Here is a 56,211-nt window from a genome sequence, read left to right as displayed (position 1 = left end):
CACAGGGCCACTGCGTACCCGACCATCTTGTCGTCCGCCGGGCAATTCCCCGGCCACCCACCACCGACAACCGCCCTCCGGTGGCTCAGCGTGCTCGCCGAGCCGCCGGAGGGCGGTTCATCCGTGCCGTCCGGCGCCCGCGTCACGGGCACCGGCATCCTTCAGCGCGTACCGGACGGCCTGGGCCGCCGGTCCATCTCCGGCCGGTGGAGACGGGGCCCCGGGCTCAGGTCGTCGCACACACCCAGCTGGAGCCGAACCCGCCGATCTCACCGGTGGACGGGTGGCCGAGACCCGCCTTGATGCAGATCTTCACACCCTCGGGGAAATTGTGGCTGTCTTCCTTCTTCGTGGTGCCGTTGCCACCGCTGTTCCACACCATGAAGTCGTAGCCCTCGCCCGTCTTGATGGGAGCCACATCGACCTTGAGAGCGGCGGAGAAGCCGTCCGCGCACGTGTCCTTGAGGTACAGCGTGTCCCCGTTGCTGATGAACCAGCCGTCGGACGTGTGGGTGCAGGAGCCGTAGCCGTAGGAGTGCCCCGTGTCGGCGGTGGCCGGAGTGCTCGCAACGGCCACGCCCACGACGGCCGCGGCAAGAGCGCCCATGACCTTCACCCGAGAAATACGTGCCATGTCTTCCCCCTGTGCAGCTGTACTGATCGGTCGTCAAGATCCTATGAAGAACGCCCGGCGAGCGCCTCGCATTTACTCGATCCTGCCGATGCCTTGATCGCAACGACATCGCGACACCCTGCCGAATCGGCACGATTCAACGAATCATGACGGACCATCAGTCACTTCTGGCGGCCGGATTCCAGGCCGGCCCGCCTGCGTCGCCAGAGCACGATCGGCACGGCTCCGGCGATGCCGATCGCACCGGGCGCCACGGCCATCGCGGCGTTCAGGCCCGGCTGGTCGAAGGTCTTCGGGACCGGCAGGGTCGCCCAGCGGTTGATCGGCCACGCCACGACGACGGCCCGGCCGACGACCTCGTCGTTGGAGACCGTGCCGTTGCCCGGGAGTTCCTGGTGGTAGCGGGAGTCGCGGGAGTCCTGACGGTGGTCGCCCATCACCCAGATGCGGCCCTTGGGGACCTCGATCGGGCCGAACGGCTCGTCGTTGCAGGGCGTGTTGCCCGGGAAGATGAACGACTTCTCGTCCAAGGCCTTGCCATTGACCACGACAGGGCCGTTCTCCTTGCACTCCACCGTGTCGCCGCCGACCGCGATCACCCGTTTGATCAGGTCCTTCTCCTCGGCGGACGGCATCAGACCGATGAAGCTGAGGAACTTCTGGACCACATTCGGGTGGACCTCGGGGGTGTCGTCGAGCCAGCCGCCCGGGTCGTGGAAGACCACGACCTCGCCGCGCTCGGGCTCCGCGCCGAACCAGGGGGTCAGCTTGTCGACCAGCACCCGGTCGCCCCGCTGGAGCGTGTTCTGCATCGAGTCCGAGGGGATCGAGAACGCCTGCACCAGGAACGTCTTGATCAGCAGCGCGAGAACCAGTGCGATGACGATGAGCAGTGGCAGCTCCTTCCAGAAGGAGCGGGGCTTCTTCGCTGCCCTGCCACCGCCGCCCGGAGTATCGCCGTCACTCCCCGCGTGGCCCGTCGTCCCGGCGGACTCGGCATTGCCCGAACGGTCCGGCCGGTCCTCGGGTTCCTCGTGTCCGGATCGTGCGCCGACGGCCAAATCCCCCACATCCACTCCTTACTCCGTGCCACCGCCTGCGCCCTAGCCGGTGCAGGCCCACCACTCCCATAACGAGCGGGAGTTCCGCAGGGGTCGGGAGAGGGATCATTCCGTTGAGATCCTGGGACGACACACTATTCGACGGGCCCGGCGCGGCAGCCGACCCGGCGCGCGCGTCAGGGACCGAGCCGAAAGTCGCCGGCTCCTCCAGTCTTCGCCAATGGCCCAACGGCCAGGCGATCACGACAGCACGTCCCACGACCTCGTCCTCGGACACCGTGCCGTGTTCCGGCTCGTCCAGGTGATAGCGGGAATCGGCGGAATCGGACCGGTGGTCGCCCATCACGAAGATCCGGCCCGGCGGAACCTTTACCTCGAATTTGATGAGGGAGGGAGGGTTCCCGGGATACAGATAGGGCTCGTCGAGCGGCACCCCGTCGACGGTGATCCGGCCGTCCTTGCCGCAGCACTTCACCGTGTCGCCGCCGACCGCGATCACCCGCTTGATCAGGTCCTGTTCGTCGTCGGAGGGCAGCAGCCCGATGAAGGTCAGCACCTCCTTCGCCTGCTTGACGACGACGGGCGAGTCCTTCTTGCCGACGTTCTCCTGCCTCAGCCAGCGCCCCGGGTCCTTGAAGACGACGACATCGCCGCGCTCGGGCCTGGATCCGAACCAGGGCGTCAGTTTGTCCACGAGCACCCGGTCACCGATCCGGATGGTCTGCTCCATCGATCCCGAAGGGATCACGAAGGCCTGCACGAGGAATGTCTTGAGCACGAGCGCTATCAGCAGTGCCACGCCGACGAGCAGGGGTATCTCCCCTACGGCGGACCCGCGCCGCCGCCGCCTGACCTTGCGGGCCAGCTTCCGCCGCTCGGCCCTGGTGGGCAGCGAACGTTCGGCCGCCGGTCCGCTGCCGGTCGGCGGTGTCCCGGGTTCGGACCCGCCGCGTCCGCGGCCGCGGTTACCCATGGCCCCCGCCCGGCGCCCCTACGGTGGCGAAGGCGGCGCCGTCCGGCAGTGAGCGCAGTCGGCTGGGCGGCCAGCCGATCCAGTCCACCCTGCCGATCACCATGTCGACCGGGACCATGCCGCCGCCCGGCTCTCCCAGGTGGTCGCGCGAATCGCGGGAATTGCTGCGGTGGTCACCCATCATCCACAGCGTGCCGTCGGGGACGACGATGTCGAAGCGGGCCCGGGAGGGCGCGTCCCCCGGATACAGATAGCCCTCGACGACCGGCCGGCCGTTCACCTCGATCCGACCCCGCTTGTCGCAGCAGACCACCCGGTCACCGCCCACGCCCACCACCCGCTTCACGTAGTCGGTCTCGGCGGGCTCCGCCAGGCCCAGGGACGCGGCCACCGAGTGCATCAGACCGGTGACGGGATTCACCCGCGGGTGCTCCTGCACAAACGATCCTGTGCCGTCGAAGACCACCACGTCGCCGCGCTGCGGCACGGAGCCGGAGCGGTAGGCCAGTTTGTTCACCAGCACCCGGTCCCCCACTCGCAGTGTGGGCTCCATCGAGCCGCTGGGGATCAGGAAGGGCTGCACCACGTAGTTGCTCAGGAGCAGTACGAAGACCGCGCAGGCTGCCCCGAGCGCGGCGGTCCGCCGCCAGGACATCGACGCGGTGGGCCGGTCCGGGATACGCGAGGAGCGCGACCCCTCCTCCGGCGCCGTTGCGGGTGCGGAGGAGCGGTCGCGCTCCGAGGGCTTTGCTTCCGTGTCCATCGGGGCCAGAGCCTATCCGGCCGTCCAGTGGACCTGGGAATCAGCTCAGTTGTCGCGCTTCTCCTTGATCTTCGCGGCCTTGCCGCGCAGCTCACGGAGGTAGTACAGCTTGGCGCGACGGACGTCACCGCGGGTGACGAGCTCGATCTTCTCGAAGATCGGGCTGTTCACCGGGAAGGTGCGCTCGACGCCGACGCTGAAGGAGACCTTGCGGACCGTGAAGGTCTCGCTGACGCCCGCACCCTGGCGACGGATGACAACGCCCTTGAACTGCTGGATACGGGAGCGGTTGCCCTCGATCACTCGGACGTGGACGTTGACGGTGTCACCGGGGCGGAACGCCGGGACGTCGGTACGCAGCGATGCGGCGTTGACGCCATCGAGCAGGGAAGCCATGTTGTCTGCTTTCTTCGCCGATGCCACAGGTCATCGACGGGAGATAGTGAGAAATGGGGGTGCTGATCGCGTCGGGCGGGCGTCGTTCCCCCTGTGGCAGGGGCGCACGCCGGACGTACAGCAGCGACCTATTGTTCCACGGCCTCGGGCCTGCGCCAAAATCGGCCGCCGGGCTCCGGTGACCAGCCGAGGATGGACAGCATCTCGCGGTCCTTCTTGTCGAACCCCGCGGCGTCGCAGCGCTCGATCAGATCGGGCCGGTTGAGGGCGGTACGACGGAACGCCTCGTCCCGGCGCCAGCGGGCGATCCGCCCGTGGTGGCCGCTGAGCAGCACCTCCGGGATCTCCCTGCCGCGCCACTCGGGCGGCTTGGTGTAGACGGGCCCCTCCAGCAGATTGGCCATCGCACCGGGGGCGAAGGAATCGTCCCGGTGCGATTCCGCGTTGCCGAGCACCCCGGGCAGCAGCCGGGCGACCGCCTCCGTGATCACCAGCACCGCGGCTTCCCCGCCGGCCAGCACATAGTCCCCGATGGACACCTCGACGACCGGCATCCGGGTCGCGTACTCGTCCATGACCCGCCGGTCGATGCCCTCGTAGCGGGCCGGCGTGAAGATCAGCCACGGCCGCTCGGAGAGCTCGACGGCGAGTTCCTGGGTGAACGGGCGGCCGCTGGGCGTGGGCACCACGAGCACCGGGGAGTGCGCCCCGGCCTCGTATCCGCCCGCCAGGGCGTCGTCCAGGGCCTCGCCCCACGGCTCGGTCTTCATGACCATGCCGGGGCCGCCGCCGTACGGGGTGTCGTCGACCGTGTTGTGCCGGTCGTACGTCCAGTCGCGCAGGTCGTGCACATGGACGTCGAGGCGGCCGCGCGCGCGGGCCTTGCCGACGAGGGAGACGTTCAGCGGTTCCAGGTACTCCGGGAAGATCGTGACGACATCGAGGCGCATCAGGCGTCCTTCCCGGCCTCGGGAGCCTCGTCGTCGCCCTCTTCGTCCCGCGCGGAGGCGATCACGGCCTGGCTCGTGTCGATCAGGCCGGGCGGCGGGGTGATCACCGCGCGCTGCTCCGCCAGATCGATCTCGGCGACGATCTCCTCGACGAACGGGATCATCACCTCGCTGCCGTCCGGCCGCTCGACGATGAAGAGGTCCTGGGACGGCAGGTGCGTGATCTCGGTGATCCGGCCGATCTCGGTGCCGTCGGCGAGGACCACGTCGAGGTCCATGAGCTGATGGTCGTAGAACTCCTCGGGGTCCTCCGGGAGTTCCGCCGGTTCGACCTCCGCGATCAGGAGCGTGTTGCGCAGGGCTTCGGCGGCCGTACGGTCACGGACGCCCTCGAAGCGCAGCAGCAGCCGTCCGCTGTGCACCCGGCCGGTCTCGATCGTCAGCGGTCCGGCGCCCGCCGGTTCGGTGGCGAGCACGGCCCCGGGCCCGAGCCGCAGCTCCGGCTCGTCCGTACGGACCTCGACGGTGACCTCGCCCTTGATGCCATGGGCACGGCCGATCCGCGCGACTACCAACTGCACCTTGTGTCTCTCCTGTCGGACGACGACGGGCCGGGGCGGGCGCATGGCCCTCCCCGGCCCGTGCCGGTGTTCAACTCTGTCAGCGAACCTGATCCACATCGACGAGGTCGACGCGGATGCCACGGCCGCCGATGGCGCCCACGACGGTACGCAGCGCGCGTGCGGTGCGGCCGTTGCGACCGATCACCTTGCCGAGGTCGTCGGGGTGGACCCGGACCTCCAGCACGCGACCACGGCGCAGGTTGCGCGAGGCGACCTGCACATCGTCAGGGTTGTCGACGATGCCCTTCACGAGGTGCTCGAGAGCCTCCTCGAGCATGCTCAGGCCTCGGTCGACTCGGCGGGCGCAGCCGCGTCAGCAGCCTCGTCCGCCTTCTTGTCGGCCTTCTTCGCCTTCTGCGTGATGGCCTCGCCCTTGGTCTCCTCGCCGCCGTCCTTGGCCAGGGCCTCGAACAGGGCGCGCTTGTCAGCCTTGGGCTCCGGCTGCAGCAGCGGCGCGGGGGCCGGGAGACCCTTGTGGGCCTGCCAGTCACCGGTGAGCTTCAGGATCGCGAGGACCGGCTCGGTCGGCTGGGCGCCGACGGACAGCCAGTACTGCGCACGCTCCGAGTTGACCTCGATGCGCGAGGGGTTCTGCACCGGGTGGTACAGGCCGATCTCCTCGATGGCCCGGCCGTCACGGCGGGTACGGGAGTCGGCGACGACGATGCGGTAGTGAGGCGAACGGATCTTGCCCAGACGCTTCAGCTTGATCTTGACTGCCACGGAAGTGGTGTCTCCTGGTCTATGACGTGGTTGGGCACAACGAAGATGCCACGTGGGGTTGCGGTACTCGGGTGCCCGATGGACGCGTCAGCCGGAGGAGAGAGGGGTCCTATGCGACTGTCGAGTACAGCTAGCCATTGTGCCACACCCCGCCGGGTCACCCCACCGCGACCGCGGCTTCCGGGATACGGAAGGGCTTTCCGCAGCCTCCGCAGACGATCGGCGCCTGCGCCAGGACCGACGGGACGACCCGCACATTGCGGCCGCAGTCGCAGACGGCCTTGACGCGGACGCCTCCGCCGGAGGAGCCGTGCCGGGCGGCCGGCCCGCGGAAGGAGCGCTTGGTGTCGGCGGCGGTGGCGACCGTGTGCGCCTTGAGGGCGCGCTGCAGCCGCTCGATCGTCGGGCGGTACCGGCGCTTGGCCTCGGGGTTGAGGGTGACCAGCGAGAAGCCGCTGCTGGGGTGGGGCTCCTCGGCGTGGTCGAGGCCCAGCTCCTCGGCGATCGCGAGGAATCTGCGGTTGTGGTAGCGGCCGGCGCGCGAAGTGTCGCGGACGCCTCGCGCGGCGGCAATGCCGTGGACTGCCTCGTGCAGCAGTCGCTCGAAGGAGAGCTCGGCGCCACAGGCGGACGAGGACTCTCCGATCAGGGACTCGGGCGCGGCTAGATCGGGCAGCTCGGGGTGGTACCGCTGAATGTCGGCCCACGCCTGTGCCAGCTCTGCGGCAAGTACAGGTGGTGTCGTGCTCACGTCGTGACAACGAGCACGAGTGCCCCGGTGTTCCGATTCCGGGCCATCCCAAATAATTTGCACGTACCAGTCAGTTGCCATTGATGCGTCCCGACGAGGGCGGGTGCGCAGAACTGCGGAGAAGCCTCACAGCTCGCACCAAGGTGGTACGTAGCGACGCGTACGCCGGACGCGTGGGCGGCCACCGTACGCCGGGGCGCCGAGCGCCCGGGGCGGCGGGTGGGGCGTCAGTAGGCGCGTGCCACCAGGGCGACATTACCGGGCGCGTCGTCCGCGTCGGGCACCGACCCGTCCCCGGCGACCAGGCACCGTACGGACACCCCGTGCTCCGCGAGCCGGGCCTCCCCCGCCGGGCCGAGGGACGACCAGGCGATACGGGCCCAGCCGCCCGCGAGGGCCGCCTCCACGGCCTCCGCCACGGTCGCGACCTCGCTGGTGGCCGACTCGCGCCGGCTCCGGGACTCCCGCAGCAGCGCCGCCTGGTCCTCCTCCAGGACCGCCGGGAGCAACGCGGGCAGGGTCTCGACGGCGACCGGCTCCTTCCCGCCGGGCACGCGCCGGGCCAGCATCGCGGTGCCGGCCGCCAGATCGCGCGGACCGATCTCGATCCGCACCGGCACGCCCTTCAGCTCCCAGTCGACCGCGCGGCGGCCGAACGGGGTGTCCGTGCGGTCGTCGACCTCGGTCCTGATCCCCGCCGCGCGCAGCCGCTCCGCGACGGACCGGACCGCGGCCAGCACGGCCTCGTCCTCCTTGACCGCGAGGACGACCGCCTGGACGGGCGCGAGCCGGGGCGGCACCCGGAGCCCGTGGTCGTCGCCGTGCGCCATGATCAGACCGCCGACCATCCGCGTCGAGGAGCCCCACGAGGTCTGCCGGACGAGCTCCTGCCTGCCCTCCCTGGACAGGTAGCTGGTGTGGAAGGCCTTGGCGAAATTGGTGCCGAGCTCGTGGCTCGTACCCATCTGCAGGGCCTTGCCGTCCCGCATCATCGCTTCGAGCGTGAGCGTGTTGACGGCCCCCGCGAACCGCTCCGCCGGGGTCTTGCGGCCGAGGACCACGTCGATGCCCAGCACATTGACCATGAAGTCGGCGTACACGTCACGGTGGATGTACGCGGCGAAGTCCCGGGCCTCCTCATCGGTGGCATGGGCGGTGTGGCCCTCCTGCCAGAGGAATTCCGTCGTACGGAGAAAGACCCGCGGGCGCATCTCCCAGCGCACGACGTTCGCCCACTGGTTGATCAGGAGCGGCAGATCCCGGTAGCTCTGCACCCACTTCGAGAAGTACTCGTTGATGATCGTTTCGGAGGTCGGCCGCACCACCACGGGCTCTTCGAGCTCCTTCCCGCCGCCGTGGGTGACCGTCGCGAGCTCCGGCGCGAAGCCCTCGACGTGCTCGGCCTCGCGTGTCAGGTAAGACTGGGGGATGAAGAGCGGGAAGTAGGCGTTCCGGGCGCCCGCCTTTTTGATCCGGGCATCCATCTCCTGCTGCATCCGCTCCCACAGGCTGTATCCGTACGGCCGGATGACCATGGTGCCGCGCACCGGGCCGTTGTCCGCGAGTTCGGCCTTGTTGATCAGATCCTGGTACCAGCGGGGAAAGTCCTCGGCCTGGGGCGTGAGAACGGGTGCCTTTGCCATGGCGCGCATCGTACGGCGACACCGCCCACCGCACGGGGCGACGGGCCCCGGTCCGGCGGGCCTTCCCCACGGACGCACCACCGCGGCACACAACCATTGCCATCGGACCCCTGGACGCGACCGCGGATGCGCAGTTCTCTGACATACGGGGGAAGCGGGCGCACACGTACACGGGGGGAGCATTCACTCGGGCACTACCGATCGGACACGGCCGACCTCTCGGCGGATTGGGGCGCTTTCCATGACACCAACGCTCGTCCGGCACCACAGCCACGCGGAAACGTCCACCCGGGTGGAACCCGGCAACCGTGCCCGGGACTGGGCCGAGATCCAGGAGCGGATGCTGGCACCGCTCTACGAAGCGGTGTACGAGCGGCTCGAAGTGGGATCCGGTACCCGGCTGCTCTCCCTCGGCTGCGGCTCCGGTCTCGCGCTGCTGATCGCTGCCGCCCGTGGGGCGGGCGTCACCGGCGTGGACACCGACCTCGAACGGCTGGCGCTCGCCCGGACCCGGCTGCTGCCCGGTCCCGGAAGCGACTCCGGGCCCGTGGCCGGGCACCCGCGGCTCCTGGAGGGTGATCCGTCCGCCGCCCCGCCGTCCGACGGAGCGCCGTACAACCTGATCACCGCGTTCACCCCGATCGGCTGCTCGTCCGACGACGGCGAGGGGCTGGTGGCCGCACTGCGGTCCGCGGTGCCGCTGGCCGCCCGGGGCAGCACCGTGGTGCTCACCGGCTGGGGTCCGCCGGAGCGCTGCGCCACGGCGCCCGTGCTGCGGGTGGCGGGGCGGCTGTCCGACCGGGACCGGGCCCCGCGCACCGGCGGCTGGCGGCCGTCGGGCCGGGACGACCTGGAGGAGCTGGCGTTCCGGGCCGGCCTGAATCCCGACGGCTCGGGCCGGGTGGCCTGCCCGTTCGGGTACGCGGACATGGACAGCGCGGTGCGGGGGCTGCTCTCCACCCGGCTCTTCGACGCGGCGGTACGGGCGACGGACCGGGACCAGGTGGAGAAGGAGGTCGCGGAGGCCCTTCATCCGCACCGGCGCCGGGACGGCACGATCTGGATGCCTAACGTCTTCCGCTATCTCGTCTGCACCACCTGAGCGACCAGCTCGTCCGCACCGCGTGCGCGACCCGAGCGGCGGCCGCGCGTGCGGCCCGCGCGACGGCCGCTACTTGGCCAGGCGGGTGATGCCGGCCGCCCGGTAGGCCTCGGCCTCGTCCAGCGTCTCGTTCGCCAGGAGAGCGGCGGACAGCGAGTCCAGCCGCTCCCGGTTCTCGCGCAGGAGCCGGCAGGCCACCTCGTAGCACTCGTCGACGATCCGCCGCATCTCGCCGTCCACAGCGTCGAGCGTGGCGGGGGCCGCCGACAGGCCGTACGCCTGCTGGGCGTCGCTCGGGATCGCCGTCAGCCGGCCCACCTTGTGGCTCATGCCCCAGCGGCCGACCATGCCGCGGGCCAGGTTCGTGACCTGTTCCAGATCGCTCTCCGCGCCGGTGGTGATCATGCCGAAGACCACCTGCTCGGCCGCCATGCCGCCGAGCGCCCCGACGATGCGGCCGCGCAGATACTCCTCGGTGTACGCGTACTTGTCGGCGTCCGGCGTCGAGAGCGTGACGCCCAGGGCCCGGCCGCGCGGCACGATGGTGACCTTGCGGACCGGGTCGGCGCCCGGCTGGACCATGCCGAGCAGGGCGTGGCCGCTCTCGTGGTACGCGGTCCTGCGGCGTTCCTCGTCGGACATGACCAGGGAGCGTTCCGCACCCAGCTGGACCTTCTCCAGGGCGTCCGAGAAGTCGGGCTGGGTGACCTCGGACTGCTGGCGCTTGACGGCCAGGAGCGCGGCCTCATTGGCCAGGTTGGCCAGATCCGCCCCGGTCATTCCGGGGGTCGTACCGGCCACCTGGGCCAGGTTCACATCGTCGGCGAGCGGGATCTGCCGGGTGTGGATCTCCAGGATCGCCTCCCGGCCGGTCCTGTCCGGCGGGCTGACCTGGACGATCCGGTCGAAGCGGCCGGGCCGGGTGAGGGCGGGGTCGAGCACGTCGGCGCGGTTGGTGGCGGCGAGCACGACGACGCCCTCCGAGCCGGAGAATCCGTCCATCTCGGTGAGGATCTGGTTGAGCGTCTGCTCGCGCTCGTCGTGGCCGCCCATGCCGGAGCCGCCGCCCCGGGCCCGGCCGATGGTGTCGATCTCGTCGATGAAGACGATGGCGGGGGCGACCTTGCGCGCCTCCGCGAAGAGTTCCCGCACCCGGCTCGCGCCGACGCCGACGATCATCTCGATGAACTCGGAGGCCGATGCCGAGAAGAACGGCACTCCGGCCTCACCGGCGACGGCCCGTGCCAGCAGGGTCTTGCCGGTGCCGGGCGGTCCCGCGAGCAGCACTCCGCCGGGCATCCGGGCGCCCATCCTCCGGTATGCCTGCGGGTTCTTCAGGAAGTCCACGACGTCGTTGAGTTCGCCCTCGACCTCGTCGATCCCGGCCACGTCCTTGAAGGTGGTGCGCTTGGCGCCCTCCAGCTCGACGGGCTTGGGCGGGGCCTTGCGCCCGAAGCCGCCCATCCCGCCGCCCCTGCCCCTGGACATCCGCCGGGCGATGAACACCCAGAGCACGACGAGCAGCAGCATGGGCGCGAGCGAGATCAGCAGGTTGGCGAGGAAGCTGCGCTGCTGGACGACCGGTTCGGCGGTGACCGTGACGTCGTCCTTGACCAGTTCGGCCCAGAGGTTGTCGTCCGCGAAGGCCGGCCGCTGGGTGACGAACTTGGTGTACTTCTCGTCGGTCCCCGGGACCTTCGCCTCCTTCTTGAGCTGCCCCTCGATGGCATCGCCCTTGGAGTAGATCTTGGAGACATTGCCCGCGGTGACCTGCTTGCTGAACTCCGTGTACGCGATCGTCCGCTCCTCCTCCCCGTTGAAGAAGGACAGCACCAGATTGGCGATCAGATAGACGGCGAGCGCGGTCAGCAGCAGCCCGCCCCAGCCGCCCGGCATCTTCCGGCCCGGTGTCGGAGGTGGCGGGGCGCCCTCGGAGCGCCACGGCAGATCGGTCCGATCGCGGGGAGGTACGGGGTTGGTCACGCGCGCTCCTCTGCCGACAGCCGTTGAAGCGACAGTAAGGGAGGAATGCGGGCAAAGCCCTCCCAGGGCCTGCCCGATGGGCCCTTGGAGGGACGGCGTACGACAGCCGTGGCAGTGGCTCCGCACACGCCGGAGGGGGCGCCCGCCGGAAAGCGGGCGCCCCCTCGGGGACATCACCGGGCCGCCACGGCCCGTCGAACCACGGGACCGGTTCAGCCCATGAACTTCTTGAACTCGTCCGGCAGCTCGAAGTTCTGGTCGTCCTGCGCGGGCAGACCGAAGGCGCCGCCCTGCGCCGCCTGCTCGCGACGGGCCGCCGCGGCCTGCTCCTCGGCCTTGCGCTTCATCGGGTTGCCGCTCTTGCGCTTGCCCTTGGCCTGCTTGACCTGCTTCTTCTGCCGGCCGGGGCCACCGCCCATGCCCGGCATCCCGGGCATCCCCGGCATGCCGCCGCCCTGGGCCATCTTCGACATCATCTTGCGGGCGTCGAAGAACCGCTCCACCAGGTTCTTCACCGCGCTGACCTCGACACCGGAACCCTTGGCGATACGGGCCCGGCGCGAGCCGTTGATGATCGTCGGCTCGGCGCGCTCCTTCGGGGTCATCGACTTGATGATCGCGGCGGTGCGGTCCACGTCGCGCTCGTCGATGTTGTTGATCTGGTCCTTGATCTGCCCCATGCCGGGCAGCATGCCGAGCAGCTTGGAGATGGAGCCCATCTTCCTGACCTGCTCCATCTGGGCCAGGAAGTCGTCGAGCGTGAAGTCCTTGCCCTTGCTGGACGCCAGCTTGGAGGCCATTTTGGCGGCCTCTTCCTGGCTGAAGGTCTTCTCCGCCTGCTCGATCAGGGTGAGCAGGTCACCCATGTCGAGGATGCGGGACGCCATGCGGTCGGGGTGGAAGGCGTCGAAGTCCTCGAGCTTCTCACCGTTCGACGCGAACATGATCTGCTTGCCCGTGACATGGGCGATCGACAGGGCCGCACCACCGCGGGCGTCACCGTCGAGCTTGGAGAGCACCACGCCGTCGAAGCCGACGCCGTCGCGGAAGGCCTCGGCGGTGTTGACCGCGTCCTGGCCGATCATCGCGTCGACGACGAAGAGGATCTCGTCGGGGCTGACGGCGTCGCGGATATCCGCGGCCTGCTGCATCAGCTCCTGGTCGATACCGAGGCGGCCGGCGGTGTCGACGATCACGACGTCGAACTGCTTGGTGCGGGCGTACTCGATCGAGTCCTTGGCGACCTGGACCGGGTCACCGACCCCATTGCCCGGCTCGGGCGCGTACACCGCGACACCGGCGCGGTCGGCGACGACGCTCAGCTGGTTGACGGCGTTGGGGCGCTGGAGGTCACAGGCGACGAGCAGCGGGGAGTGGCCCTGGCCCTCGAGCCAGAGGCCGAGCTTTCCGGCGAGGGTCGTCTTACCGGCACCCTGGAGACCGGCGAGCATGATCACGGTGGGCGCGGTCTTGGCGAACCGCAGCCGCCGGGTCTCGCCGCCGAGGATGCCCACGAGCTCCTCGTTGACGATCTTGACGACCTGCTGGGCGGGGTTCAGCGCCTGGGAGACCTCGACGCCGCGCGCCCGCTCCTTGACGTTGGCGATGAAGGCGCGGACGACGGGCAGCGCGACATCCGCTTCGAGCAGGGCGATACGGATCTCGCGAGCCGTGGCGTCGATGTCCGCCTCGGACAAGCGGCCCTTGCCCCTGAGGTTCTTGAAAGTCGCGGCAAGGCGGTCGGAGAGAGTATCGAACACGGCGCTCGTCGGTCCTCAGGGTCGGGGGCAAAGTGGATTCGGTACCCCAGGGTATCCGGCTCGGAAGAAACGATGACCCCTGCCCGGGAAATCCCGGGCACGGTCCACGTCGCGTGCTTTCCGCGTCACGCCCGCAGCGCGGCCTCCACCGCGTTCGCCACCGCGAGCGCCCGCTCCTCGGGCAGCGGCTTCCCGTCGGTGTCCGTGACGTAGAAGGCGTCCACCGCGTTCGCCCCCAGGGTCGACACATGCGCGCTGCGCACCCGCACCCCGCTCTGTTCCAGCGCCCGGCCGATCCGGTGCAGCAGTCCCGGGGCGTCCTGGGCCCGCACCTCGATCACCGTGGCCAGCCGGGAGCCGGCCGCCGCGACGGTCACCCTCGGCGGCGGCGCCTTCACCCCGCGGCGGCGCGGGTAGGCGGCCTCGCGTTCGGCGAGCCGGGCCCGGATGTCCAGGGAGCCGTCCAGGGCGCGTACGAGGTCGGCGCGGAGCCGGGTGGCCTGTGGCAGCGAGCCGTACTCGGCCGCGACCCGCCAGCTGAGCAGCAGCAGGTCCGCGGGCTCGCCCAGCTCGGTGGGGAGCTCCACGGCGCGCAGGTCGGCGGCGCGCACGGTGAGACGGTGCAGGGCGAGGACGCCCGCCGCGGCGGGCAGCACGCCGGGCCGGTCCGGCAGGGCGATGTGGAGCTCGACGCCGACGGGTTCCGGTCCGCCGTCCTCGTTCGGGGCCTCGGCCTGGGCGCGCAGGGCGAGAACGGGTCCGCCGGTGCGCAGGGCCTCGACGGCGAGGCGCTCCTGTTCGGCACCGGGCGCGGCGGGTTCCGGCTCCTGCGGGGCCTGACCGGCGAGCACGGCGGCGACGCGCCCCACGAGGTCGGCGACGAGGGAGGCGCGCCAGGCGGACCAGGCGGCGGGCCCGGTGGCGAGGGCGTCGGCCTCGGTGAGCGCGTGCAGGAGCTCCAGGGTGGTGGCGCTCCTGACGGCGGCGGCGACGGAGCGGACGGTCGCCGGGTCGTCGAGGTCGCGCCGGGTGGCGGTCTCGACGAGCAGCAGGTGGTGGCGCACGAGGCTGGCGACGACGCCCACGTCGTGCTGGTCGAAGCCGATCCGGGCGGCCATGTCCCGGGCGATGACCTCACCGGCCGCGGAGTGGTCGCCGGGCCAGCCCTTGCCGATGTCGTGCAGGAGGGCTGCGACGAGGAGGAGGTCGGGGCGGTGGACGCGGCGGGTGAGGGAAGCGGCGCGGGCGGCCGTCTCGACGAGGTGGCGGTCGACGGTCCAGGTGTGGACGGGATTGCGCTGGGGGCGGCAGCGAACTCGTTCCCAGTCCGGGAGCAGCCGGGTGATGAGCCCTTCGGCTTCGAGCGCCTCCCAGACCGGGACGGTGGCCTCACCCGCGCCGAGCAGGGTGACGAGTTCCTCGCGGGCCTCGGCGGGCCAGGGCACCGGCAGCGGGTGCGCGACGGCGGCGAGCCGGCGTACGACGTGGCGGGAGAGCGGGAGCTCGGACTGGGCGGCCGCGGCGGCGGCGCGCAGCACGAGCACCGGGTCGCGCTCGGGGCGGGCGGTGCGGGCGAGCACCACCTCGCCGTCGGCCTCGACGACGCCCTCGGCGAGCGGGGTGCGCTCCGGGGCGGCCGCCCTTCCGCCGCCCAGCATGGCGCGCAGCCGGGGGCGCACGGACCGGGCGCGCAGGACGCGGTTGACCTCGCGCCAGGTGACGTCGGTGGCGTACGAGATGGTGCGGGCGGCCTCGTAGACCTGGCGGAGCAGGGCGTCCGCGTCGAGCAGGCCGAGCTCGCCGGCGACCTGGTCCTGTTCCTGGAGGGCGAGGCGGTCGGTGGCGCGGCCGGTGGTGAGGTGGAGGGCGTCACGGGCGTCGAGGAGGACGCGGCGGGCTTCGGCGAGCCCTTCGCGGGGCGCGTCGGCGACCCAGGACGCGGCGACGGCGCGCAGGGCGGTGGCGTCCCGCAGTCCGCCGCGGGCCTCCTTGAGGTCGGGTTCGAGGAGAAATTGGAGCTCGCCCTGGCGTTCGGCCCGTTCGTGGCCGAGCTCGTCGAGTGCGGGGAGGCGCTTGGGGGCCTGGTTGCGCCAGTCGGCGAGGATCGCGGTGCGCATCGCGGCGACGAGTCCGAGGTCCCCCGCGACGGGCCGGGCGTCGAGCAGTCCGAGCTGGACCTTGAGCTCCTCGCCGGCCGTCCTGCGGGCCTCGGCGGGGGTGCGTACGGAGTGGTCGAGGGCGAGGCCGAGGTCCCAGACGGGGTACCAGACGCGGTCGGCGAGGGCGGCGACGGCCGCGGGGTCGGCGTTCCCGTCGTGCAGGAGCAGCAGGTCGAGGTCGCTGCGCGGGGAGAGTTCGCCGCGTCCGTAGCCGCCGACGGCGACGAGGGCGGCGCCGTGGACGCCCGTCTGTCCGGCGGCGGCGGTGAACAGCGCGGTGAGCCAGTCGTCGGTGAGCGCCGCGAGGGCCGCACGGCGCGGCGGCCCGGACCGCGCCTCCTCCTGGAGGAGGCGCAGCCGGGCCGCCGCGTAGCCGCCGGGCTCCGGGTCTGCGGATTCGGTGGTCGTTCCGGTGCGCGTCACCCGGCTGCCTTTCGTTCGGGGGCGTCGGTCAGAGTGCGTCCGGGCCGCGTTCGCCCGTCCGTACCCGGACCGCGGTGTCGACCGGCACGCTCCAGACCTTGCCGTCACCGATCTTGCCGGTGCGGGCGGCCTTCACGACGATGTCGATGAGCTCTTCGGAGTCCTCGTCCTCGACCAGGACCTCGATACGGATCTTGGGTACGAGGTCGACGGTGTACTCGGCGCCCCGGTAGACCTCGGTGTGGCCGCGCTGGCGTCCGTATCCGCTGGCTTCCGTGACCGTGAGGCCCTGGACGCCGAAGGCCTGGAGGGCCTCCTTGATCTCGTCCAGCCGGTGTGGCTTCACGACTGCGGTGATGAGCTTCATGCGTCCACCTTCTTCGTCTTCGCTGCTGCCGTGCTGCCCGGGGCGGAGCTCGTGGTGCGCGGGGCCGCACCGCCGCCCGCACCGCTGAAGTCGTACGCGGTCTCGGCGTGTTCGACCTGGTCGATGCCGGAGATCTCGTCGTCCTCGGTGACCCGCATCCCGATCGTCCGGTCCAGGAGGAAGGCCAGGACCGCGGAGACGACGAGAGAGTACGCGAGGACGGCGAAGACGCCGACGGCCTGCTTGCCGAGCTGTTCGAGGCCGCCGCCGTAGAAGAGGCCCTTGGCCTCGGACTGGACGCCGCCGGTGGCGAAGAGGCCGACGAGGAGTGAACCGGCGACACCGCCGACGAGGTGGACGCCGACCACGTCCAGGGAGTCGTCGTAGCCGAACCGGTACTTCAGACCGACGGCCATGGCGCAGAGCACACCGGCGATCGCACCGACCGCGATGGCGCCGAGCGGGCTGACCGCGCCGCCGGACGGGGTGATGGCGACGAGTCCGGCGACCGCGCCGGAGGCCGCGCCGAGGGTGGTGAAGGAGCCGTGGCGGAGCTTCTCGTAGCCGAGCCAGGCGAGCATCGCGGCGGCGGTGGCGACCTGGGTGTTGACGAACATCACCGCGCCGACGCCGTCGTCGTTGCCGAGCCACGAGCCGGCGTTGAAGCCGAACCAGCCGAACCAGAGCAGACCGGCGCCGAGCATGACGAGCGGCAGGCTGTGCGGCCGCATCGGGTCCTTCTTGAAGCCGACGCGCTTGCCGATGACGAGGATCACGCCGAGCGCCGCGGCACCGGCGTTGATGTGGACGGCAGTACCGCCCGCGAAGTCGATGACCCCCATCTCGTACAGCCAGCCGCCCGCGCCCCAGACCCAGTGGGCGACGGGGAAGTAGACGACGGTGACCCAGAGCGTGATGAACAGGGCCCAGGAGGTGAACTTGACCCGGTCGGCGAGGGCACCGCTGATCAGTGCCGGGGTGATGACGGCGAACATCAGCTGGAAGACGGCGAAGACGTAGACGGGGATCGTGTAGCCGTCCCAGAGCTGGGTGATGCCGATCCCGCTGAGGCCGAGGTAGTCCGAGCTCCAGCCGACGACGGAGCCGACGTCGGTGCCGAAGGCGACGCTGAATCCGTAGAGCACCCACAGGATCGTGACGATCCCGAGGCTGATGAAGCTCATCATCAGCATGTTGAGGGTGCTCTTGACGCGGACCATGCCTCCGTAGAAGAAGGCCAGGGCCGGCGTCATGAGCATCACCAGGGCGGAGCAGATGAGCATGAACCCGGTGTTGGCGGCAGACAGTGTCGGGGTGTCTGCGGCAAGCGTCGTGATGCCTGGGGGCATCGGCGTCTCCTCGTCGTCGGTGCGGCCGCGTGCGGGCGATCGGTAGCGGCACCACGTGCGGGACCACTGGGAAAAGGTGCGGGCCGGTTATGGCCATGAGATTCACCCAGCGCGGTTTCCGCCGATGCCGCACGGTGTTTCACGGCAGTGACGAAGAGGTCCGGTGTGTTACGTCGCCATGAACCGGCGGTGGCGCGACCGGCGCCGGTCCTGCCCTGCGGCCGTGGCCGCATACGGTGCGGTTACGACTCTTCCGTACGGGCACGGCAATGCGAACCGGCCACGCCGACCACCCGCTGACCTGGCAATTGGGGGAGCCGAAGTCGGTCTGTGCGGGATGGTCGCCGTGGCCGGGGCCGGGGGTGCTGCTCAGACCGCTTCCGCGGTCTCCGGCAGCTGCGCGGTGAGGAGATCGGTGAGCCTGGCGACATCGGGGATGTCCCCGAAGTCCCTGGCAGCGGTGTCGACGGTCTTGCGGAGCCGGGTGTTGACGCGCTCGGAGCGGATCTTCCTGGCGACGCGCAGGGCCTGCTCGGCCAGGACCGTGGACTGTTCGGGCTCGCGCTTGAGGAGGTGGACGGTGGCGAGGCCGATCAGGTTGAGCGCGTACGACCGCTGGTGCTCGTCGTCCTCGCCGAAGAGCTGGACGGCCTTCTCCATCAGGGGCTCGGCGAGCGTGGCGTACGTGGGGCTGCGGCCCGCCACATAGGCGAGGTCGCGGTAGGAGTGGGAGTTCTCGCCGTTGAGCTCGGCCTCCGAGAAGAAGCGGATCCAGTCGGGCTCGGGCTCGCCGTCGATCCCCACGTCGAGGAAGGTGTCCTCGGCCATCCGGACGGCTCGTTTGCACTTGCTGGGCTGGCCCATGTTGGCGTACGCGCGGGCCTCCATCGCGTACAGCATGGCCTGGGTGCGCGGGGTGGCGCAGTCCCGGCTGCCGTACTGCGCGAGGTGGATCAGTTCGAGGGCGTCGTCGGGCCGTCCGAGGTGGATCATCTGGCGGCTCATGCTGGACAGGATGTACGAGCCCAGCGGTTTGTCACCGGCCTCCTTGGAGGCGTGGAGCGCGAGGACGAAGTACTTCTGCGCGGTGGGCTGGAGGCCGACGTCGTAGCTCATCCAGCCGGCCAGCTCGGCCAGCTCGGCGGCGCACCGGAAGAGCCGCTTGGCGGTGGCCTCCGGCTGCGGCTCCTGGAGCAGGTCGGTGACCTCGTGGAGCTGTCCGACGACGGCCTTGCGGCGCAGTCCGCCGCCGCACTGCGCGTCCCACTGGCGGAACATCGCGGTGGTGGACTCCAGCAGATCGAGCTCGGGGCCGGAGAGCCTGGAGGGGCGGTGGGTCGCGGCCGGCGGTTCCGGTTGCGCGGAGCCGGCGGTGGATACGGGCACCAGCCAGCGCTGCATCGGCTCGATGAGTGCGGGTCCGGCGGCCAGGGCGAGCGAGGAGCCGAGGAATCCCCGGCGGGCGAGCATCAGGTCGCTGCGGGAGAACTCGCTGAGCAGTGCGACGGTCTGCGGGCCCGCCCACGGCAGGTCGACACCGGCCACGGACGGCGACTGGTGTGCGGAGCGCAGTCCGAGGTCCTCGATCGCGACGACGGCGCCGAAGCGCTCCGAGAAGAGCTCGGAGAGGATGCGCGGGATCGGCTCGCGCGGCTGCTCGCCGTCGAGCCAGCGCCGCACCCGGGACGTGTCGGTGCTGATGTGGTGGGCACCCATCTGGCGCGCCCGGCGGTTCACCTGGCGCGCGAGCTCGCCCTTCGACCAGCCGCTTCGCACGAACCATGAGCTCAATTGCCCGTTGGGGCGCTTGCCGGCATTCGAATCGCCTGCGCCGCTGCCACTCACTGGAACGCCCCCATCCCGCTGAATACCTGTCGCGCGAACCATTACCAGAATGCCCTGAGCCGATGCCGCCCATGCGGAGGGTACGCACCATCAAACGGGAAATCGGGTTGCCTCTGGCATACCCATGGGCGCACATACTTCCATGGTTCGTGTACCGACGGTAATCCTACGATCACCACCCGGGCGAGGGCGATTGCAGAAACGCCACCATTCGCCACCCCTTCGAATGAACGCCACCACCGTCGGGCGCGATTCACTTGACACACGGCGATCAACAGGAGGCGCAGTGATGCGCATCGGGGCGCGCGGTCAATGTTGCACAACCCCAAATGCCACCGGCGCACTCCGGATCGACGGTGACGGCGGAGTGTCACCACTCCGCCCCTCGTCGTAACCACCGGCGAGTCGGACCCGTTGGAGGGGGCATGGGCTTCACGATCGGCGGCATCCGCGAGATGCGCACCGGCTCACGGCGCCGCGGCCGGGCGGCCGGGTGCACGGCAGTGGCCGAGTACACGGGACTGTGGGGCTGGGCCGTCGCGCCGGGAGCGCGGGCCGCGGCCGGCCGCTGCTCGTGCGGGGAGGCGGACTGCCCCTCCCCCGGCGCCCATCCGCTGGACTTCGCCCCCGAGGTCCCCGCGGGCGCCACGCTCGACGCGGCGGCCGACGCGTGGGCGCGGGTGCCGGGTGCCTCGATGCTGCTGCCGGTGGGCCGCGCCTTCGACGTCCTCGATGTCGCCGAGGCGGCCGGGCGCCGGGCCCTGGTGCGGATGGAGCGGATGGGGCTGCCGCTCGGCCCGGTCGCGGTGACCCCGGCCGGACGGGCGCAGTTCTTCGTGGCCCCGGGCGCCGCCGCCGAGCTCCCGCAGCTGCTGTACCGGATGGGCTGGGACGACGCGGGGCTGGATCTGCGGGCACTGGGGCCCGGCTGCCACATCACCGCCCCGCCGTCCGACGAGGGCGGCCTCGGCCCGGTCCGGTGGCTGCGCCCGCCGGTGCTCGACACGGCGGCCGCGCCGCCGCAGGCGCGACTCCTGCTGGGCACGCTGGCGTACAGCTGCCATCGCGCGCCGCTGTGCGGCTGAGCACGCCGACGCCCGCACCCGTCCCGCAACGCCGAAGAGCCCGGCCGCAGCTGCATCATGCGGTCGGGCTCTTCGGGTGCGGCGCGAGGCGTCAGTCGCCGATCAGGGCGTCCACGAACGCCTCCGGCTCGAACGGGGCCAGGTCGTCCGGCCCCTCGCCGAGACCCACCAGCTTCACCGGTACGCCCAGCTCGCGCTGGACGGCGATGACGATGCCGCCCTTGGCGGTGCCGTCCAGCTTGGTGAGCACGATGCCGGTGATGTCCACGACCTCGGCGAACACCCGGGCCTGCACCAGACCGTTCTGTCCGGTCGTGGCGTCGAGGACGAGCAGGATCTCGTCGAGCGGTCCGTGCTTCTCGACGACCCGCTTGACCTTGCCCAGCTCGTCCATCAGCCCGGTCTTGGTGTGCAGCCGTCCGGCGGTGTCGATGAGAACCACGTCGGCGCCCTCGGCGATGCCTTCCTTCACCGCGTCGAAGGCGATCGACGCGGGGTCGCCGCCCTCGGGGCCGCGCACGGTGCGGGCGCCGACGCGCTCGCCCCAGGTCTGGAGCTGGTCGGCGGCGGCCGCCCGGAAGGTGTCGGCCGCGCCGAGCACGACGCTGCGGCCGTCGGCGACGAGCACCCGGGCCAGCTTGCCGGTGGTGGTGGTCTTGCCGGTTCCGTTGACGCCGACGACCATCACGACGCCGGGGGTGTCGAGGCCGCTCTCCGTCTTGACCGCACGGTCGAAGTCGGTGCCGAGCAGGTTCAGGAGCTCCTCGCGCAGGAGCGCGCGCAGCCCTTCGGGGGTACGGGTGCCGAGCACGCGGACGCGCTCGCGGAGCCGCTCCACCAGTTCCTGGGTGGGTGCGACGCCGACATCGGCGGTGAGGAGGGTGTCCTCGATCTCCTCCCAGGTGTCCTCGTCGAGGTTGTCCCGGGACAGGAGCGTGAGCAGCCCCTTGCCGAGGGAGTTCTGCGAGCGGGCGAGCCGGGCGCGCAGCCGTACCAGACGGCCGGCGGTGGGCTCGGGCACTTCGAGGGCGGGGGCGGCGGGCGCCTCCGGCTCGACGGCCTCGGGGGCCTCCTCGGCGGGAGCCCCGGCCTCGGGGGGGCCGGCCTCCTCGATGGTGCGGCGCGGTTCCTCGCGCGGTGTCTCGGCTTCCTCACCGACATGGGGCTCGGCGGGAGGAGTGATGGTCGGCGTGCTCGACGGTGCCGGGGGCAGCTGCTTCTTCTTGCGGCTGCTGACCACGAGCCCGCTGATCACGCCGACCGCGACCAGGGCGATGACTACAGCAAGGATGACGAATTCCATAACCCACCCAGTATCAGTCACGTCCGCCCGAGGGGACCGCCCCGAAGGATCACCCGAGTATCCCCTTGGCTGTTATGCACCTTTTGGCGGTAAAGGTACGATCCTGCCCGTGGAGACCCGTGGCCTGGAGCCCGTCCCCGACAACGAGCGCACCGGCCGGGTCCGGACCCTCTTCCCCACCTGGGTCGGCGCGAACCTGACCGTGCTCCTCCTCACCGTCGGCGCGGGGCTCGTCGTCTTCGACGGACTGAATCTCTGGCAGGTGCTGGCGGTGGCGGTCATCGCCTCGGTGATCGGCTTCGGGCTGGTCGGCCTGGTCTCGATCGCGGGCAGGCGGGGCGGGGCGCCCGGCATGGCGCTCTCCCGGGCCGTTTTCGGACAGCGCGGCAATCTGCTGCCCGGCGCGCTGACCTGGGTCGCCCGCTGGGGCTGGGAGACCGTGAACGCGGTCACCGGCACCTACGCGGTACTCGCCGTACTGAATCTGCTCTTCGGCATCACGGGCAGCCACCGCCTGACCCTGGTGACCCTGCTCGCCTTCGTGGGATGCAGCTGGCTGGTGTCGGGGCTGGGCATGGGGGCGCTGCGGGTGTGCTGCACCTGGTCGGCGTATCTCTTCGGCGGCGTCAGTGTGCTCGTACTGATCCATCTGATCGACACGACCGACTGGCGGGACGTGCTGGGCAGGCCCGCCGGACCGACGGCGATGGTGATCGCCGGGGTCGGCACCCTGGCGGCGGGCGGTATCAGCTGGGCCCCGTCGGGCCCCGACTTCGCCCGCTACCTGCCACACACGGCGTCCGGCCGGGCGATGATCGGGGCGACCGTGGGCGGCGCCGGGGTCGTGTATCTGCCGATGGTGCTGATGGGGGCCGTGATGGCGGTCGCCGAGCCGGGGCTGGCCGTCGCCCGCGACCCGGTCGCATTCGTCGGCCCCCTGCTGCCCGACTGGCTCTCGGTGCCGTATCTGCTCTTCGTCGTGGCCGGCATGGTGCTGATCAACGCGATGTCGTTGTATTCGGCCGGTTTCACCGCACAGACGCTGGGATTCCCGATCCCCCGCACCTGGGCGGTCGGCGTGAATGCCGCCATCAGTCTTTTCCTGGGCGCGTCACTGATGCTCGCGGCCACGGGTTTCCTGGATTCCTTCATCTCCTTTCTGACACTCCTCGCCGTGACGTTCTCCGCATGGATCGGGGTCTTCGGCGCGGATCTGCTGCGGGGCCGCGCATACGATCCGGTGGCGCTCCTGGACCCCTCACCGACCAGCGCCTACTGGTACACCGGAGGCTTCGCCGTGCCGGCCGTGGCCGCGTGGGCCGCGGGTCTGGCGACGGGCCTGCTCTTCACCGGCGTGCGGTGGTTCACCGGGCCGCTCGCCACCACCTGGATCGGGCGCCAGGGGCTGGGCTGGGCGGCCACGATCACCGTCTCCGCCACTCTGTACGCGGTCCTGCCGCGTTCCTCCGGGCGGGCCCGGGAGGACGGCGGCGAGAGCGGCGACAGCGCACCCCTACACTTCTGACGCTACGTCAGCTACTGTCCCGGCTCGCCGAGTCCGCCCGACGATGGGGACAAGTCTCATGGCCTTCACTGTGGTTCGGTTCAATCTCGTCGATCCCGACGCCACCCCCGAGTCGCTCTCGACCCGCTACCGCGCCGCGCTGGAGATGGCCGCGTACGCCGACGAGCACGGCGTCGACACCGTGCAGACCGAGGAGCACCACGGCGCCGCCAACTCCTGGCTGCCCTCCCCCTTCGTCTTCGCGGGCTCCGTCTTCGGCACCACCCGCCGGATCGCGGTCACCGTCTCGGCGATCATCGGCCCGCTGCACGACCCGCTGCGGCTGGCCGAGGACATCGCGGTCCTGGACCTGCTGAGCGCCGGCCGGCTGGTGACGGTGGCGGGGATCGGCTACCGGCCCGAGGAGTACGAACAGGCGGGCGTCGAATGGGGCAGGCGCGGCAGGCTCCAGGACGAGCTCCTGGAGACGCTGCTGCAGGCATGGACCGGCGAGCCGTTCCCGCACCGGGGCCGTACGGTCCGCGTCACGCCGCGCCCGTACACCCGGCCGCACCCGCTGCTGCTGGTGGGCGGCAGTTCGCGGGCGGCGGCGCGGCGGGCGGCCCGGTTCGGGCTGCCGTTCTTCCCGAGCGCGCATCTGCCGGAGCTGGAGGCGTACTACCAGGAGCGGCGGGCCGAGTTCGGGACGGACGGGTTCTGCATGATGCCCGCCGCAGAGACACCGCTGCTGCATGTGTCGCAGGACCCGGACCGGACCTGGGCGGAGTACGGCGAGTACTTCCTGCACGAGGCGCGCACGTACGCCTCCTGGCAGTCCAAGGACATCCGCTCCGCCGTACGTTCGGCGGCGACGACGGTGACGGAGCTGCGGGCCGAGGGGGTCTACCGGGTCCTCACCCCGGACGAGTGCGCCGCGGCGGTCACGGAGTTGGACAGCCTGGTGCTGCATCCGCTGTGCGGCGGGATGCCGGTCGAGGAGGGGTGGCGCAGTCTGCGGCTGTTCTGCGGGGCGGTCGCACCGGACGCGCGGCCCTAGGCATGCGTGCCGGACGCCGCACGGCAGACGGCAGTTCGACGACAGGGCCTGGGGTGGGCCGGCTCTAGCCCATCTCCTCCAGCGCCTTGCCCTTGGTCTCCTTCACGAACTTGAGCACGAAGGGGATCGAGAGCGTGGCGAAGCACGCGTAGATGATGTACGTGCCCGACAGGTTCCAGTCGGACAGGCTCGGGAAGCTCGCGGTGATCGCCCAGTTGGCGATCCACTGGGCGGAGGCGGCGACGCCGAGCGCGGCGGCGCGGATCTTGTTGGGGAACATCTCGCCGAGGAAGACCCAGACGACGACACCCCACGACAGGGCGAAGAAGAGCACGAACACATGGGCCGCGACGAGCGCCACGACGCCCTGGGTGCTGGGCAGTTTGCCGTCGACCAGGTCCGCGGAGAAGGCCCAGGCCTCGAAGGCGAGGGCGATGGCCATACCGGTGGAGCCCGCCAGCGCGAGCGGCCGACGGCCCACCCGGTCCACCAGGACCATCGCGATGACGGTACCGATGATGTTGATGATGGACGTGGTGAACGACCAGAAGAACGAGGCGGTCGGGTCGATGCCGACGGACTGCCAGAGTGTCGCCGAGTAGTAGAACGCCACGTTGATGCCGACGAGTTGCTGGAAGACCGACAGACCGATACCGACCCAGACGATCGGCAGGAAGCCGAAGCGGCTGCCGAGCAGGTCCGCGAACTTGGACTTGTGCTCGCGGTGCATGGCGGTCTCGATCTCGGCCACCCGGGCATCGAGGTCGATACCCTTGCCCTCGACCTCCTCCAGGATCTTCCTGGCCCGGTCCTTCTTGCCGATCGAGATCAGGAACCGCGGCGACTCGGGGATCGCGAAGGACAGGAGCCCGTACAGGAGGGCCGGGACGACCATCACGCCGAGCATCCACTGCCAGGCTTCGAGGCCGCCGATCTTGCCGCGCTGGTCGCCGTCGGCGAGCTGCAGGATGCCGTAGTTGACCAGCTGGGAGATGGCGATGCCGATGACGATCGCCGCCTGCTGGAAGGAGCCGAGCCGGCCGCGGTAGGCGGGCGGCGAGACCTCCGCGATGTACGCCGGGCCGATCACCGAGGCCATCCCGATGGCGAAGCCGCCGATGATGCGCCACATCGCCAGGTCCCAGAGCGCGAACGGGAGCGCGGAGCCGACGGCGCTGATGGTGAAGAGCACGGAGGCGATCTGCATGCAGCGGATACGGCCGATGCGGTCGGCGATGCGCCCCGCGGTGGCCGCGCCGATCGCACAGCCGATCAGGGCGATGGCGATGACCTGGGCGAGCGTTCCCGAGCCGATGTCGTAGCGGCTGCGGATCGCCTCGACGGCGCCGTTGATGACCGAGCTGTCGTAACCGAACAGGAAGCCGCCCATGGCGGCGGCCGCCGTGATGAAGATGACATGGCCGAGGTGCTCCGGGTGGGCCGCTCGGGCTCCGGACGGCGGTCCCTGCGATGTGCTGGTCACATGAACTCCTGATGCCTGGCCGCGTCGTCAGGTGTGGGGGCGAACTCTTCCAAGTGGCGCATAACTTCTCTACTGCCACCACTTGAAGGCAAAAAAGACATCGCAGACACTATTCGTTCATGCTTCGAAGTCGACACCCGGGACCTTGCGCACATCCACCCAGAGATACCCAAAAAGTATGTCGAAGTCTTGGAGATCGGGTAAGGCTTCAGCGCAGGCGCTGGCTGATGACCTTGGAGACACCGTCGCCCTGCATCGAGACGCCGTACAGCGCGTCGGCGACCTCCATCGTTCGCTTCTGATGCGTGATCACGATGAGCTGCGAGCTCTCCTGGAGCTCTTCCATGATCCGGATCAGCCGCTGCAGATTGGTGTCGTCGAGCGCCGCCTCGACCTCGTCCATCACATAGAACGGGCTCGGCCGGGCCTTGAAGATGGAGACCAGCAACGCCACCGCCGTGAGCGAGCGTTCGCCGCCGGACAGCAGCGAGAGCCGCTTGACCTTCTTGCCGGGCGGCCTCGCCTCGACGTCCACACCGGTCGCGAGCATGTTGTCCGGGTCGGTCAGGACGAGCCGGCCCTCGCCGCCCGGGAAGAGCCGCGAGAAGACACCCTCGAACTCACGGGCCGTGTCCCGGTACGCCTCCGTGAACACCTGCTCGACCCGCTCGTCGACCTCCTTGATGACCTGTATCAGATCGGCACGGGTCTTCTTCAGGTCTTCGAGCTGCTCGGAGAGGAACTTGTGCCGCTCCTCCAGCGCCGAGAACTCCTCCAGGGCGAGCGGATTCACCTTCCCGAGTTGCTGATACGCCCGTTCGGCCGACTTCAGCCGCTTCTCCTGCTCGGCCCTGACGAACGGCTTCGGCCGGTTGCGCGGATGCTCCGGGTCCTGCGGCAGCTCCTCGCCCTCCGCGGCCGGTGACGGCGGTACGAGCTGGTCGGGGCCGTACTCGGCGGCCAGCCCGGCCGGCTCGACGCCCAGCTCCTCCAGCGCCTTCGCCTCCAACTGCTCTATCCTCAGCCGCTTCTCGGCACCGAGCACCTCGCCGCGGTGGACCGAGTCGGTGAGCTTGTCCAACTCGCCCTTGAGCTCACGGCCCCGGCCGCGCTCGGCCGCCAGCTCCCGTTCCCGCTCCGCCTTCGCCGCCTCGGCCACGACCCGCTCCCGCTCGGCCCGTACGACGGACACCTCGACATGCGCGAGCAGCTGACGGGCACCGGAGGCGACGGCGGTGGCCACCGCCACCTCGTGCCGCAGCCGGGCCCGGCGCCGCTCGGCGCGGGCGCGGGCCTCCCGTTCGGCGCGGGCGCCCCGGTCGAGGGAGTCCGCCCGGCCCGCGAGCGCCTTGACCCGCTCCTCGTGGGTACGCACCTGGAGGCGGGCCTCCATCTCGGTCTGGCGGGCGTTGGCACCGTCGGCGGCGAGCCGGTCCCGCACGGAGGTGTCCGGCTCCTCCTCGACCGGCATCTCCTCGGCGACGAGCAGCCGCTCGGCCAGCTCCTCGGCCTCCTCGGTCGCCCGGTCGAGGGCCTCCTGGGCACGGGCGGCCGACGCGGTCGTCCGGTCGGCCTCGCCCGCCGCGCCACGGGCCTGCCCGGCCAGCCGCCCCAGCTGCTGGGACACCCCGGACTTCTCCCGCTCGGCCGCCCGGCGCCGCTCCCCGAGCTCCTCGACCAGCCCGGCAGCGGCCCGGCGCCGCTCCCCCGCGAGCCGCTGCGCCTCGGTCAACCCGGCGCACCGCACGGCCAGTTCCTCCAGTTGGGCGGCGGCCTCGTCGACCGAAGCCTGTACTTCGAGGAGGCTCGGTGCCCCGGCGGAGCCGCCGTGCGCGAAGTGGGCCGAGAGGATGTCCCCCTCGGCGGTCACGGCCGTCAGTTCCGGGTGTACGGCGACGAGGTCCTCGGCGTCCTCCAGGGTGCCGACGACCACCATGTCCCGCACCAGCCTGCGTACGGCGCCCAGCAGTTCGACGGGCCCGCGGACGAGATCGGCCACGGCGGGCGGCCCTGCTGCGGGCCCCCCGCTCACGGCAACGGCCGCGGCATGAGCGGACACGAGCGCCCCGTCCGCCTCGCCGGACCCCTGCACCTGCCCGGGTACGTGCACAGCAGGCGCGTCGGTACCACCAGCAGACGCATCCGTACCGCCGGCAGACGCATCGGTACCGCCGGCAGACGCATCGGTACCACCCACAGCGCCACCACCATCAACGGCGGCAGCACCGGCACCATGGACACCTCCCTGATCAGGGACCCCGGCGCGCCGCACCCCGCCCAGCAGCAGCGCGGCCCGCCCCGCGTCCTGCTTGCGCAGCAGCCGGATCGCCTCCGCCGCCGTGGCCGGGTCCGTCACCGCGACCGCGTCCGCCGCCGCACCCAGCGCCGCCGCCACCGCCACCTCGTGCCCCGGCGCCACCGTCAGGAGTTCCGCGGCCGGGCCGAGCAGGCCGGACAGCTGGTCCTGCGCGCCGAGCAGCGCGCCCGTGCCGTCCTTGCGGCGCAGACCGAGGGCCAGCGCTTCGCGCCGGGCCGCGACCGCCGCCCGCTTCCGTTCTGCGGCGGTGGCCGCCTCCCGGGCCGCGGAGAGCGCCGCCTCCGCCTCCGCGAGCTCCCGCTTGGCGGCATCGTGCTGCTCGCCGAGCTCCTGGTCCCCGGCGTCCAGGCCCTCGACCTCGGCCCTGAGCTGTTCGTACTCCTCCTGGGCGGCGACCGCCCGCTCCCGCGCCTCGTCCCGGGAGGCGGCCAGCCGGTCGATCTCGGCCTGCGCCGAACCGGCCCGGCCACGGGCGGCGTTGACCTGGCCGTTCAGCCGGGCGAGCCCCTCGCGGCGGTCCGCGATGGCGCGGGCGGCATCCTTGAGCCTGCGCTCCTCGGCCGCCAACTCCCGCTCCAGGTCGGCGCGGTGGGCCGCGGTGTCCTCCAGCGCGTGCTCCGCGGCCTCCAGTGCGGCCGTCAGCTCCGCCTCCTGCTCACGGATCCTGGCCGCCTCCCGCTCCATGTCCTCGGGGTCGCGACCGCGCCGCTCCTCCTCCTCAGGAGCGGCGGCGCTCTTCACCCGGGCGTCGGCCAGCGAGATCGTGCCGCGTACCCGCTCGGCCAGCTGGGACAGCTCGTACCAGGTCTGCTGGGCCCGCTGGAGCCGCGGCGCCAGCCGTCGCACCTCGTCCTCCAGCTCCGCCTCGCGCGCCAGGGCCGCCTTGAGTTCCGCCTCCGCGGCCTCCCGGCGCTGCTTGAGCGCCGCTTCGTCGGCGATCTCGCTGCGCAGCGCCGTGCGCAGCCGCACCAGGTCGTCGGCGAGCAGCCGCAGCTTGGCGTCGCGCAGATCGGCCTGGATGACGGCGGCCCGGCGCGCCACGGCCGCCTGCCGGCCGAGCGGTTTCAGCTGCCGCCGCAGTTCGTCGGTGAGGTCCTGGACACGGGCGAGGTTGGCCCCCATCGCGTCCAGTTTCCGCAGTGCCTTCTCTTTCCGCTTGCGGTGCTTGAGCACACCCGCGGCTTCCTCGATGAACGCGCGACGGCCCATTGGATCGGCGTGGAGCACGGAGTCCAGTTGCCCCTGACCGACGATGACATGCATCTCGCGGCCGATGCCGGAGTCCGAGAGGAGTTCCTGGATATCCAGGAGCCGGCAGGTGTCGCCATTGATCTGGTACTCGCTGCCGCCATTGCGGAACATGATCCGAGTGATCGTCACTTCGGCGTACTCGATGGGCAGTGCGCCGTCGGAATTGTCGATGGTCAGCGATACTTCGGCCCTGCCGAGCGGCGGCCGCCCGGTGGTACCGGCGAAGATCACGTCTTCCATCTTGCCGCCGCGCAGGGATTTGGCGCCCTGTTCCCCCATGACCCAGGAGAGCGCGTCCACCACATTGGACTTGCCGGACCCATTGGGGCCGACGACGCAAGTGATGCCGGGTTCGAACCGCAGCGTCGTGGCGGAGGCGAACGATTTGAAACCACGCAGGGTCAGGGCCTTGAGGTGCACGCCGCCGGACTCTACCTTTCGCTCTCGGTTTCGCTGATGAAGGTGCAGGGCACATCAGACGTTAAGGGAAGAGGTGTACGCCGGGGGCGGGTCCCGCACAGGTCCGAGCGGTAGAGAATCCGGACGGGAAAAGAAAGAAGGGACGCCGAGGCGCCCCTTGTAAATCTTGTGCCGTGTTACGTGCGGTGTTGCTGGTGCAGCTGCGCATGACGGATCAAGGACATGTCACGAAGGTGACAGATCAAGAGCAGTGATCTTCAATGATCCGGCGACGATCCGGGTGATGATCTCGGACGGCTGACGCGTACAGCCCGACCGGCCCCTGGGGCCATCGGTCAGGTCAGCGCCGGCTCCGCCTGAGGTACGTCGATGTCGATGCTGTCGAGCAGCGACTCTTGGTGCTGGGCGGCGGCGTTCAACGCGTCGTTCTCGTCCTGAATCCGTACAAGCTCGGATTCGAGATCCTGGACGCGCTGCTGGAGCCGTCGCATCTCGGCGAGGAGTCGCGGGTCGGAACCGCCGACGTAACCGAGAAGCGCCTTTGCCATGATGGATGGTCCTCCACACTGAGTGACCGACCGATGCGGTGTGGGTCGTGAGGGAATCGCACCCGCGGTGCTCGGCAGTGCTCTGTCGTCACTGCTGTTCTGCTGCCAAACAGCTCTGCCAAACAGCTAAGGTGCGCGGGGATTTCAGCGTCTCACCAAAAAGTTTGACGGTCAACACGATCACACCCTGTAGAGACAGGCGGCCCGGGGGCGCGCGGCTCGACGATCATGCGGCGCGACTCTCCTGCGGGGGCCCTGCGGGGCGTGGAGATCATCCTTACTGCCGCAGCCTGGCACGGTAACCGAATCTTGGCAACCACCCGGTCATTCCGCAGGTCATTTCATGTGTACACAGATGAGCACCCCGCCCGGCAACGCCTCGCCACACTTCGAACACGGCCTGTTTCGTGCCCCCGGGCGGGACCGCGATCAGCGGATCGCGAAGCCCTCGTAACCACCGCGCGGGGTGTCCCATATCTCAGTGACTCCGTCGACGCGTCCGGGTGTGTCGTCCGAGCGCAGCCAGTCCAACAGGCGGTGGCAATTCTCCCGCCGCCCCTCGGCGACGACCTGCACCCTGCCGTCGTCGAGATTGAGGGCGAAGCCGGTGAGGCCACCGATCTCCAGAGCGTTTGCCCTGGTGAACCAGCGGAACCCCACCTGCTGCACTCGGCCGCGTACCCATGCGGTGAGTCGTACTTCTTCGTTCATGCCCGAACGCTAACCGGCCGATTGCCCTCGGAGCACTTCCTGCCGTGGGGCCATGGCGTACAGTCCCGACGCAATGGCCTCACTCGAACGGGTGAGGCATGTTGACGCCCGAAGCGGCGTCCAGACAGTCAGAAGGGCTCAGCAGATGGGACGCCACCGACTCTCCGCCGCAGCTCCGGCCGCTGAGGACCACGCGACGGGGGGCGCGGGCCGGAACCAGGGCGGGCACCGCCGGAAGCGGTCCGGAGCACCGGTCCGTACGGGACTGGTCGGCGTCTCCGCGGCCCTTGCGGTGGGAGCCGTGGCGGTGGCCTCCGGCCTGCTGCCCGGCGGCGACACCCTCACGGGCGGCGGTGGCGCCGCCGACCGGGTACGCGCCGAGGGCGCCCCGGATCTGCTGACCCAGGACGGCTCCACCGCCGCCCCGGCCGATCGCGGCACCCCGTCCGCCCCGGCCGGCCGCGGCATCGGACGGGCCGAGGGCCCGGCGAGGGCGGAGTCCCCCACCGGTTCCCCCGCGTCCCCTTCGAGGACGTCCGGGCCGGCCGAGCGGACGAAGCCGTCCCCCTCGGCGCCTTCGGGGCAGGCTTCGGCCGGGACCGGGAAGCGCACCGCCCCCGCCGCCGAGACCTCGTCGGCCGCACCGAAGGCCCCTTCCTCTGCTCCGGCCACCCGCGGCGCCGCCGCCCCGACCACCCAGTCCGCGGTGCTCGCCCTGGTCAACCAGGAACGCGCGAAGGTCGGCTGCAGCCCGCTGACCGCCAGTGCCTCGCTCGCCTCACTCGCCCAGGACTTCAGTGAGGACATGGCCGCCCGCGGCTTCTTCGACCACACCGACCCCGACGGCCGGACCCCCTGGGACCGCGCCTCTGAGTCCGGTGTGCCGGGCCTCGCCGCCGAGAACATAGCCCGCGGCCAGACCGACGCGCAGGCCGTGATGGACTCCTGGATGAACAGCGCCGGCCACCGGGCGAACATTCTCAACTGCGACTACAAGACGCTCGGTGTCGGAGTGCACTACGGCTCCGGCGGCCCCTGGTGGACCCAGGACTTCGGCTTCTGACCCGCACCCCGGACAGCGCTCTCTTGGAGAAAGCGCACTCCTGCGGTGAGCGCTGTGCGGGCGTACGCTGCTCGGTATGGACGAGAAGACCCGTCTGGACGCGCTCGCCTTCGATGTGTTCTCCAGACAGTGCCCCTCACGCGGCACGCTGGAGCATGTCACCGGACGCTGGGGCAGTCTGACGCTGGGAGCGCTGTACGAAGGCGGCTTCCGCTTCAACGAGCTCCGTCGCCGGGTCGACGGGGTGAGCGAGAAGATGCTCTCCCAGACGCTCCACGCCCTGGAACGGGACGGTCTGGTCCACCGCGAGGCCCAGCCGACCAATCCGCCGCGCGTCGACTACGAGCTGACGCCGCTGGGCCGGCAGGTGGCCGAGCGGCTGCTCGCGCTGATCGGGCTCGTCGAGGGCCGGATGCCCGAGGTGCTCCGGGCCCGTGAGCACTACGACGAGACGCACCCCACGCCTTAGGCCGTGGCGCGCGGCGGTCGCTGGCAGCGCGGGCAGAAGTAGCTGGAGCGGTTCATCCAGGGGCGGCGGCGAATCTGCGTGCCGCAGCGGTGGCAGGGCTCGTCCTCGCGTCCGTAGGCGTCGAGCGAGCGGTCGAAGTAGCCGGACTCGCCGTTCACGTTGACGTAGAGGCTGTCGAAGCTGGTGCCGCCCTGGTCGAGCGCCGCGGTCATCACCTCGCGGACATGGCCGAGCAGTTCGGCCGACTTGGGGCGGGTGAGGGTCGCGGTCGGCCGGTCGTAGTGCAGCCTGCTGCGCCAGAGCGCCTCGTCCGCGTAGATGTTGCCGACCCCGCTGATCAGCGACTGGTCGAGCAGGGCCCGCTTGACGGTCGTACGGCGCAGTCGCAGGGCCGCGTGGAAGGCGGCGTCGTCGAACGCCGGGTCCAGGGGGTCGCGGGCGATGTGCGCGATGGTGTCGGGCAGCCCGTCGGGGGTGTTCTCGTGGAGCGACAGCCCGCCGAAGGTCCGCTGGTCGACGAAGCGGAGCTCGGTGCCGAGGGAGTCGTCGAACCGGATCCGGATGCGCAGATGCTTCTCGTCCGGTGCGTCCTGCGGCTGCACGAGCAGCTGGCCGCTCATGCCGAGGTGGCCGAGGAGCGAGCTGGACGCGTCGTCCAGCGGCACCCAGAGGTATTTGCCGCGGCGCATCGCCGTTCCGAAGCGGGCGCCGCCGAGCCGGGCCGCGAAGTCCACACCCCCGGCGAGATGGCGGCGGACCGCACGCGGGTGCAGCACCTCGACGTCGCCGACGGTCCGGTCGGTGACCCAGCGTTCGAGACCACGTCGTACGACTTCGACCTCGGGCAGCTCGGGCACGGTGTCGCTCCTGAAGAGAAGGTCTGGGAAAAGAGTACGTTTCCGGGCAGGACGAACCCCCCGGTGCGCGGGGGCACCGGGGGGTTCCGGGGGTCAGGCCGGAGCGGCGTCCGTGGACGGCGACGGGCCTGCAGGGGTGTCGGCGGCCCCTCCTTCGGCAGCCGCCTTCGCCGCTGCCGCCCGTTCCTCCGCGGCGGCGCTGATCTCGCGCCAGGCGGACTCCGCCGCCTGCTGCTCCGCTTCCTTCTTGCTACGGCCGGTGCCGGTGCCGTACGAGACACCACCGACGCGAGCAGCAGCAGTAAAGGTCTTCTCGTGGTCCGGGCCGGTCTCCGTGACGAGGTACTCGGGGACTCCGAGGCTCTCGCCGGCGGTGAGCTCCTGGAGGCTGGTCTTCCAGTCCAGGCCGGCACCGAGGTTGGAGGACCTGTCGATCAGCGGGTCGAAGAGCCGGTGGACCAGCTCCGAGGCCGCGCTGAGGCCCTGGTCGAGATAGACCGCGCCGATCACCGCTTCAAGGGTGTCGGCGAGGATGGACGCCTTGTCCCGGCCTCCCGTGCCCTCTTCACCCCGGCCGAGCCGGATGAAGGAGCCGAGTTCGAGGCCGCGGCCCACTTCCGCAAGCGCACGCGAGTTGACCACCGCGGCCCGCAACTTGGCCAGCTGGCCTTCGGGCAGGTCGGGGTGGGTGCGGTACAGCGTGTCCGTGACCACCAGGCCGAGCACCGAATCCCCGAGGAATTCGAGCCGCTCGTTGGTGGGCAGACCGCCGTTCTCGTATGCGTACGAACGGTGGGTCAGCGCACGCACCAGAAGGGCGGTCTCGAGTTGATACCCGAGCCGCCCTTCCAGAAGCGTGTGGGACGAGGCTGTGTTGACGTTGTCTGCCTTCTTCTTGGCGCTGGACAACTCAGACATCGGGCCTCTCACCAGCCGCTCAGACCTCGAGGACCTGGCGCTTGTTGTACGTGCCGCAGCTGGGGCACGCGATGTGCTGCAGCTTCGGCTCCTGGCAACGCTCGCACGAAACCAGGGTGGGGACCGCAGCCTTCCACTGCGACCGGCGGTGGCGCGTGTTGCTGCGCGACATCTTCCGCTTCGGAACAGCCACGGCTACTTCTCCTGCTTCTCGTCGACGCCCGCTTCGGCGCCGCCCATGTTGTCCTTCTCGCCGTCCTGAACGGTGTCGGCGAGTCCCTGCAATGCCGCCCAACGGATGTCGACGGCATCATGGTGGTGACCGGGGTTCTCGTCCAGCCTGATCCCACATTCGGAACACAGGCCGGCACAGGACTCCCGGCACACCGGCTGCATCGGCAGTGCGAGCACCACCGCATCGCGCAGCACTGGTTCGAGGTCGAACAGGCCGTCCTCGATGAAGAGCCTGTCCTCGTCGTCCTCGGCGTCGTCGGCCGGCTCCGCCTTGCTGCTGCGGCCCCGGTCATCGGCGTCAGGGTACGAGAACATCTCCTGGAAGTCCGCCGCAACCTCAAGGCGCAGCGGCTCCAGACACCTTACGCACTCCCCCTCGGCCGACGCACGGGCGGTGCCTGTGACAAGCACCCCTTCCATGACCGATTCGAGGCGGAGGTCCAGCTCCACGGGTGCGCCTTCCGGCACACCGATGACCCCTTCGATACCGAGGACCGACGGCGGACCGGGTGCGTCCACCGTGCGGGAGAGCCGCTGGAGGGCACCGGGACGCCGACCCAGCTCGTGCGTATCGAACACGAGGGGGTTTCGGTGGTCGAGGTGGCCGTTCAGGGCTTTTCCTGCTTTCGAAATCATGTGCAACGCACATCGTGGGGAGGGCCGACCTGATTCGGAGTCGAAACGGGCAGCCGGGATCGCGGACATACGCGCGACCGAAGAGCCAGGATACTGGACGCGCCGCCCAGCTCCCAATCCGGGCCGTCGGGCCCGTCCGGACCCACTTCCCGGCCCCTCTCCCGTCCGGTCAGCGCTCCTGCTCGTACCGGCGGAGCTGATCCAGGTCGATCATGCTGGTGTCGAACAGGCTGGTCTCGTCGAGGGCGCTCTCGCCCTGCTGCTGGAGCGCCTGCTGGGGCTGCACGGGCTGCTGCTGCCAGCCGTCGTACCCATGGACCGGCACCTGGGCCTGGCCCTGGTCGTAGCCCTGTTGCTGATAGGCCGCGGCGTACGGGTCCGGCTGCTGCTGGTACCCGTACATGTCCTGCTGCGGCTGGTCCTGGTACGCGTAGGTCTCCGCGTAGCCGGGCTGCGTCTGGGCGGGGAAGTGCGGCTGGGCCTGCTGGTGCACCGGCTGCGGCTCCGGGGTGGCGATCTCGGCGAGGCCTGCCCAGTGGTCCTCGTCGCTCATGTGCGCCTGGTTGCCCGCCGCGTCCTGGGCGGCCACGTGCGCGCCGAGCTCATCGGTGGCGACCCGGCCGTGCAGCTTCTGCCGGCCGCGGCCGACCGCCTCCAGGGTCTTGGCGAGCACGGCCTCGAAGGCGCCCAGCTTGGTGTCGACGTACTCGTCCGCCCGGCGCTGGAGCGTGGCCGGGTCGGTGCTGCGCTCGGGGGCCTCGGCGAAGTCCGGGTCCTCGTAGCCCTGCTCGTCGAAGGCCTGGCCGCGGCCGAGGAGCTTCTCGCGGCCCCGGTCGACGGAGCCGATCGTCTTGGTGAGGACGACCTCGAAGTTGGCGAGCTTGCTGTCGACGTACTCGTCGGCTTCGCCGCGCACCTCGGCGGCCTCCCGGCGGGCCTCGTCGAGGATCCGGTCGGCCTCGCTGCGGGACTGCCTGGCGACCTCGGTGTCGGAGATCAGCGAGGTGCGTTCGGCGCGGGCGGCCCCGATGATCCGCTCGGCCTCCTGGCGGGCCTGCTCGGCCAGCTGTTCCTGGCCGCCGATGAGCTCCTGGGCGTGGGCGAGCGAGCCGGGCAGGGCCTCGCGCACCTCTTCGAGCATCGCGAGCAGCTCGGCGCGGTTGACCACGCACGAAGCCGACATGGGCATCGACCGGGCGTTCCCGACCGCTTCGACGATCTCGTCGAGCTTCTTCTGCACGTCCACCGTGTGCTCGCCACTCTCTACAGCCGATTGGAGACGGACGGGACGACTGTAAGGCCAGTCGGCGCCCGTCCGACACCTGGTGACGGGCCGTCAGCTCCTCAGTCCCGGGCGAGGCGCTCGGTGAGGGCCTGGTGGACCAGCGGCGGGAGCAGGTGGGAGACGTCGCCGCCCCAGGTGGCGACCTCCTTGACCAGGGAGGACGACAGGAAGCTGTAGGTGGGATTGGTCGGCACGAAGAGCGTCTCGACGCCCGAGAGGCCGTTGTTCATCTGGGCCATCTGGAGCTCGTAGTCGAAGTCGCTGACGGCCCGCAGGCCCTTCACGATCGCCGGGATGTCGCGCTGCTTGCAGAAGTCGACCAGGAGGCCGTGGAAGGACTCGACCTGGACGTTGCCGAAGTCCGCGGTGACCTGGCGGATCAGGTCGATCCGCTCGTCGACCGTGAACAGGCCCTTCTTGGACTGGTTGATCATCACCGCGACATGTACGACGTCGTACAGCTTCGAGGCACGGCCAATGATGTCGAGGTGTCCATTGGTGATGGGGTCGAATGACCCCGGACAGACGGCGCGGCGCAACTTGGTTCCCTCGCTCTCCGGTCCGGTCATCGTGCGTCTTCGCACGTAGAGGCGGCGCGACCGTACCAAAGCGTTCCTTCGCCGTATCGGCGGGCCCGCAATGGTTCGAATCCCTCGGGCCAGCCGAATTCTCCGCCTCTTGTGCTGCGTTCCACGGTGACGAGGGCATCGGCCGTGAGCCACCCCTGGGCACGGAGTGTGAGCAGTATCTCGGCAAGATCGTCGTCGGTGACGGCGTACGGCGGGTCCAGGAACACCACGTCGTACGGCTCCGCCGGTGCCGGTCCCGTCACGATCTGTTCGGCTTTGCCGGTGCGGACCTCGGCACCGGGCAGACCGAGCGTGCGGACGTTGTCCCGGACGATACGGACGGCCTTGGGGTCGGCCTCGACGAGCAGGGCGTGCACCGCGCCCCGGGAGAGCGCCTCCAGGCCGACGGCCCCGGAACCCGCGTACAGATCGGCGATACGGGTGCCCTCCAGGCTGCCGAGGAGGGCTTCCCAGGTGGAGAAGAGGCCCTCGCGCGCACGGTCGGAGGTGGGGCGGGTGCCGGTGCCGGGCGGGACGGCCAGGCGGCGTCCGCCGGCCGAGCCGGCGATCACGCGGGTCATGGGTGTCTGGTCCTCGGTTCGTGGGCGGCCCGCGGGATGCCGCGACGCCGTGCCACCCACGATATGGCGTGGTGACGGATCGGGCCCGCGCACCCGGTGTACCGCGGCGTCTCCCGTCAGCCCTTGTCGAGGTACTGCTCGCGCTCCTTGTCGAGCAGCGCGTCCAGCGCGATCCGCAGCTCCGGCAGGTGTTCGAGCTCCGGGTCGGCGGCGACGATCGCGACGGCCTCCTCCCGTGCGGCGGCGATGACCTCCTCGTCGTCGATGACGGTGAGCATCCGCAGCGAGGAGCGGACCCCGGACTGGGCCTGGCCGAGGACATCGCCCTCGCGGCGCTGTTCGAGGTCGATCCGGGAGAGCTCGAAGCCGTCGAGGGTGGCGGCGACGGCGGACAGCCGGGCGCGGGCGGGACTCGCCTCGTGGGCCTCGCTGACCAGCAGGCAGAGTCCGGGGGCGGAGCCCCGGCCGACCCGGCCGCGCAGCTGGTGCAGCTGGGAGACCCCGAAGCGGTCGGCGTCCATGATCACCATGGCGGTGGCGTTGGGGACGTTGACACCGACCTCGATGACGGTGGTGGCGACCAGCACATCGACGTCGCCCGCGGCGAAGCGGCGCATCACGTCGTCCTTGTCGTCCGGATTCATCCTGCCGTGCAGCACCTCGACGCGCAGACCGGCCAGGGGGCCCTTGGCGAGCTGCTCGGCGATCTCCAGCACGGCGAGCGGCGGGCGCTTCTCGCCGTCGTCCTCGGGCGCCTTCTTCTTCGCCTTCTTCCCCGCCGCCTCGTCGTCGGCGTCGTCGCCGATGCGGGGGCAGACCACGTACGCCTGGTGTCCGTTCTCCACTTCTTCCCGCACCCGTTCCCAGGCGCGGCTGAGGAAGTGCGGCTTGTCCTTGGCGGGGACGACGTGGCTGGCGATCGGCGAGCGGCCGGCCGGGAGCTGGTCCAGTACGGAGGTCTCCAGGTCGCCGAAGACGGTCATCGCGACCGTACGGGGAATGGGGGTGGCCGTCATGACCAGCAGATGCGGCGGCTGCTTCCCCTTGGAGCGCAGGGCGTCGCGCTGTTCCACGCCGAAGCGGTGCTGTTCGTCGACGACGACCAGGCCCAGGTCGTGGAACTGCACCTTGTCCTCGATCAGGGCATGGGTGCCGATCACGATCCCGGCCTCGCCGGTGACGAGATCGAGGAGCGCCTGGCGGCGGGCCGCGACGCCCATCGAGCCGGTGAGCAGCACCACCTTCGTCCCGTGCTCGGAGCCGCCGAGCGCCCGCCCGTCGCCCGGCCGCCGCCCCTCCTGAGGAGGCGCTTCGCGCCACAGTCCCCAGTTCTCGGCCAGCTCGCCCATCATCTCGGTGATGGAGCGGTGGTGCTGCTGGGCGAGCACCTCGGTGGGCGCGAGCATGGCGGCCTGCCCGCCCGCGTCGACGACGCCGAGCATCGCCCGCAGCGCGACCATCGTCTTGCCCGAACCGACCTCTCCCTGGAGGAGCCGGTGCATCGGGTGCTCGGTCGCGAGGTCGTCGAAGATCTCCCGGGAGACCTTCTGCTGTCCTTCGGTGAGAGTGAAGGGCAGCTTGGCGTCGAAGGCGTCGAGGAGTCCGCCGGGCGTGGGTCTGCGGGCCACGGCCGGAAGCTGGGTGTCGGCGTACCTTCGGCGGGCCAGCGCGACCTGGAGGACGAAGGCCTCGTCCCACTTCAGCCGGTCCCTGGCCTCGGCGATGTCCGCCTTGGTCTGCGGGCGGTGGATCTTCAGCAGGGCCTCGGGGAGCGCGGTGAACCCGCGGCCCTCGCGCAGCCCCGGCGGCAGCGGGTCGACGGCCTCCTGCGCGCTGGGCAGCACCGTGTCGACGGCCTTGGCGATCCGCCACGAGTCCAGCTGCTTGCAGGCCGGGTAGATCGGCAGCAGCCGCCCGGCGAAGGCGTCCACCGCCTCCGTGGCCTCGGCCCCGTCGATGGACTCGGCGTCCAGCAGCTGGTACGTGGGGTGGGCCAACTGCATCTTCCGGTTGAAGACGGAGACCTTGCCCGCGAACATCGCCCGTCGGCCGGGCAGCAGCTCCTTGTGCGGCTTGTGAACGCCGTGGCCGAAGAAGACCAGCTGGAGGCGGCCGTTGCCGTCGGTGAGGGTCACTTCGAGGCGCTTGCCGCGGCCGTTGTTGAACATCAGGACGCGGGCGTCGGCGACCTGGGCGACCACTGTCACGTGCTCGTCCAGCGGGAGCTCGGCCAGCGCCGTGAGCCGGCCGCGCTCCTCGTACCGCCGGGGGTAGTGGTGGAGCAGATCACCGACCGTGTGCAGGTCGAGGTGTTCGGCCATCACCTTCGCGGTGGCTCCGCCGAGCAGCTTCTTGAGGGGTTCATCGAACGCAGACACGCGATCCATTGCACACCACACCACTGACAGATGTCCGGCGGGCACCACCGGGAAATCGACACGGACAGTCTGCGGCCCACCGCCTCGCGGGAGGCGCTGTACGCGGACGAGACCCTGGCAGCCGTACGGGAGGCGCTCGGCGACCGGATCAGACGGCGGCCCACCGGGCTCGCCGCGGGTGATCGATCCGAAGCGGCTCGCGGAGTTCCTCTTCCGTGCACCACCCGGGGGTGAGGTCGCCCACCCGGCACGACGGCGCCATGCTGCGCACGATGCTGCCGTGGCTGCCGTTCGAGACGACGGACGGGCGGCTGTCGCCGGAGGAGTTCGCCCGGCGCCATCCGGTGGTGCACTTCACGCGGACCGTGGAGGAGTACCGGCAGGTCGCGCCGATCGCCTCCGCGCAGGGCATCGGCGTGGTCAACGGCGGCTACACGTACGACACCGGCTGGTCGAGCGGCTGCCGTCGGTCCCGCCCGGGACAGCGGTCGCGGACCTGGCCGCCTATAACGTCACCGCGCATCTGGACTCCGCGGAGCCGGCCGGGACCGCGACGGAGGCGCGGTACGGGCAGGCGCTGCTGATAGCGCGGCGCCCGCTGCGGCCGGCCGACTCGGCGCTGCTGAACCGGTCGTTTGAGAACGACGGGGAGCCGGAGGGCCCCGCGCCAACGCCCGCGCGCAACGGCTGCTGACGGAGGCCGAGCGGACCGGGGACGCCGCCTTGGTCATCGAGGCGCTCACGCACCAGCTGCGGGTCTACAACTACAGCTCCGGGAAGGACAAGATGTTCGTACCCCTCACGCGACTGTTGCGCATGTGGGACGAACGGCCGGACGATTTCGGCCACTTCATGACCCACCATCTGTTCTGGATGTTCGTCCGGCGCCCCGGGCCCGGCGGCGAGCGGCGCTACTCCACTCCGATGAGCAGCGGGGCTCGCTGGTGGCCACCCCGGTACACCACCGTGTCCACCGCCAGGTAGCCCTCGCGCACGTGCTCCTCCAGCGCGTCCGCGAGGCTGTCGGGGACGTCCTCGCCCAGGACCAGGGTGACCAGTTCGCCGCCCGCCGCCAGCATCCGGTCCAGCACGTCGCGGGCCGTCCGTGACACGTCCTCGCCGATGACCGCGACGTCGCCGTCGATCAGGCCCAGGATGTCGCCGGCCTGGCAGATGCCCGCCATGGTCCAGGACTGCCGTTCGGCGACGGCGAGTTCCGCGTAGCGGGTCGCGCCGGCGGCGGCGGTCATCGCCACCACGTCCTCGTCGAAGCTGCGGTCGGGTTCGTGGACGGCGAGGGCGGCGATGCCCTGGACGGCGGCCCTGGTCGGGATCAGGGCCACCCGGACGCCCTCCGCGCGGGCCTGTTCGGCGGCAGCGGCGGCGGTGTGGCGCAGCTCCGCGTCGTTGGGCAGCAGGACCACCTCGCGGGCGTGCGCCCGGCGGATCGCGTCGACCAGTTCGCCGCTGGCGGGCGGCTCCCCGGGGCGGGCCAGGACCGTCGTGGCCCCGGCCTCCTTGCACAGGCCGCGGAGCCCGTCGCCGGGGACCACCACGACGACCGCGCGCTGCACGGGCTCGGTGTGGGGGTGCACCCGGTCCGCGCCGAAGTGGGTGATCCGGATCCGGTACGGCCGCCCCGCCTCGACCCCGGCCTCCACGGCGGCGCCCGCGTCGTCGACGTGCACATGGACGTTCCACAGCCCGTCGCCGCCCACCACCACGAGCGAGTCGCCGAGCCCGTCCAGCCGGGTCCGCAGCCGGTCCACCGCGTCGTCCGTGGCCTCCAGCAGGTAGATGACCTCGAAGGCCGGTCCGCCTTCCGTCTCGGCCGCCGCGCAGTCGTCCGGTACGGGAAGGGCGGGCACGGCCAGGTGGGTGCGTTCGGGCGCCCGTCCGCAGACCGCTTCGACGAGCGCCCCGAGCACCGTCACCAGACCGCGTCCGCCGGCGTCCACGACGCCCGCCCGGCCGAGGACGGCGAGCTGTCCGGGGGTGGCTTCCAGGGCCGTCCGCGCTCCTTCGTACGCCGCCCGTACGACCTCCGCGGTTCCGGCGTCGTCCTCGGTGCGTGCGGCGGCCTCGGCGGCCGCGGTGGCCACCGTCAGCACGGTGCCCTCGACGGGGTGGGCGACGGCCTGCCGGGCCGCCGCGGCGGCGACGGCGAGCGCCCGGCGCAGATGGTCCGCGTCGTGGCCGACGGCCAGCACTCCGGCCATCCCGCGCAGCAGCTGGGCCAGAATCGTGCCGGAGTTCCCCCGGGCACCGATCAGGGCGCCGTGCGCCATGGCCCGTACCGCGTCGGCCGCGACGGGTGCGGTCGCACCGGTCTCGTGGGCGGCGAAGACCGCTTCGACGGCCTGGGTCGCCGATTCCACGGTCAGATAGAGGTTCGTACCGGTGTCCCCGTCGGCGACCGGGTACACATTGATCGCGTCGATCGCCTCGCGCTCCCGGCCCAGCGCCTCCAGGGCCAGTGAGCACCAGGTACGCACCGCGACGGCGTCCATGTCGTCGGCGGTCTGCGGCACCTGTCGGTCCTCCTCGGATTCGGCCGTGGGCGGCCGGCTGCATCGCAGAGTAGTCCCCGCGCACCGGGTCCGGCGGGGACCGGGGGCAGCGGGACAAGGTCGGTGAAACCCATGGTAGTTTCGTTCTACCGACGCAGCCGTTGTATGCTGCTTCGGTTGCCCGATGAGAGTCGGGCCATCCCTCCGGCACCGCCACTTCAGTCAAATGATTCCGGCGCGCCGGATTTCACTGTAAGTGCATCTGAAGTCTTTGGAGTGACCCGTGGCTGCCAACTGCGACGTCTGCGGCAAGGGGCCGGGCTTCGGCAACAACATTTCGCACTCGCACCGCCGTACGTCCCGTCGCTGGAATCCCAACATCCAGCGCGTGCGTGCCGTGGTCGGTCGGACGCCGAAGCGGCTCAACGTCTGCACCTCGTGCATCAAGGCCGGCAAGGTCGCGCGCTGACGTTCCCGTCGTAGCGCAGCCTTCCGGTTGCCCAAAAAGCCGGTCCACCTCGGTGGACCGGCTTTTTGCTGTGCGCCGGGGCGCCCTCATCCGGTGCGCGTCCGCCAGCCGTGGTCGACCGGGCCGATCCCGGCGCCCAGCGGGAAGCCCGCCTCGATCGCTCCGGTGACGTACGCCTTCGCGTCCCATACCGCCGTGGGTACGTCCTGTCCCAGGGCCAGTCGGCAGGCGATGGCCGAGGCGAGTGTGCAGCCGGTGCCGTGGGTGTGGCGGTTGTCGTGCCGGGGGGCGCGCAGCCAGTGCTCCTCGGTGCCGTCCGTCAGCAGATCGACGGGTGCGCCCGGCAGATGACCGCCCTTGACGACGACCCAGCGCGGCCCGAAGTCCAGCACCGCGGCGGCGGCCCGCCGCATCCCCGGCTCGTCCTCGACGTGGATGCCGGTGAGCTGCGCCACCTCGTCCAGGTTCGGGGTGGCGACCGTGGCGGCCGGCAGCAGTTTCGTCCGTACGGAATCGAGCGCCTCGGCGGCGAGCAGCGGGTCGCCGTGCTTGGAGACGCCGACCGGGTCGACGACGGACGGGGCGTCGGTGCCGACGAGGAGCTCGGCCACGGCCTCCACCAGGACGGCCGACGACAGCATTCCGGTCTTGACCGCCTGCACCCCGATGTCGTCCACCACACTGCGGTACTGGGCGCGCACGGCCTCGACGGGCAGTTCCCAGGCGCCCTGCACCCCCAGCGAGTTCTGCGCGGTGACGGCGGTCAGCACGCTCATCCCGTGCACGCCGTGCGCCAGCATCGTTTTCAGATCGGCCTGGATGCCCGCACCGCCGCCGGAGTCGGATCCGGCGACGGTGAGCACACGGGCGGGTGCAGCAGCAGATATGGGCATACGCCGAAATCTACTGGGTGTCCTCGATGTCCCCGAAGTGGTCCCAGCCGCCCTTGCTGGTCCACGGCGCCCCGTCGACCGTCACCTGCGGCAGCGCGGAGGGGTTGAGGACTTCGCCGATCACCTTCCAGCGGGCGGGCAGCTTCACGTCCGGCGGGAAGGTGGCGACGATCGCGTGGTCCTCGCCCCCGGTCAGCACCCACTGGAGCGGGTCGACGCCGACGGCCTGCCCGATGTCGGACATCTGCGAGGGGATGTCGATGAGTCCGGCGCGCAGATCGATCCGGACCTTGCTCGCCTCGGCGATGTGCCCGAGGTCGGCGACGAGCCCGTCGCTCACGTCCGTCATCGCGGTGGCACCGAGCCCGGCGGCCGCGGGGCCCGCGTGGTACGGCGGTTCGGGGCGCCGGTGGGCCTCGACGAAGGCGCGGGGCGAACGGAAGCCGCGGGAGAGCACCGCGTACCCGGCGGCGGACCAGCCGAGCCAGCCGGTGACGGCGACGACGTCGCCGGGCTGGGCCCCGGAGCGGGTGACCGGCTCGTGGTTGCGCAGATCGCCCAGCGCGGTGATCGAGACGGTGATCGTCTCGCCGCGCACCACGTCTCCGCCGACCACGGCCGCGCCCGCGACCTGGCACTCGTCACGGATGCCGTCCATCAGCTCACCGGCCCAGGTGACCGGGAGTTCGCCGGGGACGACCAGGCCGAGCAGCAGCGCGGTGGGCACCGCGCCCATGGCGGCGATGTCGGCGAGGTTCTGGGCGGCGGCCTTGCGGCCGACGTCGTACGCCGTCGACCAGTCGCGGCGGAAGTGCCGTCCCTCCAACAGGATGTCCGTACTGGCCACGACCCTGCGGTCGGGAGCGGTCACGACCGCGGCGTCGTCGCCGGGGCCGAGCCGTACCGCCGGAGTGGTGGTGAGCCGGGAAGTGAGCTCCCTGATGAGCCCGAACTCCCCCAACTCGCCCACGGTTCCCTTCACCGAGTCTCACCTCTCATCTATCGCGCCGGACGGTCGTCCGGGCTGCTTCGGCGGCCGGGGGTCCGGACCCTGGACCGGCCGCCGCCGCAGGGAGCAGTCTGCACCGCTCGTCACCGCCATGCCCGTCCCCCTTCCGGACCGCTGCGCTTGCGGTCGCGGGCCGTCACTGCTGTCGGTACTGTCAAGAGATACGTCAACTTGCGTCTTGCGTACGCCACGCTGTGGGCGTCAACGGCCCACAGGTCTCCCCGCGGCACGCGGCAACGCGATACCGTGGCGACTCTTTCTCCCCCACATGATCCTCGTGGCCGCCCTGGAGGTTCCGTGGTACAGGCGTACATCCTTATTCAGACCGAGGTGGGCAAGGCGTCGACCGTCGCCGAGACCATCGCCAGAGTTCCGGGAGTGATCCAGGCAGAGGACGTCACCGGCCCCTACGACGTGATCGTGCGCGCGCAGGCCGACACGGTCGATGAACTCGGCCGCATGGTGGTCGCCAAGGTCCAGCAAGTGGAAGGCATCACCCGAACCCTGACCTGCCCGGTCGTTCATCTGTAGTCCCCGTCTACGCTGGGCCGGTGACCTCATCGCGCCGGCTCCGCCACCCCGTGTTCCTAGGCCCGTCCGTCGCCGCGCTGCTGCTGGCCGCGGCGGGCTGTTCCTCAACGCACGCCGCGGTGTCGATCACGGTTCCCACACCGTCCCCGGAAGCCGCGGCCTACTGCCGCGCGCTGCACGAGGAGCTGCCGAGGACCGTTGCCGGTCTCGACCGCGGCGACGCCGAACCGAAGTCCGAACTGACCGCCGAGTGGGGGGACGGAGAGATCGTACTGCGCTGCGGTGTCCCCCGGCCCGCGAAGATGGACGACCCCATGGCGAAGGGGACCGAGGCGAACGGCGTCAACTGGCTGCTGGAACAGCCCGAAGACGCCGGTCCGCGTTTCACGACGACCTACCGCAAGGCGTACGTCGAGGTGACCCTCTCGACGGCGTACGCCCATGACGCGACCCCCTTGGCCGCGTTCGGCCCGCCCGTCCGGAAGACGGTGCCCGGCCTGTAGGGCGTGCGCCCCCGATCGGGAGCGCACGCCGTGCGGTGCGGGACCCGGCTCAGCGCAGGCCGGTCGGACGCCTCAACGCGGCCTGGATCAGCCGGTCCACCAGCTCCTGGTAGCTCACACCGCTCTCCTGCCACATCCGCGGGTACATGGAGATCGGGGTGAAGCCCGGCAGCGTGTTGATCTCGTTGATCACGAAGGTGCCGTCCTCGGTGAGGAAGAAGTCGGCACGGACCAGCCCCTCGCAGGACGTGGCCTCGAAGGCCTCGACCGCGAGCCGCTGGACCTCGGCCGTCTGCTCCTCGGTGAGCGGGGCGGGCAGGATCCCGGCGGCCGAGTCGATGTACTTGGCCTCGAAGTCGTAGAAGTCGTGCGAGGTCACCGGCGGGATCTCGGCGGGCACGCTGGCGCGCGGCCCGTCCTCGAACTCCAGCACCCCGCACTCGATCTCGCGGCCCCGCAGCAGCGCCTCGACCAGGAACTTGGGGTCGTGGCGGCGGGCCTCCTCGATCGCCTCGTCGAGCCCGGACAGGTCGTCGACCTTGGTGATACCGAAGGACGAGCCGGCGCGGGCGGGCTTGATGAAGAGCGGCCAGCCGTGCTCACCGGCGAAGTCCACGATGCGCTTGCGGGCACCGGAGGGGTCCTTGTCCCATTCGCGGGGACGCACCACGAGGTACGGGCCGACCGGCAGCCCGAAGGAGATGAAGACCCGCTTCATGTACTCCTTGTCCTGGCCGACCGCCGAGGCGAGCACCCCGGCGCCGACGTAGGGCACACCGGAGAGCTCCAGGAGCCCCTGGAGGGTGCCGTCCTCGCCGTACGGGCCGTGCAGCACGGGGAAGACGACATCGACCTCGCCGAGCGCCTTGGGGACCGAGCCGGGCTCGCTGTACACCACTTCGCGGGTGCCGGGGTCGACGGAGAGCACCACGGCGCCCTCGGTGGACTCGGCCAGCTGGGCCACTTCCGGCATCTTCCGGTCCGTGATGGCCATGCGTTCGGGTTCGTCGGCGGTGAGCGCCCAGCGGCCGTCCGTCGTGATGCCGATCGGCAGGACGTCGTACTTCGTCCGGTCGATGGCGTTCAGGACGGCGCCGGCCGTGACGACCGAGATGCCGTGTTCGGAGCTGCGGCCGCCGAACACGACGGCCACGCGCGGCTTGCGGAGCTGCTGCTCCGGGCTCTGGGGGAGGTTCTCGCTGCTCATATCGCGTTGAGCGTACCTGCTGGTACCACTCGCGTCAGCGCGGCCGGGGCCGCCGGAGCGGTGACCGGGAACGTTCACCGGTCCGGCCGCCCCCGGCCGCCGTCAGCGCCGCTCGGGCTTCGCGCTGCGCGACATCAGCTCGCCCAGCGCGACCATCGGCGGCTTGCCCTCGTGGACGATGCCGACGACCGTCTCGGTGATGGGCATGTCGACGCCGTGCCTGCGTGCCAGATCGAGCACCGACTCACAGGACTTGACGCCTTCGGCGGTCTGCTTGGTGACGGCGATGGTCTCCTGGAGCGTCATGCCGCGGCCGAGGTTGGTGCCGAAGGTGTGGTTGCGGGAGAGCGGGGAGGAGCAGGTCGCCACCAGGTCGCCCAGGCCCGCGAGTCCGGAGAAGGTGAGCGGGTCGGCGCCCATGGCCAGGCCGAGGCGGGTCGTCTCGGCGAGGCCCCGGGTGATGAGCGAACCCTTGGCGTTGTCGCCGAGGCCCATGCCGTCGGCGATGCCGACCGCCAGACCGATGACGTTCTTGACCGCGCCGCCGAGCTCGCAGCCGACCACGTCGGTGTTGGTGTACGGGCGGAAGTACGAGGTGTGGCAGGCGGCCTGGAGGCGCCGGGCCACGGACTCGTCCTGGCAGGCGACGACGGCCGCCGCGGGGCGGCGTTCGGCGATCTCCTTGGCCAGGTTGGGTCCGGTGATGACGGCGATCCGGTCCGCGGAGACCTTGGTGACGTCCTCGATGACCTCGCTCATCCGCTTCGCGGTGCCGAGTTCGACGCCCTTCATCATCGAGACGAGAACGGTGTCGGAACCGAGGTGCGGGGCCCATTCGGCGAGGTTGGCGCGCAGCGTCTGCGAAGGCACCACGAGTACGGCGAAGTCGGCGCCGCGCAGCGCCTCGGCGGCGTCGGTGGTGGCCCGGACCGATGCGGGGAGCTCAATTCCCGGCAGGTAGTCCGGGTTGGTACGGGTCGTATTGACGGCCTCGGCGACCTCGGCGCGACGGCCCCAGAGGGTGACCTCGCAGCCGGCGTCGGCGAGGACCACGCCGAAGGCCGTACCCCATGAGCCGGTTCCGAAGACGGCCGCCTTTGCGGGGTGCGTCACTTGGGTCCCTTTCCTTCGGCCTTGCGTCGCTGTTCCGCACGGGCCTTGCGGTGGTCGTAGGGCTGTGCGGGGGCCTGTTCGCCCCGCACGATCTCCAGCTGCGCGGTCACCGCGGCCATGATGGCCTCGGTCACCTCGCGCAGGACGTCGGGCGTCGGGTCCTTGTCGTAGAACCTGGTGAGGTCCACGGGTGGTCCGGCCTGCACCTGCAGGGTCTTGCGGGGGAACAGCCGGAGCTTGTTCTCCCTGGCGTACGGCGGCATCGCGAGGTTGGCGCCCCACTGGGCGACGGGGATGACCGGGGCCTTCGTCATCAACGCCACACGGGCGGCACCGGTCTTGCCGGCCATCGGCCACATGTCGGGGTCACGGGTGAGCGTGCCCTCCGGGTAGAAGGCCACGCATTCGCCGCGCTCGATGGCGTCGACGGCCGCCCGGAAGGCGTCCAGCGCATTGGTCGTCTCGCGGTACACCGGGATCTGTCCGGTGCCGCGCAGCATCATTCCGACAAAGGGGGTCTTGAACAGGCCCGCCTTGGCGAGAAGCCGCGGCACCCGTCCGGTGTTGTACTGGAAGTGACCGTAGGAAAGCGGGTCCAGATAGGAGTTGTGATTGACCGCGGTGATAAATCCACCGTCGGCCGGAATGTGTTCCATCCCCCGCCAGTCACGCTTGAACAGAACCACCAACGGCGGTTTTGCGATGACCGCCGCCAGGCGGTACCAGAAGCCGATTCTGCGGCGGGACACTCGGACACCTTCCTCTAAGGACCTGAACTCTGCCTGGCTACCGACGGTCAAGTCTCGCCCCAGGCCCCTGCTCTGTCGAGAACACCGTACGCCCCGCTTTCGGGACCGACCCTCCGGGTTCTCGCACCGGCAGGCGAGAATAGGCGGCGACGCGCATCGAGGGGGAGATCGCCACGAACACCGACCCGACCGGTCTTTGGTCCCTGGTCGTCCCGTTGAAGCCCCTGGCGCGGGCCAAGAGCAGGCTGACGCCCACGACGGGGGCCGAGCTGCGCCCCCGGCTCGCCCTCGCCTTCGCCCGGGACACCGTGGCCGCCGCCCTGTCCTGCCCCTCGGTGCTGGATGTGGTGGTAGTCACGGACGACCCGGAGGCCGGGGCGGCCCTCACGGCCATCGGGGCCCGCGTCGTCCCCGACGAGCCCGACCGCGGACTCAACGCCGCGCTGGCACATGGCGAGCGGGCCGTACGGGCCGGGCGGCCCCGGGCCGCGGTCGCCGCCCTCAATGCGGATCTGCCCGCGCTGCGCCCCGGAGAATTGGCCCGGGTGCTCGATTATTCCGCCGAATTCCCTCGCGCATTTGTGACCGATGCGGCAGGAATAGGGACAACATTTCTGTCGGCTGCGCCGGGAGTGAAATTGCGTCCGGCTTTCGGCGGCCCTTCCCGGGCCCGGCATCTGGACTCCGGCGCGGTGGAAATCGACCTGGCAGGCATCGATTCGGTCCGCCAGGACGTGGACACCGGCGACGATCTGCGGGCGGCGCTGGCGCTGGGGGTCGGCGTGCACACCGCGGGACACTGGACCGCGGGAGCCTCCCGGGCCGCCGGAGCCCCCGGCCGGGCCCGCGGCGACGAGCCCTCAACGGCCCCGGCACCGGACCGATAGGCTGCTGTCCATGCAGGCGACCTCGTACACCTACGACCCCGAGACCCGCACCGGCAGCGTGCTGCTCGACGACGGCACCCCGGTGGATTTCGACGCGCGGGCCTTCGACGCGGGCGGTCTGCGGCTGCTGCGTCCGGGGCAGCGGGTGCGGATCGAGGGCAGCGGCGAGGGTGCGGACCTGCGGATCACCCTGGTGACCCTGCAGACGTTCTGAACGGGCGCGGCGGACGTTTCCGGACGGCCGCGCGCAGAGCGCCCCACAACAGCCCGCGGGCCGGGCTCCCCGAGGGGAGCCCGGCCCGGCGCGTGTGAGTAGCCCTGCGCGGCTCGGTCTCACTTCTTCCGTGCAGTGGCCTTCTTCGCCGTGGTCTTGCGCGCCGTGGTCTTCTTCGCGGGCGCCTTCTTCGCCGTGGCCTTCTTGGCGGGCGCGGTCTTGCTGGCGGCGGCCTTCTTGGTGGCCGTCGTCTTCTTGGCCGCCGCGGTGGTCTTCTTCGCCGCCGCCGTGGTCTTCTTGGCCGCCGCGGTGGTCTTCTTCGCGGTGGTCTTCTTGGCCGCCGTGGTCTTCGCCGCGGTCGCGGTCTTCTTCGCCGTGGCCTTCTTCGCCGTGGCCTTCTTGGCGGTGGCCTTCTTGGCCGCGGCCTTGGTCGTCGTACGGGTGGAAGGACCGCCCGACAGGCTGCCCTTGGGCGCCTTCTTCACGGCCACTTCGCCGCCCTTGGGGAGCTTCTTCGAGCCGCTCACCAGGTCCTTGAAGCCCTGTCCCGCACGGAAACGGGGCACCGAGGTCTTCTTGACCCGCACGCGCTCACCCGTCTGCGGGTTGCGGGCGTATCGGGCGGGGCGGTCGACCTTCTCGAACGAGCCGAAGCCGGTGACCGAGACACGGTCCCCCGCGACAACCGCACGGACGATCGCGTCGAGTACCGCGTCGACGGCCTCGGCTGCCTGCTGGCGGCCTCCGACCTTGTCGGCAATCGCTTCTACGAGCTGCGCCTTGTTCACGTCTTCCCCTTCGGAGACATTGCCAGAACGAAAGTGTTCAAGCGTTTTCGCACGTTAGGCAGATATATACCGCAAATCAAACACGAAACGGGCTAATCACCCTAGTGCCGCAACGAAGTCGACCGCTGCGCAGTTCCGCAGAGTCAGTCACCTTCGGGGAATCGGCCCTCATCGAGGTCCTTCATCAACCGGTCCAGACGCCTTGCCGCATCCGGGAGATCGTGCTTAGCCGCGGCCGTGATGACCAACAGCTTCCGGGACAGCGCCATCCTTACGCCCTCCGGGACTTGCAGTGTGCGCACTCTTGTGTGCGCTTCCTTCAATCGGTCGGCGACTTGGCCGTAAAGCTTGAGTTGGCTGTCGCGTTCCATGCACCGATTGTGCCATCTGGGGCGAGTTGTCGCCCGACGGGGTCTCAACAAGCGACTGCGCCCCCTACCAGATGGCAGGGGGCGCAGTCCTGGAAACGCGCTGCTCAGGCGTGAATTGTACGCGGCTTGAAGGTCGGCCTTGCCACCTCATAAGTCGCGATGTCCGCTTCGTTCTGAAGGGTGAGACTGATGTCGTCCAGCCCGTTGAGCAGTCGCCAACGGGCGTTCTCGTCGAGCTCGAAGTCGGCAGTGATGCCCTCGGCGCGGACCTGGCGCGCCTCCAGGTCGACGGTGATCTCGGCCGTGGGGTCGGCCTCGGTCAGCTCCCAGAGCGCGTCGACGACCTTCTGGTCGAGCACGACGGTCAGCAGACCGTTCTTCAGCGAGTTGCCGCGGAAGATGTCGGCGAACCGGGAGGAGACGACGGCCTTGAAGCCGTAGTTCTGCAGCGCCCACACGGCGTGTTCGCGGGACGATCCGGTGCCGAAGTCGGGACCGGCCACCAGGACCGTGGCGCCCTTGCGCTCGGGGCGGTTGAGGACGAAGTTCTCGTCCTTGCGCCAGGCCTCGAAGAGTCCGTCCTCGAAGCCGTCCCGGGTGACCTTCTTCAGCCAGTGGGCGGGGATGATCTGGTCGGTGTCGACGTTGCTGCGGCGCAGCGGGACGGCCCGGCCGGTGTGTGTGGTGAAAGCTTCCATGATTCTCAGACTCCGGCGGGCGTACGGGCGTCGGACAGGTCGGCGGGCGAGGCCAGGTGGCCCAGCACGGCGGTGGCGGCGGCGACCTGCGGGGAGACCAGGTGCGTACGTCCGCCCTTGCCCTGCCGGCCCTCGAAGTTGCGGTTCGAGGTGGAGGCGGAGCGCTCGCCGGGGGCCAGCTGGTCGGGGTTCATGCCGAGGCACATCGAGCAGCCGGCGTGCCGCCATTCGGCGCCCGCGGCGGTGAAGACCTTGTCCAGGCCCTCCTCGACGGCCTGGAGGGCGACCCGGACGGAGCCCGGGACGACCAGCATCCGTACCCCGTCGGCGACTTTGCGGCCGTCCAGGATCTCGGCCGCGTTGCGCAGGTCCTCGATCCGGCCGTTGGTGCAGGAGCCTACGAAGACGGTGTCCACGTTGATCTCGCGCAGCGGCTGGCCGGCGGTCAACCCCATGTACTCCAGGGCCTTTTCGGCGGCGTTGCGCTCCGAGACGTCCTCGTACGAAGCAGGGTCGGGGACGTTGGCCGACAAGGGGGCGCCCTGGCCGGGGTTGGTGCCCCAGGTGACGAACGGGGCCAGTTCGGCCGCGTCGATGACGACCTCGGCGTCGAAGACCGCGTCGTCGTCGCTGCGCAGCGTCTTCCAGTACGCGACGGCGGCGTCCCAGTCCTCGCCCTGCGGGGCGTGGTCGCGGCCCTTCAGGTAGTCGAAGGTGGTCTCGTCCGGGGCGATCATGCCTGCCCGCGCGCCGGCCTCGATCGACATGTTGCAGATGGTCATCCGGGCTTCCATCGAGAGCTTCTCGATGGCCGGGCCGCGGTATTCCAGGATGTAGCCCTGGCCGCCGCCGGTGCCGATCCGGGCGATGATCGCGAGGATCAGGTCCTTGGCCGTGACGCCGTCGGGCAGTTCGCCGTCGATGGTGATCGCCATGGTCTTCGGGCGGGCCAGCGGCAGCGTCTGGGTGGCCAGCACGTGCTCGACCTGGCTGGTGCCGATGCCGAACGCCAGCGCGCCGAAAGCGCCGTGCGTGGATGTGTGGGAGTCGCCGCAGACCACGGTGGTGCCGGGCTGGGTCAGGCCCAGCTGCGGGCCGACCACGTGCACGACGCCCTGCTCGACGTCGCCCAGGGGGTGCAGCCGTACGCCGAACTCCGCGCAGTTCTTGCGCAGGGTCTCCAACTGGGCGCGGGAGACCGGGTCGGCGATCGGCTTGTCGATGTCGAGGGTCGGGGTGTTGTGATCCTCGGTGGCGATGGTGAGATCGAGGCGCCGCACCCGGCGTCCGGCCTGCCGGAGGCCGTCGAAGGCCTGGGGGCTGGTCACCTCGTGCAGCAGGTGCAGATCGATGAAGAGGAGGTCGGGCTCACCTTCGGCGCGCCGGACGACATGGTCGTCCCAGACCTTCTCCGCGAGTGTCCTACCCATCGCTTTCCCTCCGGCCGGCGTCTTCGCCGGCCCAACTAGAGATTCGGTGCGCCGCCGTCCGGACCCCCGTGCGGGGCGGTGGCTACGGGCCGTTGTGTGGCCGCCCCTACAGGTTCGCAACTTCCGCCGAATATTGAACTTGCGTTTCACAGAGTGAGACGGGAGTATCGTCGTATGGACAACTCTAGCGGCGTCGGCGTACTCGACAAGGCAGCTCTGGTATTGAGCGCCCTGGAGTCCGGTCCGGCCACCCTCGCCGGGCTGGTCGCGGCGACCGGGCTCGCACGGCCCACGGCCCATCGACTGGCCGTGGCACTGGAACACCACCGCATGGTGGCGAGGGACATGCAGGGCCGTTTCATTCTCGGCCCCCGGCTGTCGGAACTCGCGGCGGCGGCGGGCGAGGACCGCCTGCTGGCCACGGCGGGCCCGGTCCTCACCCACCTCCGCGACATCACCGGCGAGAGCGCGCAGCTCTATCGCCGGCAGGGCGACATGCGGATCTGCGTGGCGGCGGCGGAGCGGCTGTCCGGCCTGCGGGACACCGTGCCGGTCGGCTCCACGCTCACCATGAAGGCCGGCTCGTCGGCCCAGATCCTGATGGCCTGGGAGGAGCCGGAGCGCCTGCACCGCGGCCTCCAGGGCGCCCGCTTCACGGCGACGGCACTCTCGGGCGTACGGCGCAGGGGCTGGGCCCAGTCGATCGGCGAACGCGAGCCGGGTGTGGCCTCCGTCTCGGCGCCGGTGCGCGGCCCCTCGAACCGGGTGGTCGCCGCCGTCTCGGTCTCCGGACCGATCGAGCGGCTGACCAGGCACCCGGGCCGGATGCACGCCCAGGCGGTCATCGACTCGGCGGCAAGGCTCAGCGAGGCCCTGCGCCGCACCGGCTGACGCACCCGGCACACCCCCGGCCGCCCCAGCGCCGTGGCGGCCCCTCTCAGAACCTCACTTCGCGGACGAGCGGTGCGCGAGACGGTCCGCCGCCCGACGGCCCCGCCCTTCGATCGGCAGTACGCCGGTCGCCGCGGCCAGTCCGTGGACCGGCATATCGGCGTAGATCGATTCGTAACCACCCTCGGGCACTATGTATGTCTCGTGCCACAGCCCCACGTGCCGCCGGGACTTCTTCTCCTTGCGGTTCATGATCGCCCAGGCCTCGCGGTGGAACATGTCGGGAGCGCTCGCGTACGCGTACAGCTTCTCCCTCGACTCCCAGTACTGGACGACGTAGTACGTCCGCGGCGAGCCGGACAACAGCGTGCAGCCCAGCAGGCCGCGCCCCTTGTCCTTGCCCAACTCCCGCAGCATGCGCAGCATCGCGGTGAGGACCGGCAGCCAGTGGTGCACACCCCGGAAGTGGTTGATGCGCATCCCGATGAGCAGCACGACCACCTCCCCCTCGGCCGCGGCGGTGGTCCGTCCCGGAATCAGTTTCGCGAACATGCCTGCCCCTTCCCGGTTGGAGAGTGTCGCTATCCAATGATTGGATAGTGGCACTGCCCAAGAGGTGGCGCAAGGGAAGGCACGGAACATGCGACTCTCGGAACTGAGCGAGTCGAGCGGGGTCAAGACCGCGACGATCAAGTACTACCTGCGCGAGGGGCTGCTGCATCCCGGCCGGCGGATCACCGCGACACAGGCCGAGTACGACGAGAGCCATGTACGCCGGCTCCGCCTGGTACGGGCCCTGATCCAGGTGGGCCGCCTCCCCGTGGCCACGGCGCGCGAGGTCCTCTCCCACATCGACGACGAGTCCCTGGGCCGGACGATCCGGCTCGGCGCGGCACTGTGGTCGCTCCCGCACGGCCCGGAGCCGGACGAGGAGGCTCCGGAGACCGCGACCGCCCGCGAGGCCGTCGAACGGCTCCTGGACCGGATCGGCTGGGCGACGTCGCAGGAGATCGGTTCCCTCTCCCCCGCGCATCGCTCGCTGGTGTCGTCGGTGGCCACCCTGATCCGCCTCGGCTACCCCTGTGACGCCGACTACCTGGCCGAGCAGGCCCACCTGATGCATCAAGTCGCCGTCCAGGACCTGGACATGATGGAGACGTACCCCACGGAGTCGGAGCAGGTGGAGATGGCGGTCGCGTCGGCGGTGCTCTACGAGCCGTTGCTGATGGCCCTGCGCCGGATGGCCCAGGAGGAGGAGTCGGCCCGGCGCTATGGTCTCTGAACGGGCCCGCGAGCCAACGCGCCAACGGGCCAACAGACAAAGGCCCTTCACCGAGGTGAAGGGCCTTTGTCTGTCCTGCTGTTGTACCCCCGACCGGATTCGAACCGGCGCTACTGCCGTGAGAGGGCAGCGTGCTAGGCCGCTACACAACGGGGGCTTGTTACTACTTGCATTTCTGCGCTGGGCTACCAGGACTCGAACCTAGAATGACGGTACCAGAAACCGTAGTGTTGCCAATTACACCATAGCCCATGGTGTTACAAGTACCCCCGACCGGATTCGAACCGGCGCTACTGCCGTGAGAGGGCAGCGTGCTAGGCCGCTACACAACGGGGGCCCTAGCGATCCTGCATCGAGAGCGTGGGTGCGACCCAGATGATCTCGCGGGAAGGATCTGTACCCCCGACCGGATTCGAACCGGCGCTACTGCCGTGAGAGGGCAGCGTGCTAGGCCGCTACACAACGGGGGCTTGTTACTACTTGCATTTCTGC

The 56,211-nt window shown here is 70.6% G+C and carries 54 protein-coding genes, 4 tRNA genes and 2 pseudogenes; 15 read left to right on the top strand and 45 right to left on the bottom strand.

What is annotated here, in order from left to right:
• Positions 1–226: 226 nt before the first annotated feature.
• The 11 genes from ACFV8T_RS31490 to proS form a co-directional block, all read right to left on the bottom strand.
• Positions 227–634: a hypothetical protein gene (locus tag ACFV8T_RS31490; protein WP_266427240.1), complete on the bottom strand. Its 408-nt coding sequence runs from the start codon at positions 632–634 to the stop codon at positions 227–229.
• Positions 635–795: 161 nt separating this feature from the next.
• Positions 796–1,695 carry a signal peptidase I gene (gene lepB, locus ACFV8T_RS31485; protein WP_385334327.1) on the bottom strand — a complete coding sequence of 300 codons (900 nt, stop codon included), beginning with the start codon at positions 1,693–1,695 and terminating at the stop codon, positions 796–798.
• Positions 1,595–2,668, bottom strand: coding sequence for a signal peptidase I (gene lepB, locus ACFV8T_RS31480; protein ID WP_385334242.1), 1,074 nt, complete (start codon positions 2,666–2,668; stop codon positions 1,595–1,597). The genes lepB (ACFV8T_RS31485) and lepB (ACFV8T_RS31480) overlap by 101 nt, the downstream gene beginning before the upstream one ends.
• Positions 2,661–3,431 (bottom strand): signal peptidase I, encoded by a 771-nt coding sequence (gene lepB, locus ACFV8T_RS31475; protein ID WP_385334240.1) that lies wholly within the window; start codon positions 3,429–3,431, stop codon positions 2,661–2,663. The genes lepB (ACFV8T_RS31480) and lepB (ACFV8T_RS31475) overlap by 8 nt, the downstream gene beginning before the upstream one ends.
• Positions 3,432–3,476: 45 nt before the next feature.
• Positions 3,477–3,827, bottom strand: a complete 351-nt coding sequence (gene rplS / locus ACFV8T_RS31470; protein ID WP_266427228.1) for a 50S ribosomal protein L19 — start codon at positions 3,825–3,827, stop codon at positions 3,477–3,479.
• 128 nt (positions 3,828–3,955) lie between these two features.
• Positions 3,956–4,777, bottom strand: coding sequence for a tRNA (guanosine(37)-N1)-methyltransferase TrmD (gene trmD, locus ACFV8T_RS31465; RefSeq protein WP_266427225.1), 822 nt, complete (start codon positions 4,775–4,777; stop codon positions 3,956–3,958).
• Complete coding sequence (gene rimM, locus ACFV8T_RS31460; RefSeq protein WP_385334238.1) at positions 4,777–5,358, bottom strand: ribosome maturation factor RimM; 582 nt, start codon at positions 5,356–5,358, stop codon at positions 4,777–4,779. The genes trmD and rimM overlap by 1 nt, the downstream gene beginning before the upstream one ends.
• A gap of 79 nt (positions 5,359–5,437) precedes the next feature.
• Entirely contained in the window at positions 5,438–5,677 is a 240-nt protein-coding gene (locus tag ACFV8T_RS31455; RefSeq protein WP_005311361.1) for an RNA-binding protein, read from the bottom strand.
• A 2-nt stretch (positions 5,678–5,679) separates the two neighbouring features.
• Complete coding sequence (gene rpsP / locus ACFV8T_RS31450) at positions 5,680–6,123, bottom strand: 30S ribosomal protein S16 (RefSeq protein ID WP_385334236.1); 444 nt, start codon at positions 6,121–6,123, stop codon at positions 5,680–5,682.
• 157 nt (positions 6,124–6,280) lie between these two features.
• Positions 6,281–6,874 (bottom strand): hypothetical protein, encoded by a 594-nt coding sequence (locus ACFV8T_RS31445; RefSeq protein ID WP_030928573.1) that lies wholly within the window; start codon positions 6,872–6,874, stop codon positions 6,281–6,283.
• A 227-nt stretch (positions 6,875–7,101) separates the two neighbouring features.
• On the bottom strand, positions 7,102–8,517 hold the full coding sequence (proS, locus tag ACFV8T_RS31440) for a proline--tRNA ligase (RefSeq protein ID WP_385334234.1): 1,416 nt from the start codon (positions 8,515–8,517) through the stop codon (positions 7,102–7,104).
• 241 nt (positions 8,518–8,758) lie between these two features.
• On the opposite strand from proS, the gene ACFV8T_RS31435 reads away from it, so the two are divergent.
• Positions 8,759–9,619, top strand: coding sequence for a class I SAM-dependent methyltransferase (locus ACFV8T_RS31435; RefSeq protein ID WP_385334232.1), 861 nt, complete (start codon positions 8,759–8,761; stop codon positions 9,617–9,619).
• Positions 9,620–9,688: 69 nt separating this feature from the next.
• Here the strand turns inward: ACFV8T_RS31435 and ftsH are convergent, their stop codons facing one another.
• From ftsH to ACFV8T_RS31405, 6 genes are all read right to left on the bottom strand, one after another.
• A complete protein-coding gene (gene ftsH / locus ACFV8T_RS31430; protein WP_385334230.1) occupies positions 9,689–11,602 on the bottom strand; it encodes an ATP-dependent zinc metalloprotease FtsH in 1,914 nt (637 codons plus the stop codon).
• Between the two features lie 212 nt (positions 11,603–11,814).
• Positions 11,815–13,362: a signal recognition particle protein gene (gene ffh / locus ACFV8T_RS31425; protein WP_385334228.1), complete on the bottom strand. Its 1,548-nt coding sequence runs from the start codon at positions 13,360–13,362 to the stop codon at positions 11,815–11,817.
• Between the two features lie 125 nt (positions 13,363–13,487).
• Positions 13,488–15,944 carry a [protein-PII] uridylyltransferase gene (locus ACFV8T_RS31420; RefSeq protein WP_385334226.1) on the bottom strand — a complete coding sequence of 819 codons (2,457 nt, stop codon included), beginning with the start codon at positions 15,942–15,944 and terminating at the stop codon, positions 13,488–13,490.
• Positions 15,945–15,972: 28 nt separating this feature from the next.
• Positions 15,973–16,311, bottom strand: coding sequence for a P-II family nitrogen regulator (locus ACFV8T_RS31415; RefSeq protein ID WP_266427193.1), 339 nt, complete (start codon positions 16,309–16,311; stop codon positions 15,973–15,975).
• Entirely contained in the window at positions 16,308–17,660 is a 1,353-nt protein-coding gene (locus ACFV8T_RS31410) for an ammonium transporter (RefSeq protein ID WP_385334224.1), read from the bottom strand. The genes ACFV8T_RS31415 and ACFV8T_RS31410 overlap by 4 nt, the downstream gene beginning before the upstream one ends.
• 369 nt (positions 17,661–18,029) lie before the next feature.
• Positions 18,030–19,505 (bottom strand): hypothetical protein, encoded by a 1,476-nt coding sequence (locus ACFV8T_RS31405; RefSeq protein ID WP_385334222.1) that lies wholly within the window; start codon positions 19,503–19,505, stop codon positions 18,030–18,032.
• 425 nt (positions 19,506–19,930) lie between these two features.
• On the opposite strand from ACFV8T_RS31405, the gene ACFV8T_RS31400 reads away from it, so the two are divergent.
• Positions 19,931–20,590, top strand: a complete 660-nt coding sequence (locus tag ACFV8T_RS31400; RefSeq protein WP_266427185.1) for a bifunctional DNA primase/polymerase — start codon at positions 19,931–19,933, stop codon at positions 20,588–20,590.
• 91 nt (positions 20,591–20,681) lie between these two features.
• On the opposite strand, the gene ftsY is transcribed toward ACFV8T_RS31400, so the two are convergent.
• On the bottom strand, positions 20,682–21,893 hold the full coding sequence (gene ftsY / locus ACFV8T_RS31395) for a signal recognition particle-docking protein FtsY (RefSeq protein WP_385334220.1): 1,212 nt from the start codon (positions 21,891–21,893) through the stop codon (positions 20,682–20,684).
• A 109-nt stretch (positions 21,894–22,002) separates the two neighbouring features.
• On the opposite strand from ftsY, the gene ACFV8T_RS31390 reads away from it, so the two are divergent.
• Together ACFV8T_RS31390 and ACFV8T_RS31385 are read left to right on the top strand one after the other, a co-directional pair.
• Positions 22,003–23,418, top strand: coding sequence for a purine-cytosine permease family protein (locus tag ACFV8T_RS31390; protein WP_385334218.1), 1,416 nt, complete (start codon positions 22,003–22,005; stop codon positions 23,416–23,418).
• A 58-nt stretch (positions 23,419–23,476) separates the two neighbouring features.
• Positions 23,477–24,454 (top strand): LLM class flavin-dependent oxidoreductase, encoded by a 978-nt coding sequence (locus tag ACFV8T_RS31385; RefSeq protein ID WP_385334216.1) that lies wholly within the window; start codon positions 23,477–23,479, stop codon positions 24,452–24,454.
• A gap of 64 nt (positions 24,455–24,518) precedes the next feature.
• Here ACFV8T_RS31385 and ACFV8T_RS31380 read toward each other — a convergent pair whose 3' ends face one another.
• From ACFV8T_RS31380 to ACFV8T_RS31365, 4 genes are all read right to left on the bottom strand, one after another.
• A complete protein-coding gene (locus ACFV8T_RS31380; protein ID WP_385334214.1) occupies positions 24,519–25,937 on the bottom strand; it encodes a sugar porter family MFS transporter in 1,419 nt (472 codons plus the stop codon).
• A 208-nt stretch (positions 25,938–26,145) separates the two neighbouring features.
• Positions 26,146–29,925, bottom strand: a complete 3,780-nt coding sequence (locus tag ACFV8T_RS31375; protein ID WP_385334212.1) for an AAA family ATPase — start codon at positions 29,923–29,925, stop codon at positions 26,146–26,148.
• A 335-nt stretch (positions 29,926–30,260) separates the two neighbouring features.
• The gene (locus tag ACFV8T_RS31370) at positions 30,261–30,473 is read right to left on the bottom strand and encodes a hypothetical protein (RefSeq protein WP_018551753.1); all 213 of its coding nucleotides are present in this window, start codon (positions 30,471–30,473) and stop codon (positions 30,261–30,263) included.
• 429 nt (positions 30,474–30,902) lie between these two features.
• Entirely contained in the window at positions 30,903–31,184 is a 282-nt protein-coding gene (locus ACFV8T_RS31365; protein WP_189545860.1) for an acylphosphatase, read from the bottom strand.
• A gap of 145 nt (positions 31,185–31,329) precedes the next feature.
• On the opposite strand from ACFV8T_RS31365, the gene ACFV8T_RS31360 reads away from it, so the two are divergent.
• Both ACFV8T_RS31360 and ACFV8T_RS31355 read left to right on the top strand, forming a co-directional pair.
• On the top strand, positions 31,330–32,247 hold the full coding sequence (locus ACFV8T_RS31360) for a CAP domain-containing protein (protein ID WP_385334210.1): 918 nt from the start codon (positions 31,330–31,332) through the stop codon (positions 32,245–32,247).
• A gap of 76 nt (positions 32,248–32,323) precedes the next feature.
• Positions 32,324–32,716, top strand: a complete 393-nt coding sequence (locus ACFV8T_RS31355) for a helix-turn-helix domain-containing protein (RefSeq protein ID WP_266427162.1) — start codon at positions 32,324–32,326, stop codon at positions 32,714–32,716.
• Here the strand turns inward: ACFV8T_RS31355 and mutM are convergent.
• The 8 genes from mutM to recG form a co-directional block, all read right to left on the bottom strand.
• Positions 32,713–33,573, bottom strand: a complete 861-nt coding sequence (gene mutM / locus ACFV8T_RS31350; protein WP_385334208.1) for a bifunctional DNA-formamidopyrimidine glycosylase/DNA-(apurinic or apyrimidinic site) lyase — start codon at positions 33,571–33,573, stop codon at positions 32,713–32,715. The two genes, ACFV8T_RS31355 and mutM, sit on opposite strands and share 4 nt — an antisense overlap.
• Positions 33,574–33,666: 93 nt before the next feature.
• Positions 33,667–34,491, bottom strand: coding sequence for a ribonuclease III (gene rnc, locus ACFV8T_RS31345; RefSeq protein WP_385334206.1), 825 nt, complete (start codon positions 34,489–34,491; stop codon positions 33,667–33,669).
• A 19-nt stretch (positions 34,492–34,510) separates the two neighbouring features.
• Positions 34,511–34,684: a 50S ribosomal protein L32 gene (gene rpmF / locus ACFV8T_RS31340; RefSeq protein ID WP_003965982.1), complete on the bottom strand. Its 174-nt coding sequence runs from the start codon at positions 34,682–34,684 to the stop codon at positions 34,511–34,513.
• A 2-nt stretch (positions 34,685–34,686) separates the two neighbouring features.
• On the bottom strand, positions 34,687–35,361 hold the full coding sequence (locus ACFV8T_RS31335; protein WP_385334204.1) for a YceD family protein: 675 nt from the start codon (positions 35,359–35,361) through the stop codon (positions 34,687–34,689).
• Between the two features lie 169 nt (positions 35,362–35,530).
• Positions 35,531–36,607, bottom strand: a complete 1,077-nt coding sequence (locus tag ACFV8T_RS31330; RefSeq protein ID WP_385334202.1) for a cell division initiation protein — start codon at positions 36,605–36,607, stop codon at positions 35,531–35,533.
• 98 nt (positions 36,608–36,705) lie between these two features.
• Complete coding sequence (gene coaD, locus ACFV8T_RS31325) at positions 36,706–37,185, bottom strand: pantetheine-phosphate adenylyltransferase (protein WP_385334325.1); 480 nt, start codon at positions 37,183–37,185, stop codon at positions 36,706–36,708.
• Positions 37,186–37,211: 26 nt separating this feature from the next.
• On the bottom strand, positions 37,212–37,796 hold the full coding sequence (gene rsmD / locus ACFV8T_RS31320) for a 16S rRNA (guanine(966)-N(2))-methyltransferase RsmD (protein ID WP_385334200.1): 585 nt from the start codon (positions 37,794–37,796) through the stop codon (positions 37,212–37,214).
• Positions 37,797–37,912: 116 nt separating this feature from the next.
• Positions 37,913–40,183 carry an ATP-dependent DNA helicase RecG gene (gene recG, locus ACFV8T_RS31315; RefSeq protein ID WP_385334198.1) on the bottom strand — a complete coding sequence of 757 codons (2,271 nt, stop codon included), beginning with the start codon at positions 40,181–40,183 and terminating at the stop codon, positions 37,913–37,915.
• A gap of 45 nt (positions 40,184–40,228) precedes the next feature.
• Between recG and ACFV8T_RS31310 the strand changes: the two are divergent.
• Together ACFV8T_RS31310 and ACFV8T_RS31305 are read left to right on the top strand one after the other, a co-directional pair.
• A pseudogene (locus ACFV8T_RS31310) lies at positions 40,229–40,811 on the top strand (HSP90 family protein); the annotation flags it as partial.
• Positions 40,794–41,053, top strand: a pseudogene (locus ACFV8T_RS31305) (hypothetical protein); the annotation flags it as partial. The pseudogenes ACFV8T_RS31310 and ACFV8T_RS31305, both read left to right, overlap by 18 nt.
• A gap of 32 nt (positions 41,054–41,085) precedes the next feature.
• On the opposite strand, the gene ACFV8T_RS31300 reads toward ACFV8T_RS31305, so the two are convergent.
• Positions 41,086–42,705, bottom strand: coding sequence for a DAK2 domain-containing protein (locus ACFV8T_RS31300; RefSeq protein ID WP_385334196.1), 1,620 nt, complete (start codon positions 42,703–42,705; stop codon positions 41,086–41,088).
• Between the two features lie 262 nt (positions 42,706–42,967).
• On the opposite strand from ACFV8T_RS31300, the gene rpmB reads away from it, so the two are divergent.
• Positions 42,968–43,153: a 50S ribosomal protein L28 gene (gene rpmB, locus ACFV8T_RS31295; RefSeq protein ID WP_030928661.1), complete on the top strand. Its 186-nt coding sequence runs from the start codon at positions 42,968–42,970 to the stop codon at positions 43,151–43,153.
• Positions 43,154–43,239: 86 nt separating this feature from the next.
• Here the strand turns inward: rpmB and thiD are convergent, their stop codons facing one another.
• Both thiD and ACFV8T_RS31285 read right to left on the bottom strand, forming a co-directional pair.
• Positions 43,240–44,046 carry a bifunctional hydroxymethylpyrimidine kinase/phosphomethylpyrimidine kinase gene (gene thiD / locus ACFV8T_RS31290; protein ID WP_385334194.1) on the bottom strand — a complete coding sequence of 269 codons (807 nt, stop codon included), beginning with the start codon at positions 44,044–44,046 and terminating at the stop codon, positions 43,240–43,242.
• A gap of 10 nt (positions 44,047–44,056) precedes the next feature.
• The gene (locus ACFV8T_RS31285) at positions 44,057–45,028 is read right to left on the bottom strand and encodes a thiamine-phosphate kinase (RefSeq protein ID WP_385334192.1); all 972 of its coding nucleotides are present in this window, start codon (positions 45,026–45,028) and stop codon (positions 44,057–44,059) included.
• Between the two features lie 324 nt (positions 45,029–45,352).
• Here ACFV8T_RS31285 and ACFV8T_RS31280 point away from each other — a divergent pair, with 324 nt between their 5' ends.
• Together ACFV8T_RS31280 and ACFV8T_RS31275 are read left to right on the top strand one after the other, a co-directional pair.
• Positions 45,353–45,586, top strand: coding sequence for an Lrp/AsnC family transcriptional regulator (locus ACFV8T_RS31280; protein ID WP_072487263.1), 234 nt, complete (start codon positions 45,353–45,355; stop codon positions 45,584–45,586).
• 20 nt (positions 45,587–45,606) lie between these two features.
• Positions 45,607–46,089, top strand: a complete 483-nt coding sequence (locus tag ACFV8T_RS31275; RefSeq protein ID WP_385334190.1) for a DUF3515 domain-containing protein — start codon at positions 45,607–45,609, stop codon at positions 46,087–46,089.
• A gap of 49 nt (positions 46,090–46,138) precedes the next feature.
• On the opposite strand, the gene ACFV8T_RS31270 is transcribed toward ACFV8T_RS31275, so the two are convergent.
• The 3 genes from ACFV8T_RS31270 to ACFV8T_RS31260 all read right to left on the bottom strand — a co-directional run bounded on the left by ACFV8T_RS31270 (position 46,139) and on the right by ACFV8T_RS31260 (position 49,158).
• Positions 46,139–47,296, bottom strand: coding sequence for a D-alanine--D-alanine ligase family protein (locus ACFV8T_RS31270; RefSeq protein ID WP_385334188.1), 1,158 nt, complete (start codon positions 47,294–47,296; stop codon positions 46,139–46,141).
• Positions 47,297–47,398: 102 nt separating this feature from the next.
• Complete coding sequence (locus ACFV8T_RS31265; RefSeq protein WP_385334186.1) at positions 47,399–48,409, bottom strand: NAD(P)H-dependent glycerol-3-phosphate dehydrogenase; 1,011 nt, start codon at positions 48,407–48,409, stop codon at positions 47,399–47,401.
• Complete coding sequence (locus ACFV8T_RS31260) at positions 48,406–49,158, bottom strand: lysophospholipid acyltransferase family protein (protein ID WP_385334184.1); 753 nt, start codon at positions 49,156–49,158, stop codon at positions 48,406–48,408. The genes ACFV8T_RS31265 and ACFV8T_RS31260 overlap by 4 nt, the downstream gene beginning before the upstream one ends.
• A gap of 155 nt (positions 49,159–49,313) precedes the next feature.
• Here ACFV8T_RS31260 and cofC point away from each other — a divergent pair, with 155 nt between their 5' ends.
• Together cofC and ACFV8T_RS31250 are read left to right on the top strand one after the other, a co-directional pair.
• A complete protein-coding gene (cofC, locus tag ACFV8T_RS31255) occupies positions 49,314–50,045 on the top strand; it encodes a 2-phospho-L-lactate guanylyltransferase (protein WP_385334323.1) in 732 nt (243 codons plus the stop codon).
• Between the two features lie 10 nt (positions 50,046–50,055).
• Positions 50,056–50,259, top strand: coding sequence for a hypothetical protein (locus ACFV8T_RS31250; RefSeq protein ID WP_385334182.1), 204 nt, complete (start codon positions 50,056–50,058; stop codon positions 50,257–50,259).
• Positions 50,260–50,378: 119 nt separating this feature from the next.
• Here ACFV8T_RS31250 and ACFV8T_RS31245 read toward each other — a convergent pair whose 3' ends face one another.
• From ACFV8T_RS31245 to leuC, 4 genes are all read right to left on the bottom strand, one after another.
• Complete coding sequence (locus ACFV8T_RS31245; RefSeq protein ID WP_317866590.1) at positions 50,379–51,047, bottom strand: HU family DNA-binding protein; 669 nt, start codon at positions 51,045–51,047, stop codon at positions 50,379–50,381.
• Positions 51,048–51,190: 143 nt separating this feature from the next.
• Complete coding sequence (locus ACFV8T_RS31240; RefSeq protein ID WP_093545158.1) at positions 51,191–51,418, bottom strand: hypothetical protein; 228 nt, start codon at positions 51,416–51,418, stop codon at positions 51,191–51,193.
• A 104-nt stretch (positions 51,419–51,522) separates the two neighbouring features.
• Positions 51,523–52,116 (bottom strand): 3-isopropylmalate dehydratase small subunit, encoded by a 594-nt coding sequence (gene leuD, locus ACFV8T_RS31235; protein WP_385334180.1) that lies wholly within the window; start codon positions 52,114–52,116, stop codon positions 51,523–51,525.
• Between the two features lie 5 nt (positions 52,117–52,121).
• Positions 52,122–53,546, bottom strand: coding sequence for a 3-isopropylmalate dehydratase large subunit (leuC, locus tag ACFV8T_RS31230; RefSeq protein ID WP_385334178.1), 1,425 nt, complete (start codon positions 53,544–53,546; stop codon positions 52,122–52,124).
• A 174-nt stretch (positions 53,547–53,720) separates the two neighbouring features.
• On the opposite strand from leuC, the gene ndgR reads away from it, so the two are divergent.
• Positions 53,721–54,437, top strand: a complete 717-nt coding sequence (gene ndgR, locus ACFV8T_RS31225) for an IclR family transcriptional regulator NdgR (protein WP_003966003.1) — start codon at positions 53,721–53,723, stop codon at positions 54,435–54,437.
• Between the two features lie 54 nt (positions 54,438–54,491).
• Here the strand turns inward: ndgR and ACFV8T_RS31220 are convergent, their stop codons facing one another.
• A complete protein-coding gene (locus tag ACFV8T_RS31220; protein WP_385334176.1) occupies positions 54,492–54,989 on the bottom strand; it encodes a DUF4188 domain-containing protein in 498 nt (165 codons plus the stop codon).
• Between the two features lie 88 nt (positions 54,990–55,077).
• Here ACFV8T_RS31220 and ACFV8T_RS31215 point away from each other — a divergent pair, with 88 nt between their 5' ends.
• A complete protein-coding gene (locus ACFV8T_RS31215) occupies positions 55,078–55,719 on the top strand; it encodes a MerR family transcriptional regulator (RefSeq protein ID WP_266427101.1) in 642 nt (213 codons plus the stop codon).
• 84 nt (positions 55,720–55,803) lie between these two features.
• Here the strand turns inward: ACFV8T_RS31215 and ACFV8T_RS31210 are convergent.
• The 4 genes from ACFV8T_RS31210 to ACFV8T_RS31195 all read right to left on the bottom strand — a co-directional run bounded on the left by ACFV8T_RS31210 (position 55,804) and on the right by ACFV8T_RS31195 (position 56,189).
• Positions 55,804–55,876, bottom strand: a tRNA-Glu gene (locus ACFV8T_RS31210).
• 23 nt (positions 55,877–55,899) lie between these two features.
• A tRNA-Gln gene (locus tag ACFV8T_RS31205) sits at positions 55,900–55,971 on the bottom strand.
• Positions 55,972–55,983: 12 nt separating this feature from the next.
• Positions 55,984–56,056, bottom strand: a tRNA-Glu gene (locus ACFV8T_RS31200).
• 60 nt (positions 56,057–56,116) lie between these two features.
• A tRNA-Glu gene (locus ACFV8T_RS31195) sits at positions 56,117–56,189 on the bottom strand.
• Between the last annotated feature and the right edge of the window lie 22 nt (positions 56,190–56,211).

The organism is Streptomyces sp. NPDC059832, from assembly GCF_042731715.1.
Lineage (GTDB): Bacteria > Actinomycetota > Actinomycetes > Streptomycetales > Streptomycetaceae > Streptomyces.
Note: the sequence above shows the minus strand (reverse complement) of the source record. Positions and strands in the feature narration are given on the sequence as shown.

Bases quoted from the DNA above. Each gene is read 5' to 3' on its own strand.
- lepB (WP_385334240.1), bottom strand. From the start codon at position 3,431: ATGGACACGGAAGCAAAGCCCTCGGAGCGCGACCGCTCCTCCGCACCC.
- ACFV8T_RS31490 (WP_266427240.1), bottom strand. From the start codon at position 634: ATGGCACGTATTTCTCGGGTGAAGGTCATGGGCGCTCTTGCCGCGGCC.
- trmD (WP_266427225.1), bottom strand. From the start codon at position 4,777: ATGCGCCTCGATGTCGTCACGATCTTCCCGGAGTACCTGGAACCGCTG.
- ACFV8T_RS31355 (WP_266427162.1), top strand. From the start codon at position 32,324: ATGGACGAGAAGACCCGTCTGGACGCGCTCGCCTTCGATGTGTTCTCC.
- rplS (WP_266427228.1), bottom strand. From the start codon at position 3,827: ATGGCTTCCCTGCTCGATGGCGTCAACGCCGCATCGCTGCGTACCGAC.
- ACFV8T_RS31365 (WP_189545860.1), bottom strand. From the start codon at position 31,184: ATGAACGAAGAAGTACGACTCACCGCATGGGTACGCGGCCGAGTGCAG.
- ACFV8T_RS31410 (WP_385334224.1), bottom strand. From the start codon at position 17,660: ATGCCCCCAGGCATCACGACGCTTGCCGCAGACACCCCGACACTGTCT.
- rnc (WP_385334206.1), bottom strand. From the start codon at position 34,491: ATGTCTGAGTTGTCCAGCGCCAAGAAGAAGGCAGACAACGTCAACACA.
- ACFV8T_RS31385 (WP_385334216.1), top strand. From the start codon at position 23,477: ATGGCCTTCACTGTGGTTCGGTTCAATCTCGTCGATCCCGACGCCACC.
- ACFV8T_RS31455 (WP_005311361.1), bottom strand. From the start codon at position 5,677: ATGCTCGAGGAGGCTCTCGAGCACCTCGTGAAGGGCATCGTCGACAAC.
- ACFV8T_RS31435 (WP_385334232.1), top strand. From the start codon at position 8,759: ATGACACCAACGCTCGTCCGGCACCACAGCCACGCGGAAACGTCCACC.
- ACFV8T_RS31270 (WP_385334188.1), bottom strand. From the start codon at position 47,296: ATGAGCAGCGAGAACCTCCCCCAGAGCCCGGAGCAGCAGCTCCGCAAG.
- ACFV8T_RS31415 (WP_266427193.1), bottom strand. From the start codon at position 16,311: ATGAAGCTCATCACCGCAGTCGTGAAGCCACACCGGCTGGACGAGATC.
- ACFV8T_RS31215 (WP_266427101.1), top strand. From the start codon at position 55,078: ATGCGACTCTCGGAACTGAGCGAGTCGAGCGGGGTCAAGACCGCGACG.
- ACFV8T_RS31335 (WP_385334204.1), bottom strand. From the start codon at position 35,361: ATGATTTCGAAAGCAGGAAAAGCCCTGAACGGCCACCTCGACCACCGA.
- thiD (WP_385334194.1), bottom strand. From the start codon at position 44,046: ATGCCCATATCTGCTGCTGCACCCGCCCGTGTGCTCACCGTCGCCGGA.
- leuC (WP_385334178.1), bottom strand. From the start codon at position 53,546: ATGGGTAGGACACTCGCGGAGAAGGTCTGGGACGACCATGTCGTCCGG.
- ACFV8T_RS31240 (WP_093545158.1), bottom strand. From the start codon at position 51,418: ATGGAACGCGACAGCCAACTCAAGCTTTACGGCCAAGTCGCCGACCGA.
- ACFV8T_RS31250 (WP_385334182.1), top strand. From the start codon at position 50,056: ATGCAGGCGACCTCGTACACCTACGACCCCGAGACCCGCACCGGCAGC.
- rsmD (WP_385334200.1), bottom strand. From the start codon at position 37,796: ATGACCCGCGTGATCGCCGGCTCGGCCGGCGGACGCCGCCTGGCCGTC.
- proS (WP_385334234.1), bottom strand. From the start codon at position 8,517: ATGGCAAAGGCACCCGTTCTCACGCCCCAGGCCGAGGACTTTCCCCGC.
- leuD (WP_385334180.1), bottom strand. From the start codon at position 52,116: ATGGAAGCTTTCACCACACACACCGGCCGGGCCGTCCCGCTGCGCCGC.
- ACFV8T_RS31360 (WP_385334210.1), top strand. From the start codon at position 31,330: ATGGGACGCCACCGACTCTCCGCCGCAGCTCCGGCCGCTGAGGACCAC.
- ACFV8T_RS31220 (WP_385334176.1), bottom strand. From the start codon at position 54,989: ATGTTCGCGAAACTGATTCCGGGACGGACCACCGCCGCGGCCGAGGGG.
- recG (WP_385334198.1), bottom strand. From the start codon at position 40,183: ATGGATCGCGTGTCTGCGTTCGATGAACCCCTCAAGAAGCTGCTCGGC.
- ACFV8T_RS31400 (WP_266427185.1), top strand. From the start codon at position 19,931: ATGGGCTTCACGATCGGCGGCATCCGCGAGATGCGCACCGGCTCACGG.
- ACFV8T_RS31370 (WP_018551753.1), bottom strand. From the start codon at position 30,473: ATGGCAAAGGCGCTTCTCGGTTACGTCGGCGGTTCCGACCCGCGACTC.
- ndgR (WP_003966003.1), top strand. From the start codon at position 53,721: ATGGACAACTCTAGCGGCGTCGGCGTACTCGACAAGGCAGCTCTGGTA.
- ftsY (WP_385334220.1), bottom strand. From the start codon at position 21,893: ATGGAATTCGTCATCCTTGCTGTAGTCATCGCCCTGGTCGCGGTCGGC.
- lepB (WP_385334242.1), bottom strand. From the start codon at position 2,668: ATGGGTAACCGCGGCCGCGGACGCGGCGGGTCCGAACCCGGGACACCG.